At 59.1% G+C, this 57,091-nt stretch carries 52 protein-coding genes (1 of these 52 running past the window's edge); 16 read left to right on the forward strand and 36 right to left on the reverse strand.

The window, feature by feature from the left end; translation table 11 throughout:
* Positions 1–67: 67 nt before the first annotated feature.
* Positions 68–814: an NRDE family protein gene (locus tag AC3IUA_RS29130; RefSeq protein WP_489358226.1), complete on the forward strand. Its 747-nt coding sequence runs from the start codon at positions 68–70 to the stop codon at positions 812–814.
* 54 nt (positions 815–868) lie between these two features.
* Here AC3IUA_RS29130 and ptsP read toward each other — a convergent pair whose 3' ends face one another.
* Together ptsP and AC3IUA_RS29140 are read right to left on the reverse strand one after the other, a co-directional pair.
* Entirely contained in the window at positions 869–3,148 is a 2,280-nt protein-coding gene (ptsP, locus tag AC3IUA_RS29135) for a phosphoenolpyruvate--protein phosphotransferase (protein ID WP_489358227.1), read from the reverse strand.
* Between the two features lie 22 nt (positions 3,149–3,170).
* Positions 3,171–3,650, reverse strand: coding sequence for an RNA pyrophosphohydrolase (locus tag AC3IUA_RS29140; RefSeq protein WP_150806187.1), 480 nt, complete (start codon positions 3,648–3,650; stop codon positions 3,171–3,173).
* 143 nt (positions 3,651–3,793) lie between these two features.
* On the opposite strand from AC3IUA_RS29140, the gene AC3IUA_RS29145 reads away from it, so the two are divergent.
* Positions 3,794–4,450, forward strand: coding sequence for a histidinol-phosphatase (locus tag AC3IUA_RS29145; protein WP_489358228.1), 657 nt, complete (start codon positions 3,794–3,796; stop codon positions 4,448–4,450).
* Positions 4,451–4,579: 129 nt separating this feature from the next.
* Here AC3IUA_RS29145 and AC3IUA_RS29150 read toward each other — a convergent pair whose 3' ends face one another.
* On the reverse strand, positions 4,580–5,008 hold the full coding sequence (locus AC3IUA_RS29150; RefSeq protein WP_489358229.1) for a DUF2269 domain-containing protein: 429 nt from the start codon (positions 5,006–5,008) through the stop codon (positions 4,580–4,582).
* A gap of 39 nt (positions 5,009–5,047) precedes the next feature.
* On the reverse strand, positions 5,048–6,562 hold the full coding sequence (gene ilvA / locus AC3IUA_RS29155; RefSeq protein ID WP_489358230.1) for a threonine ammonia-lyase, biosynthetic: 1,515 nt from the start codon (positions 6,560–6,562) through the stop codon (positions 5,048–5,050).
* A 145-nt stretch (positions 6,563–6,707) separates the two neighbouring features.
* On the opposite strand from ilvA, the gene rpiA reads away from it, so the two are divergent.
* Positions 6,708–7,382 carry a ribose-5-phosphate isomerase RpiA gene (gene rpiA / locus AC3IUA_RS29160; RefSeq protein WP_489358232.1) on the forward strand — a complete coding sequence of 225 codons (675 nt, stop codon included), beginning with the start codon at positions 6,708–6,710 and terminating at the stop codon, positions 7,380–7,382.
* 55 nt (positions 7,383–7,437) lie between these two features.
* On the opposite strand, the gene AC3IUA_RS29165 is transcribed toward rpiA, so the two are convergent.
* The 4 genes from AC3IUA_RS29165 to AC3IUA_RS29180 form a co-directional block, all read right to left on the reverse strand.
* Positions 7,438–8,355, reverse strand: a complete 918-nt coding sequence (locus AC3IUA_RS29165) for an SdiA-regulated domain-containing protein (protein ID WP_489358233.1) — start codon at positions 8,353–8,355, stop codon at positions 7,438–7,440.
* A gap of 162 nt (positions 8,356–8,517) precedes the next feature.
* Complete coding sequence (locus AC3IUA_RS29170; RefSeq protein ID WP_489358234.1) at positions 8,518–9,444, reverse strand: SdiA-regulated domain-containing protein; 927 nt, start codon at positions 9,442–9,444, stop codon at positions 8,518–8,520.
* Between the two features lie 251 nt (positions 9,445–9,695).
* Positions 9,696–10,361 carry a fumarylacetoacetate hydrolase family protein gene (locus tag AC3IUA_RS29175; protein WP_489358235.1) on the reverse strand — a complete coding sequence of 222 codons (666 nt, stop codon included), beginning with the start codon at positions 10,359–10,361 and terminating at the stop codon, positions 9,696–9,698.
* Positions 10,362–10,405: 44 nt separating this feature from the next.
* Positions 10,406–11,800 (reverse strand): FAD-binding oxidoreductase, encoded by a 1,395-nt coding sequence (locus tag AC3IUA_RS29180; protein WP_489358236.1) that lies wholly within the window; start codon positions 11,798–11,800, stop codon positions 10,406–10,408.
* A gap of 203 nt (positions 11,801–12,003) precedes the next feature.
* Here AC3IUA_RS29180 and serA point away from each other — a divergent pair, with 203 nt between their 5' ends.
* On the forward strand, positions 12,004–13,233 hold the full coding sequence (gene serA, locus AC3IUA_RS29185; RefSeq protein WP_489358237.1) for a phosphoglycerate dehydrogenase: 1,230 nt from the start codon (positions 12,004–12,006) through the stop codon (positions 13,231–13,233).
* Positions 13,234–13,295: 62 nt separating this feature from the next.
* On the opposite strand, the gene AC3IUA_RS29190 is transcribed toward serA, so the two are convergent.
* Positions 13,296–13,736 carry a DUF4399 domain-containing protein gene (locus tag AC3IUA_RS29190; protein ID WP_489358239.1) on the reverse strand — a complete coding sequence of 147 codons (441 nt, stop codon included), beginning with the start codon at positions 13,734–13,736 and terminating at the stop codon, positions 13,296–13,298.
* Between the two features lie 134 nt (positions 13,737–13,870).
* Between AC3IUA_RS29190 and AC3IUA_RS29195 the strand changes: the two genes are divergently transcribed.
* Entirely contained in the window at positions 13,871–14,644 is a 774-nt protein-coding gene (locus AC3IUA_RS29195; protein WP_489358240.1) for a transporter substrate-binding domain-containing protein, read from the forward strand.
* A gap of 182 nt (positions 14,645–14,826) precedes the next feature.
* Here AC3IUA_RS29195 and AC3IUA_RS29200 read toward each other — a convergent pair whose 3' ends face one another.
* Positions 14,827–15,312, reverse strand: coding sequence for a 2-thiouracil desulfurase family protein (locus tag AC3IUA_RS29200; RefSeq protein WP_489358241.1), 486 nt, complete (start codon positions 15,310–15,312; stop codon positions 14,827–14,829).
* A 1-nt stretch (position 15,313) separates the two neighbouring features.
* Positions 15,314–15,946: a 2OG-Fe(II) oxygenase gene (locus tag AC3IUA_RS29205; protein WP_489362517.1), complete on the reverse strand. Its 633-nt coding sequence runs from the start codon at positions 15,944–15,946 to the stop codon at positions 15,314–15,316.
* A 109-nt stretch (positions 15,947–16,055) separates the two neighbouring features.
* Here AC3IUA_RS29205 and AC3IUA_RS29210 point away from each other — a divergent pair, with 109 nt between their 5' ends.
* Positions 16,056–16,808: a DUF2059 domain-containing protein gene (locus tag AC3IUA_RS29210; RefSeq protein WP_489358243.1), complete on the forward strand. Its 753-nt coding sequence runs from the start codon at positions 16,056–16,058 to the stop codon at positions 16,806–16,808.
* A 49-nt stretch (positions 16,809–16,857) separates the two neighbouring features.
* On the opposite strand, the gene bipL is transcribed toward AC3IUA_RS29210, so the two are convergent.
* Positions 16,858–17,796: a phospholipase BipL gene (bipL, locus tag AC3IUA_RS29215; RefSeq protein ID WP_489358244.1), complete on the reverse strand. Its 939-nt coding sequence runs from the start codon at positions 17,794–17,796 to the stop codon at positions 16,858–16,860.
* Positions 17,797–17,906: 110 nt separating this feature from the next.
* Between bipL and AC3IUA_RS29220 the strand changes: the two genes are divergently transcribed.
* Together AC3IUA_RS29220 and AC3IUA_RS29225 are read left to right on the forward strand one after the other, a co-directional pair.
* Positions 17,907–18,488 (forward strand): DUF6436 domain-containing protein, encoded by a 582-nt coding sequence (locus AC3IUA_RS29220; protein ID WP_489358245.1) that lies wholly within the window; start codon positions 17,907–17,909, stop codon positions 18,486–18,488.
* A gap of 105 nt (positions 18,489–18,593) precedes the next feature.
* Positions 18,594–20,987 (forward strand): penicillin acylase family protein, encoded by a 2,394-nt coding sequence (locus AC3IUA_RS29225; RefSeq protein ID WP_489358246.1) that lies wholly within the window; start codon positions 18,594–18,596, stop codon positions 20,985–20,987.
* 123 nt (positions 20,988–21,110) lie between these two features.
* Here AC3IUA_RS29225 and AC3IUA_RS29230 read toward each other — a convergent pair whose 3' ends face one another.
* The 9 genes from AC3IUA_RS29230 to AC3IUA_RS29270 form a co-directional block, all read right to left on the reverse strand.
* Positions 21,111–22,076, reverse strand: a complete 966-nt coding sequence (locus AC3IUA_RS29230) for a GlxA family transcriptional regulator (protein WP_489358247.1) — start codon at positions 22,074–22,076, stop codon at positions 21,111–21,113.
* Between the two features lie 280 nt (positions 22,077–22,356).
* A complete protein-coding gene (locus AC3IUA_RS29235; RefSeq protein WP_489358248.1) occupies positions 22,357–23,247 on the reverse strand; it encodes an ABC transporter permease subunit in 891 nt (296 codons plus the stop codon).
* On the reverse strand, positions 23,244–24,164 hold the full coding sequence (locus AC3IUA_RS29240) for an ABC transporter permease subunit (RefSeq protein ID WP_489358249.1): 921 nt from the start codon (positions 24,162–24,164) through the stop codon (positions 23,244–23,246). The genes AC3IUA_RS29235 and AC3IUA_RS29240 overlap by 4 nt, the downstream gene beginning before the upstream one ends.
* Positions 24,161–25,303, reverse strand: coding sequence for an ABC transporter ATP-binding protein (locus AC3IUA_RS29245; protein WP_489358250.1), 1,143 nt, complete (start codon positions 25,301–25,303; stop codon positions 24,161–24,163). The genes AC3IUA_RS29240 and AC3IUA_RS29245 overlap by 4 nt, the downstream gene beginning before the upstream one ends.
* Before the next feature lie 71 nt (positions 25,304–25,374).
* Complete coding sequence (locus tag AC3IUA_RS29250; RefSeq protein ID WP_489358251.1) at positions 25,375–26,469, reverse strand: polyamine ABC transporter substrate-binding protein; 1,095 nt, start codon at positions 26,467–26,469, stop codon at positions 25,375–25,377.
* A 186-nt stretch (positions 26,470–26,655) separates the two neighbouring features.
* Positions 26,656–27,768: a polyamine ABC transporter substrate-binding protein gene (locus AC3IUA_RS29255; RefSeq protein ID WP_489358252.1), complete on the reverse strand. Its 1,113-nt coding sequence runs from the start codon at positions 27,766–27,768 to the stop codon at positions 26,656–26,658.
* Positions 27,769–27,938: 170 nt separating this feature from the next.
* Positions 27,939–29,303: an aspartate aminotransferase family protein gene (locus tag AC3IUA_RS29260; protein ID WP_489358253.1), complete on the reverse strand. Its 1,365-nt coding sequence runs from the start codon at positions 29,301–29,303 to the stop codon at positions 27,939–27,941.
* A 58-nt stretch (positions 29,304–29,361) separates the two neighbouring features.
* Positions 29,362–30,720 carry a glutamine synthetase family protein gene (locus AC3IUA_RS29265; protein WP_489358254.1) on the reverse strand — a complete coding sequence of 453 codons (1,359 nt, stop codon included), beginning with the start codon at positions 30,718–30,720 and terminating at the stop codon, positions 29,362–29,364.
* A 36-nt stretch (positions 30,721–30,756) separates the two neighbouring features.
* The gene (locus AC3IUA_RS29270) at positions 30,757–31,548 is read right to left on the reverse strand and encodes a gamma-glutamyl-gamma-aminobutyrate hydrolase family protein (protein WP_489358255.1); all 792 of its coding nucleotides are present in this window, start codon (positions 31,546–31,548) and stop codon (positions 30,757–30,759) included.
* A gap of 278 nt (positions 31,549–31,826) precedes the next feature.
* Here AC3IUA_RS29270 and AC3IUA_RS29275 point away from each other — a divergent pair, with 278 nt between their 5' ends.
* From AC3IUA_RS29275 to AC3IUA_RS29290, 4 genes are all read left to right on the forward strand, one after another.
* A complete protein-coding gene (locus AC3IUA_RS29275) occupies positions 31,827–33,203 on the forward strand; it encodes a glutamine synthetase family protein (protein WP_489358256.1) in 1,377 nt (458 codons plus the stop codon).
* A 213-nt stretch (positions 33,204–33,416) separates the two neighbouring features.
* Entirely contained in the window at positions 33,417–34,160 is a 744-nt protein-coding gene (locus AC3IUA_RS29280) for a carbonic anhydrase (protein ID WP_489358257.1), read from the forward strand.
* Positions 34,161–34,253: 93 nt separating this feature from the next.
* Positions 34,254–34,886, forward strand: a complete 633-nt coding sequence (locus AC3IUA_RS29285; RefSeq protein ID WP_489358258.1) for a TetR/AcrR family transcriptional regulator — start codon at positions 34,254–34,256, stop codon at positions 34,884–34,886.
* An 8-nt stretch (positions 34,887–34,894) separates the two neighbouring features.
* The gene (locus AC3IUA_RS29290; protein ID WP_489358259.1) at positions 34,895–35,665 is read left to right on the forward strand and encodes a hypothetical protein; all 771 of its coding nucleotides are present in this window, start codon (positions 34,895–34,897) and stop codon (positions 35,663–35,665) included.
* A gap of 63 nt (positions 35,666–35,728) precedes the next feature.
* Here the strand turns inward: AC3IUA_RS29290 and AC3IUA_RS29295 are convergent, their stop codons facing one another.
* From AC3IUA_RS29295 to argE, 9 genes are all read right to left on the reverse strand, one after another.
* Positions 35,729–35,944: a TOBE domain-containing protein gene (locus AC3IUA_RS29295; protein ID WP_489358260.1), complete on the reverse strand. Its 216-nt coding sequence runs from the start codon at positions 35,942–35,944 to the stop codon at positions 35,729–35,731.
* Positions 35,945–35,986: 42 nt separating this feature from the next.
* Entirely contained in the window at positions 35,987–36,796 is an 810-nt protein-coding gene (gene ssuB / locus AC3IUA_RS29300; protein ID WP_489358261.1) for an aliphatic sulfonates ABC transporter ATP-binding protein, read from the reverse strand.
* Entirely contained in the window at positions 36,793–37,581 is a 789-nt protein-coding gene (gene ssuC, locus AC3IUA_RS29305; RefSeq protein ID WP_489358262.1) for an aliphatic sulfonate ABC transporter permease SsuC, read from the reverse strand. The genes ssuB and ssuC overlap by 4 nt, the downstream gene beginning before the upstream one ends.
* 88 nt (positions 37,582–37,669) lie before the next feature.
* Positions 37,670–38,635 carry a sulfonate ABC transporter substrate-binding protein gene (locus AC3IUA_RS29310; RefSeq protein ID WP_489358263.1) on the reverse strand — a complete coding sequence of 322 codons (966 nt, stop codon included), beginning with the start codon at positions 38,633–38,635 and terminating at the stop codon, positions 37,670–37,672.
* A gap of 89 nt (positions 38,636–38,724) precedes the next feature.
* Complete coding sequence (ssuE, locus tag AC3IUA_RS29315; protein WP_489358264.1) at positions 38,725–39,318, reverse strand: NADPH-dependent FMN reductase; 594 nt, start codon at positions 39,316–39,318, stop codon at positions 38,725–38,727.
* A gap of 285 nt (positions 39,319–39,603) precedes the next feature.
* Positions 39,604–40,242 (reverse strand): peroxiredoxin, encoded by a 639-nt coding sequence (locus AC3IUA_RS29320; protein ID WP_489358266.1) that lies wholly within the window; start codon positions 40,240–40,242, stop codon positions 39,604–39,606.
* Between the two features lie 240 nt (positions 40,243–40,482).
* On the reverse strand, positions 40,483–41,832 hold the full coding sequence (locus AC3IUA_RS29325) for an OprD family porin (RefSeq protein ID WP_489358267.1): 1,350 nt from the start codon (positions 41,830–41,832) through the stop codon (positions 40,483–40,485).
* Between the two features lie 489 nt (positions 41,833–42,321).
* The gene (gene argA, locus AC3IUA_RS29330) at positions 42,322–43,620 is read right to left on the reverse strand and encodes an amino-acid N-acetyltransferase (protein ID WP_489358268.1); all 1,299 of its coding nucleotides are present in this window, start codon (positions 43,618–43,620) and stop codon (positions 42,322–42,324) included.
* 146 nt (positions 43,621–43,766) lie between these two features.
* Positions 43,767–44,915: an acetylornithine deacetylase gene (gene argE / locus AC3IUA_RS29335; RefSeq protein ID WP_489358269.1), complete on the reverse strand. Its 1,149-nt coding sequence runs from the start codon at positions 44,913–44,915 to the stop codon at positions 43,767–43,769.
* Between the two features lie 159 nt (positions 44,916–45,074).
* Between argE and AC3IUA_RS29340 the strand changes: the two genes are divergently transcribed.
* Complete coding sequence (locus AC3IUA_RS29340; RefSeq protein ID WP_489358270.1) at positions 45,075–46,442, forward strand: CYTH domain-containing protein; 1,368 nt, start codon at positions 45,075–45,077, stop codon at positions 46,440–46,442.
* Positions 46,443–46,513: 71 nt separating this feature from the next.
* Here AC3IUA_RS29340 and AC3IUA_RS29345 read toward each other — a convergent pair whose 3' ends face one another.
* Positions 46,514–46,978 carry an Lrp/AsnC family transcriptional regulator gene (locus tag AC3IUA_RS29345; protein ID WP_489358271.1) on the reverse strand — a complete coding sequence of 155 codons (465 nt, stop codon included), beginning with the start codon at positions 46,976–46,978 and terminating at the stop codon, positions 46,514–46,516.
* A gap of 127 nt (positions 46,979–47,105) precedes the next feature.
* On the opposite strand from AC3IUA_RS29345, the gene AC3IUA_RS29350 reads away from it, so the two are divergent.
* The 3 genes from AC3IUA_RS29350 to AC3IUA_RS29360 all read left to right on the forward strand — a co-directional run bounded on the left by AC3IUA_RS29350 (position 47,106) and on the right by AC3IUA_RS29360 (position 49,774).
* The gene (locus AC3IUA_RS29350; protein WP_489358272.1) at positions 47,106–47,444 is read left to right on the forward strand and encodes a hypothetical protein; all 339 of its coding nucleotides are present in this window, start codon (positions 47,106–47,108) and stop codon (positions 47,442–47,444) included.
* Positions 47,445–47,584: 140 nt separating this feature from the next.
* Positions 47,585–49,366, forward strand: a complete 1,782-nt coding sequence (gene tfpB, locus AC3IUA_RS29355) for a type IV pilus assembly ATPase TfpB (protein ID WP_489358273.1) — start codon at positions 47,585–47,587, stop codon at positions 49,364–49,366.
* Positions 49,367–49,453: 87 nt separating this feature from the next.
* Entirely contained in the window at positions 49,454–49,774 is a 321-nt protein-coding gene (locus AC3IUA_RS29360) for a DUF2388 domain-containing protein (protein ID WP_489358274.1), read from the forward strand.
* Between the two features lie 278 nt (positions 49,775–50,052).
* Here AC3IUA_RS29360 and gcvP read toward each other — a convergent pair whose 3' ends face one another.
* The 5 genes from gcvP to AC3IUA_RS29385 form a co-directional block, all read right to left on the reverse strand.
* The gene (gene gcvP, locus AC3IUA_RS29365; protein ID WP_489358275.1) at positions 50,053–52,926 is read right to left on the reverse strand and encodes an aminomethyl-transferring glycine dehydrogenase; all 2,874 of its coding nucleotides are present in this window, start codon (positions 52,924–52,926) and stop codon (positions 50,053–50,055) included.
* Between the two features lie 478 nt (positions 52,927–53,404).
* Complete coding sequence (gcvH, locus tag AC3IUA_RS29370) at positions 53,405–53,788, reverse strand: glycine cleavage system protein GcvH (protein ID WP_489358276.1); 384 nt, start codon at positions 53,786–53,788, stop codon at positions 53,405–53,407.
* A 52-nt stretch (positions 53,789–53,840) separates the two neighbouring features.
* Positions 53,841–54,923, reverse strand: coding sequence for a glycine cleavage system aminomethyltransferase GcvT (gene gcvT / locus AC3IUA_RS29375; protein WP_489358277.1), 1,083 nt, complete (start codon positions 54,921–54,923; stop codon positions 53,841–53,843).
* Positions 54,924–55,079: 156 nt separating this feature from the next.
* A complete protein-coding gene (locus AC3IUA_RS29380; RefSeq protein WP_489358278.1) occupies positions 55,080–56,696 on the reverse strand; it encodes an ABC transporter permease in 1,617 nt (538 codons plus the stop codon).
* A 216-nt stretch (positions 56,697–56,912) separates the two neighbouring features.
* On the reverse strand, positions 56,913–57,091 hold the final stretch of the coding sequence (locus AC3IUA_RS29385) for an extracellular solute-binding protein (RefSeq protein WP_489358279.1). It continues 823 nt past the right edge of the window; 179 of the gene's 1,002 nt are visible here — the last part of the coding sequence; its start codon lies off the right edge, out of view — the gene reads right to left on this strand; the stop codon is at positions 56,913–56,915.

Raw genomic sequence — 57,091 nt, forward strand, 5'->3', positions numbered from 1 at the left:
GTGGATGGCGATGGATCGACAGGCGATGACTGCGTAGAGTGAGCAAAAAACACACAAGGATCACCTTATGTGCCTGATTGTTTTCGCCTGGCGGCCTGGCCATGCCCAACCGCTGATTGTCGCCGCCAACCGCGACGAGTTCTATGCCCGCCCGACTTTGCCGTTGGCGCAATGGCCTGAGGCGCCGCAGGTTTATGCCGGTCGTGATCTGGAAGCCGGCGGCACCTGGCTGGGAGTCGGTGCCGCTGGACGCTTTGCGGCGTTGACCAACATCCGCAATCCCCATCAGCCTCCGGCCCGGCGCTCACGGGGCGAACTGGTGGCGCGTTTTCTCAGCGGGGAAATGCCTGTTGCCGACTATTTAGCCGACGTTGTCGGTAGATCGGTCGAATATGCCGGGTTCAACCTGCTGCTTGGCACCTCAAACGAGCTATGGCACTACAACGCGCTGGAGCCTGAGCCCACCTTGTTGGCGGAAGGTGTCTACGGACTGTCCAATGCAGGTCTCAATAGCCCATGGCCGAAAGTGCTCAAGGCCAAGGCGGCATTGAGTGAAGTCCTCGACGATCCGCAACCGCAAGCGCTGCTCGCACTGCTGAACGATCCACAGACCGCGCCCTTCGCCGAGCTTCCGGATACCGGGGTGGGCCTGGCGACCGAGAGTCTGCTGTCGAGTGTGTTTATCGCCAGCCCCAGCTATGGCACCCGCGCCAGTACCGCGCTGATCGTCCATGCCGATGGTTCACGGCAGATGGTCGAGCGCAGCTTCGGGCCGTATGGGGGGCATTTGGGGGAGGTTGAGGTCAGGGTTTAGGCGTTGTCGGCACTGACCCTGTGGCGAGGGGGCAAGCCCCCTCGCCACAGAGGTTTAGAGGGTTTTCGCAGAAGCCGGATTGATCATCCGCGCCAACCCGAGGTTCTTCAGCGCCAGTTGCAGCGAGCTGTGGATAACATGCGGGTTGTCGATGGTCATCAGCTCGGCCAGCAGTTCCTTGGCCTTTTTCAGGTTGATCTGGCGCAGCATCCACTTCACTTTCGGCAGGTTGGTGGCGTTCATCGACAAGCTATCGAAACCCATCGCCATCAACAGTACCGCCGCCGCCGGATCACCGGCCATCTCACCGCAGATGCTCACCGGCTTGCCTTCGGCATGGGCGTCACGCACTACGTTCTGCAGGGCTTGCAGCACCGCCGGATGCAGGTAGTCGTAAAGATCGGCCACCCGTGGGTTGTTGCGGTCCACGGCCAGCAGGTATTGGGTCAGGTCATTGGAGCCGACCGAGAGGAAGTCCACCTGCCGCGCCAGTTCCTTGGTCTGATACACCGCGGCGGGGATTTCGATCATCACCCCGATCGGCGGCATCGGTACGTCGGTGCCTTCATCGCGCACTTCACCCCAGGCGCGGTGGATCAGGTGCAGGGCTTCTTCAAGCTCGTGAGTGCCAGAGATCATCGGCAGCAGAATGCGCAGGTTGTTCAGGCCTTCGCTGGCCTTGAGCATGGCCCGAGTCTGCACCAGGAAGATTTCCGGGTGGTCGAGGGTGACGCGGATTCCGCGCCAGCCGAGGAACGGGTTGTCTTCCTTGATCGGGAAATACGACAGTGACTTGTCGCCGCCGATGTCCAGGCTGCGCATGGTCACCGGTTGCGGATGGAAGGCGGCGAGTTGCTCGCGATAAATCGCCAGCTGCTCCTTTTCGCTCGGGAAGCGCTGATTGATCATGAACGGCACTTCGGTGCGGTACAGACCCACGCCTTCGGCTCCGCGCTTTTGCGCCCGCGCCACGTCCGCCAGCAGGCCGGTGTTGACCCACAAGGGCATGCGGTGACCATCGAGGGTCACGCACGGCAAATCGCGCAGCGCATCCAGCCCCAGGGCCAGCTGCCGCTCTTCTTCGACGACTTCGGCGAACTGCTTGCGCAGCACTTCGCTGGGGTTGGTGTAGACCTCGCCGTGGTAGCCGTCGACGATCATCTGGATGCCGTCGACCTTGGAATACGGCAGGTCTACCAGGCCCATCACCGTCGGGATACCCATGGCCCGGGCCAGGATCGCGACGTGGGAGTTGCCCGAGCCCAATACCGAGACCAGACCCACCAGCTTGCCTTCCGGCACCTCGCCGAGCATGGCCGGCGTCAGTTCTTCGCTGATCAGAATGGAGTTGTCGGGGTACACCAGGGTCTGCTGACGCTCTTCCTGCAGGTAGGCCAGGAGACGGCGGCCGAGGTCCTTGACGTCCGATGCCCGCTCACGCAAGTAGGCGTCGTCCATCAATTCGAAACGGTTGACGTGATCGGTGACCACCTGGCGCAAGGCCCCCTGGGCCCACTGACCGGTCTTGATCACGGTGGTCACTTCGCTGCCCAGCGAAGCGTCATCGAGCATCATCAGGTAGACGTCGAACAGCGCCCGTTCTTCTGGACGCAGCTGAGTCGCCAGCTTGGCGGACAGCGTGCGCATGTCCGCGCGCACGCCTTCGATCGCGGTCTTGAACAGCCCCAGCTCGGCCTCGATGTCGGTGATGGTCTTGTCCGGCACCACGTCCAGATCCGCCGGCGGCAGCATGACCACCGCGGTACCGATCGCCGCACCGGGCGAACCGGGTACGCCGACGAACTTGGCTTCCTGGATGCCTTTGCCCTGACGACCCAGACCGCGGATCGAGCCCGTGGCCTCGGCGTGAGCGATAACCCCGGCAAGCTGGGCGCTCATGGTTACCAGGAAGGCTTCTTCGCCTTCGTCGAACTGACGCCGCTCCTTTTGCTGGATGACCAATACGCCGACGACGCGGCGGTGGTGAATGATCGGCGCGCCAAGGAAGGAGGCAAAGCGCTCTTCACCGGTTTCGGCGAAGTAGCGATAACGCGGGTGATCGGCGGCGTTTTCGAGGTTCAGGGGTTCTTCGCGCGTACCGACCAGACCGACCAGACCTTCGTTGGGCGCCATGCTGACCTTGCCGATCGAGCGCTTGTTCAAGCCCTCGGTGGCCATCAGCACGAAACGGTTGGTCTCGGGGTCCAGCAGGTAGACCGAGCAAACCTGGCTGCCCATGGCCTCTTTGACGCGCAACACAATAATCCCCAACGCCGCCTTGAGATCCTTGGCGGAGTTAACTTCCTGGACGATCTTGCGCAGCGTATTGAGCATGGCTCGGGGTCGAACTCCGTCGTCAGTCGCGCGCTAAAAGGCGCGGGGCAAGCTCTTTGAGAGCGCGTCGATACACTTCGCGCTTGAATGTCACCACCTGACCCAACGGATACCAATAGCTGACCCAGCGCCAGCCATCGAATTCCGGTTTGCCGGTCAAATCCATCCGCACCCGCTGCTCGTTGGAGACCAGGCGCAGGAGAAACCATTTCTGTTTCTGGCCGATGCACAGCGGTTGACTGTGCGTCCTCACCAGACGTTGCGGCAAACGATAGCGCAACCAGCCCCGGGTGCAGGCGAGAATTTGCACATCTTCGCGCTCCAGGCCCACTTCTTCGTTCAACTCGCGGTACAAGGCGTCTTCCGGCGTCTCCTGGGGATTGATACCTCCCTGAGGAAACTGCCAGGCATCTTGATTGATACGGCGAGCCCATAGCACCTGGCCGGCATCATTCGTCAGAATGATCCCGACATTGGGGCGGAAACCATCGGGGTCGATCACGGCAACAACCTCGCAAACGCATGTCGCCGCATTGTTCCACAAAGGTTGTTAAAGCAGCAACGAGACGACCTACCTTATGTGCACTCTTGTGAAAAGACCGTATTCTGGACGCCTTTTTACAGACTTTTCAGCGAGTAACCGCAATGCGCCTGGCTTTATTCGACTTGGACAACACGCTTTTAGGCGGTGACAGTGACCACGCCTGGGGCGACTACCTGTGCGAACGCGGCTTCCTCGACGCCGTCGCCTACAAGGCACGCAACGACGAGTTCTATCAGGATTACCTGGCCGGCAAACTGGATAACGATGCGTACCTGAACTTCTGCCTGGAAGTCCTCGGGCGCACCGAGATGGCCGTGCTGGACGAATGGCACCGCGACTACATGCGCGACTGCATCGAACCGATCGTGCTGCCCAAGGGCATCGAATTGCTGGCCAGGCACCAGGCTGACGGCGACAAGCTGGTGATCATCACTGCCACCAACCGCTTCGTCACCGGGCCGATTGCCCAGCGCCTGGGCGTTGAAACCCTGATAGCCACTGAATGCGAAATGATCGACGGCCGCTACAGCGGGCGCAGCACCGACGTCCCCTGCTTTCGCGAAGGCAAGGTGACGCGACTGCAACGTTGGCTGGAAGAGACTGGGTTCAACCTGGAAGACAGCTACTTCTACAGCGATTCGATGAATGACTTTGCATTGCTGGAGTTGGTGAGCCATCCAGTAGCGGTCGATCCTGACCCGAATTTGCGGGCCGAGGCTGAGAAGCGCGGTTGGCCGGTGATTACTTTGCGCGACTGAAAAGCAAAAGATCGCAGCCTGCGGCAGCTCCTACACGGACCGAATCACCCGCGATAATCGGTTGAAACGCGATCCGCGTAGGAGCTGCCGCAGGCTGCGATCTTTTTGGGCCCAACCCGGTCCCAAGCCTTAAACCGGCTTGGCGCCCATCAACCCGGCAATGGCGACAAAACACACAAAGCTGAACAACGCCAAAGCGAACGTGAACTTCCCGTTGCTTCCCGCTGGCGCCTTGCGCAACCGGTTAAGCCGTACCAGTAACCAGAACCAGCCCAACGCCGCCACGGTGTAAAGCACGCTGGATGCCAGCAACCAGGTTTGCCCCAACGGCCAGCCCACCAGATGCACCATCCACCATCCCGTGAACGGCATGCTCAGCAGCGCCAGCCCCATCACCAGCCAGATAAACACCCGTGGCCGCTGCAAGGTCCGCGCATGAGACGTCGCATCGCCATTACGTCGTGTACGCCAAACCCAGATCGCCAGCCCCAGTGCGCTGATCAACAGCAGCACCGTCGCCACGATATGCGCCACTTTGAGGGCGGTTAACGTTTCCATTGTTCGATTTCCTTAAGGCCTGCCCATCAGCGTAGCCGCTCAGCCGAGAAACAGCTGATAGGCCGGGTTGTCACTTTCGTCCCAGTACGGGTAGCCGATTTCTTCCAGCGCTGCAGGCACCAGATGACGTTCCCCGTGAGGCACTTGCAGCCCGGCGACCACACGGCCGTCCGCAGCGCCGTGGTTGCGGTAGTGGAACATTGAGATGTTCCAGCGCCCGCCGAGCTTGTTGAGGAAGTTGAACAGCGCGCCCGGACGCTCCGGGAATTCAAAGCGCAGCACCACCTCATCGACCACATGGACGGCACGCCCACCGACCATATGGCGGATGTGCAGCTTGGCCAGTTCATTGTCGGTCAGGTCGACTACCGGGAAACCTTGCTCGGTGAGGCTGCTGATCAACGCGCGGCGCGGGTCATTTTCCGGATGGGTCTGCACGCCGACGAAAATATGCGCCTCGCTGCCGGTGTTGTAGCGATAGTTGAATTCAGTGATCTGGCGCTTGCCGATGGCTTCGCAGAACGCCTTGAAGCTGCCAGGCTGTTCCGGGATGGTCACGGCGATGATGGCTTCCCGGCCTTCGCCCAACTCGGCGCGCTCAGCGACGTGGCGCAGGCGGTCGAAGTTGACGTTGGCCCCGGAGTCGATGGCCACCAGCGTCTCGCCGGTGGCACCACGCAGTTCGACATACTTCTTGATCCCGGCCACGCCCAAGGCGCCGGCAGGCTCGGTTATCGAGCGGGTATCGTCGTAGATATCCTTGATTGCCGCGCAAATCTCATCAGTGCTGACGGTGATCACTTCATCGACGTAGTCTTTGCAGATATCGAAGGTGTGCTGGCCGATCTGCGCCACGGCCACGCCATCGGCGAACAGCCCTACGGTCGGCAATACCACACGCTCGCCGGCCGCCATCGCGGCTTGCAGGCAATTGGAATCATCCGGCTCGACACCGATGATTTTGATCTCAGGCCGCAGGTACTTCACATAAGCGGCGATCCCGGCGATCAGGCCACCGCCGCCCACCGGAACGAAAATCGCGTCCAGGCGCCCTGGATGTTGACGCAGAATCTCCATCGCCACGGTGCCCTGCCCGGCAATGGTGTGCGGATCATCGTAGGGGTGGATGTACACGTAGCCTTTTTCGTCGACCAGTTTCAGCGAATACGCCAATGCTTCCGGGAAGCTATCACCGTGCAGCACTACTTTGCCGCCACGGGAACGCACGCCTTCGACCTTGATCTCCGGGGTAGTCTTGGGCATCACAATGATCGCTTTGACCCCCAGCACCTTGGCCGCCAGGGCCAGGCCCTGCGCATGGTTGCCGGCCGAAGCAGTGACCACGCCACGTGCGCGTTCTTCATCGGTCAACTGCGTGAGCTTGTTGTAAGCGCCGCGAATCTTGAACGAAAACACCGGCTGCAAGTCTTCACGCTTGAGCAGGATCTGATTGCCCAGCCGCTCGGAGAGCTGGCGGGCAGTCTGCAATGGGGTTTCTACGGCAACGTCATAAACGCGCGAGGTGAGGATCTTCTTGACGTACTGTTCGAGCATCGGAAAGCATCACTGAGCGAGTTGGGCAGGGCCAAGGAGTCTAACTCAGCGTTTGGCCGTGCGACCATACGAATCAAGAGGTTTTAACCGGGCATAGGGCTATAATGCCGGCCTTTCGTTCCCCTTCGGCACCCTCGGAGCCCGCATGACCCAGGATCAACTCAAACAGGCAGTGGCTCAGGCCGCCGTCGACTTCATCCTTCCAAAACTCGACGACAAAAGCATCGTCGGGGTCGGCACCGGCTCCACCGCCAACTGCTTCATCGACGCCCTGGCCTTGCACAAGGGCGCATTCGACGGCGCGGTCGCCAGCTCCGAAGCCACCGCCGCGCGCCTCAAGGGCCACGGTATTCCGGTGTATGAACTCAATACCGTCGCCGACCTGGAGTTCTACGTCGACGGCGCCGATGAAAGCGACGAACACCTGAACCTGATCAAGGGCGGCGGTGCAGCCCTGACCCGCGAGAAGATCGTCGCGGCCGTGGCCAAGACCTTCATCTGTATCGCCGACGCCAGCAAACTGGTGCCAGTGCTGGGCGCCTTCCCACTGCCGGTCGAAGTGATTCCGATGGCCCGCAGCCATGTGGCCCGCCAGTTGGTGAAACTGGGCGGCGACCCGGTCTACCGTGAAGGCGTGCTGACCGACAACGGCAACATCATCCTCGACGTGTTTAACCTGCAGATCACCAACCCGGTCGAGCTGGAAAGCCAAATCAACGCCATCGTCGGCGTGGTCACCAACGGCCTGTTCGCCGCACGCCCGGCCGATGTGCTGCTACTGGGCACTAGCGAAGGCGTGAAAACCCTGCGCGCCAAATAATCCCGAATACGGATTTGTGATTGAAACTGATCCCCCGTTGGTCTTGCAGTGTTTATCAGGGCTGCGGTGGTTTCTTGAAAACGTAAAAAAGGTTGGGTTCGCTGACGAGGTACAGAGTGCCATCATCGTCCATGGCGATCCCTTCCGCTTGCGGCACGGTCTTTTTCAGCCCCTGACGCCCTTTGCGCAGTGACAGGGTGCTCAGTGGGCGACCGTCGATATCCAGCTCTATCACCAATCGCGACTCATCGGACAGCGCCAGTAAATGCCCGCTGCGCTCGTCGTATTGCAGGCTCGACAGGTCCCGCACAAACAGACCGGCGTCACGCTTGGGGTTGTTGACCACGTGAACCGCGTAGGATTTCTCCGGATTGTAATGCGGGAACCCCTGCACTTCGTAGATCAACATCGGGTCGCGCTCCTTGGCGACGAACAGCCGCTTGCCCACCGAATCGTACGCCAGCCCCTCGAAGCCCTTGTTACTGCTCATGTGCACACCGAGCGAAATCTGCTCGGCATCCGCCGCATCAAGAAATTGCGTGTGATCTTCCAGGTGAACCTTGATCAGGCGCTGCTGGCGCTCATCGGTAACCACATAGGTGTTGGTGCTGATGAACTCGACGGCCTCTGCATCACCGAATCCGATCAATGCCACGCGCCGAAGGATCCGGCCATCGAGGGACAGCTCAACCAGCTCGGCATTCTTGTTGGTCACCGTAAACAGGCTTTTGCGCACCGGGTCATACGTCAGGGCTGATACGTCATCGTCCAGCCCTTCGATGACCCTGGCCTCGAGGGTCACCTGATAATCCGCCAGGCCAATGGAACGCGCGTCCGCCGGTTGCCACCAGGTCTGCAGGTTGAACCAGGTACGCTCGAACAATCGATAGTGCTGCCCGGCCAGCGCCAGCAGTACCAAAGCGACAACACTGACAAGCAGCAAGAAAGGCAGGGGACGGGCAAGTCGGCGCATTGGGCAGGCTCGAAAACGAAACAGGCGGATGAAATAACACGACTTGATGAATTCAAGCTTAATCGCCACTGGCGCTTGCGCCGGCTGCGATATCTTGGCGCACCTGCGCAATCGATAGGATGTCGAAAAGCAAGATCAAAAGATCGCAGGCTGCGCCAGCTCCTACAGCTTCTCGAAACGATAGAACAGGTTCGGCTCGCTAACGATATACAGCGTGCCCGCCTCGTCGATCGTCACCCCTTCGGCACGTGGAATGGTCTTCTTCAGGCCATTGAAACTACCGAGCAAGGTCATGAAACTGACCTGTTCGCCCTTTTCATCCAGCTCGAGCAACAGGTGCGAATCGGCGGACAACACCAGGGTATGACCGGTGCGCGAATCGACGGCCAGGGCCGAGAGGTTACGCAGGTCCAGCTTATCGCTCGCGAGTTTGTACTTGTCGCCCTTGAGGATCTGACTGCCGTCGCCTTTCCAGGTAAACATCGCTGGCGGGCGCTCCTCTCCCAGCAACAACTGCTGGTTGCGAGGGTCCCAGGCAATTGCTTCGAAGGCCTTGTTCTGGTCTTTCGAAGGCCCGAGGTCATATTTCGGGAAGCTGTCGACATTCAGTTCACGGGTCTGCTCGTCGACCTTGACGATGCTCAAGCTGTGCTCGCGTTCATCGACGATGGCGATCAAGCCGTCTTCCATCACCGTTACCCCTTCTGGATTGCTCCAGCCCAGCAACGGAATCTTGCGCAAGACGTCGCCTTGCAGGGTCAATTCGGCGAGGAAAGGTTTTTTCCCCATCACCGCGAACAAGGTTTTGCTGAGCGGGTTGTAAGCAATATCCGAGGCTTCGTCCTTTTCCATGCCCGGCAGCGGCTTGGCATCGATCACCGCGTGATAGTCCGGCAGCCAGACACTTTCCTGGCGCTCGGCCGGGCTTTCAAAATACTCGCTCACCCAAAGCACCGCCCGATCATCCCAATGCATCGCGAACGCAAGGCCATACCCAATCGCCACGACCAGCAAGAGCCAGGAATACCAGCGCAGGGCGAAGCGTGAGCGACGAACAGCGTTCAAGTTGGAAACGGGTTGCGTGGGCATTGAGGGAGCTTTCCAGAAAAATCAGCTGTGGGTAATAGCACAAGCGGACAGGCCCGCGTGCCCAGGACCGAAAAATTATCCAGACAAAATGTGAAAAAAACGGGGAAAAACTGGAATAGGTGGCGCCCCAAAAAGATCGCAGCCTATCGGCAGCTCCTACAGGCTTTGCATGCACCCGTTAACATCGCGGGTGTATGAGGCCATGTAGGAGCTGCCGCAGGCTGCGATCTTTTAGCGGCCGAATTCAGAACTCAGCGAACGCTGCTGGTGAAGCTGCTCACGCCCGGCAACTCCAGAACCAACTCGTCACCGACATTCAGCGGGCCGACGCCTACCGGAGTACCGGTGAGGATCACGTCTCCGGCCTGCAGCGAGAAGCAGCCAGCCATGTGCTGAATCATCGGCACGATCGGGTTGAGCATGGCGCTGCTGTTGCCATCCTGGCGGACTTCGCCGTTGATGGTCAGGCGGATGCCGATGTTGGTCAGGTCATCAAAGCTGCTGCTGACCACGAACGGCGCAATCACCGCCGCACCGTCGAAGGATTTGGCAATTTCCCACGGCAAACCCTTGGCTTTCAGCTCTGCCTGTTTGTCGCGCAAGGTCAGGTCCAGTGCCGGAGCGAAACCGGAAATCGCGTCGAGCACCTCTTCGCGACTCGGCTTGGTCGACAGTGGTTTGCCGATCAATACGGCAATTTCCGCCTCGTAGTGCACCGAGCCACGCTCGGTCGGAATCGTGAAGCTATCTTCCAGCGGTACCACACAACTGCCCGGCTTGATGAACAGCAGCGGTTCGGTCGGTACCGGGTTGTCCAGTTCCTTGGCGTGTTCGGCGTAGTTACGCCCGATGCACACCACTTTCCCCAGCGGGAAGTGAATACGAGTACCGTCGACATACTGGTGCTGATAGCTCATTTACCACTCCTGCTTCAAAGATAGAAAGTCTAGGCGTTAGAAAGTCACAGGGCGAAAATCTTGCCCGGGTTCATGATGCCGTTCGGGTCGAACACCGCCTTGACTGCCTTCATGTACTCAATTTCAACCGGCGAGCGGCTGTAGGTGAGGTAATCGCGCTTGGTCATGCCCACGCCATGTTCGGCGGAAATCGAGCCGTTGTACTTCTCGACGGTTTCGAACACCCACTTGTTCACCGTTGCGCACTTGGCAAAAAACTCGTCCTTGCTCAGGTTGTCCGGCTTGAGGATGTTCAAGTGCAGGTTGCCGTCGCCGATGTGGCCGAACCAGACGATTTCGAAGTCTGGGTAGTGTTCGCCGACGATCGTATCGATTTCCTTGAGGAATGCCGGCACTTTCGACACAGTGACCGAAATGTCGTTCTTGTACGGCGTCCAGTGGGAAATGGTTTCGGAGATGTATTCACGCAACTTCCAGAGATTCTGCAGTTGCTGCTCGCTCTGGCTCATCACGCCATCGACCACCCAACCTTGCTCGACGCAATGCTCGAAGGTCTCCAGCGCATCGTTGGCCACTTCTTCGGTGGTCGCTTCGAATTCCAGCAGCGCATAGAACGGGCAATCGGACTCGAATGGCGCCGGCACATCACCACGCCCCAGAACCTTGGCCAGTGCCTTGTCGGAGAAAAACTCGAAGGCGGTCAGGTCCAGTTTGCTCTGGAATGCATGCAGCACCGGCATGATCGAGTCGAAATCGGCGGTGCCGAGGACCATCGCCGTGAGGTTTTTCGGAGCCCGGTCGAGGCGCATGGTGGCTTCGACGACAAACCCCAGGGTGCCTTCGGCGCCGATGAACAGCTGACGCAGGTCGTAGCCGGTGGCATTCTTGATCAGGTCCTTATTCAGTTCCAGCAGGTCGCCCTTGCCAGTCACGACTTTCATGCCAGCGACCCAATTACGGGTCATGCCGTAGCGAATGACCTTGATCCCGCCGGCATTGGTGCCGATATTGCCGCCAATCTGACTGGAGCCGGCCGAAGCGAAGTCCACCGGGTAGTACAGACCTTTTTCTTCAGCCACGTTCTGCAAGTGCTCGGTGACCACGCCCGGCTGGCAGACCGCGGTGCGGTCGGTCAGGTTCACGTCGAGGATCTGGTTCATATAGTCGAAGGAAACGACCACTTCACCATTGGCCGCCACCGCAGCGGCGGAAAGCCCGGTACGACCGCCGGACGGCACCAGCGCGACCTTGTGCTCATTGGCCCAGCGCACGATGGCCTGGACCTGCTCGGTGGTCTTGGGGAACACGATGGCGGTCGGGGCCGGGGCGAAGTGCTTGGTCCAATCCTTGCCGTAAGCATTCAGGGAGTCGGCATCGGTCAGCACCTTGCCAGGCTCAACCAGGGTCTTCAGCTCATCAATCAGGGCAGGGTTGGTCATCGACAGAACTCTCGAACAATTCATGGTCATCCTGAGAACGCTTCACGTCGCAGGAATGAGTGTTTAGCGGGGTGCATATGCTAGCATACCGCCCCCGCAGGATAGTGCCCAAAGGCGTTCTGCGGTGACGGCTAACATGCCGCGCAGGTCAGCTCAGGCTGTCCTTCCCTGCCATTTTTTTTCCGGGACACAGGTTTACGCAGATGAACAAGACTTCCCTCGACAAGAGCAAGATCAAGTTCCTTCTTCTCGAAGGCGTCCACCAATCCGCTGTCGACGTCCTCAAGGCCGCCGGTTACACCAGCATCGAGTACCTGACAGGTTCTCTGCCGGAAGCCCAGCTGAAGGAAAAGATCGCTGATGCTCACTTCATCGGCATTCGTTCCCGTACGCAACTGACCGAAGAGATCTTCGATCACGCGAAGAAGCTTGTTGCTGTTGGCTGTTTCTGCATCGGCACCAACCAGGTCGACCTCAACGCTGCTCGCGAACGCGGCATCGCAGTCTTCAACGCGCCTTACTCCAACACCCGTTCGGTGGCCGAGCTGGTGCTGGCTGAAGCGATCCTGCTGCTACGTGGCATTCCCGAGAAAAACGCTTCCTGCCACCGTGGCGGCTGGATCAAAAGCGCGGCCAACTCCTTCGAAATCCGCGGCAAGAAGCTGGGCATCGTTGGTTACGGCTCGATCGGTACTCAGTTGTCGGTCCTGGCTGAAGGCCTGGGCATGCAGGTGTATTTCTACGACACCATCACCAAGCTGCCATTGGGCAACGCGACGCAGGTTGCCAGCCTGACCGAGCTGCTGGGCATGTCCGACATCGTCACCCTGCACGTTCCGGAAACCGCTGCGACCCAGTGGATGATCGGCGAGAAGGAAATCCGCGCGATCAAGAAGGGCGGCATTCTGATCAACGCTGCTCGCGGCACGGTGGTTGAGTTGCAAGCCCTGGCGGACGCGATCAAGGACAAGCACCTGATCGGTGCGGCTATCGACGTATTCCCGGTGGAGCCGCGCTCCAACGACGAAGAGTTCGAAAGCCCGCTACGCGGCCTGGACAACGTGATCCTGACGCCGCACATCGGCGGCTCTACTGCCGAAGCCCAAGCCAACATCGGTCTGGAAGTGGCGGAGAAGCTGGTCAAGTACAGCGACAACGGTACGTCGGTGTCCTCGGTCAACTTCCCGGAAGTGGCCCTGCCGGCTCACCCTGGCAAGCACCGTTTGCTGCACATCCACGAGAACATTCCGGGTGTGATGAGCGAGATCAACAAGGTCTTCGCCGAAAACGGTATCAACATCTCCGGTCAGTTCCTGCAGACCAACGAGAAAGTCGGCTACGTCGTGATCGATGTCGACGCCGAATACTCGGACCTGGCGCAAGAGAAGCTGCAGCACATCAAAGGCACCATCCGTTGCCGCGTGTTGTTCTAAGCTTCAAGTACCAATGAAAAAGGGAGACCCTCGGGTCTCCCTTTTTTATCCCCGCGAAAAGGTTATTCCACGGTCACGGTGATTTTTTTCGAGACAATCGGCGGGTCGAACGGTACATGGTTCTTGTCGCCCAGTTCCAGCTGCAGGGTATGCTTGCCTGGGGCCAGCTTGACCTCGGCTTCGGTCTGCGCCTTGCCGAAGTGCATGTGGTTGGCGTCCATAGGGATCGGCGCAGTCTCGGCCGGCAGCTTGTCGACGTCGATCAGCAGGTGATGGTGGCCGGTGTTTTTGGTCTGGTCGCCGGCCGGAGCCAGGGCGATATCCTTGACGCCGAATTTGACCTTGAAGGTTTGACCTACCGTGGCACCATCTTCGGGAGAGACGATGAACACTTCCGCGCCTTTTGGAGTCGGGGAGCGCGGGATGCCATCCGCGGCGTTCGCCAGCATCGAAGCTCCCAGCAACAGGCTGGCAAAAGCAGCACGAGACATTAAGGTTTTCATTCTCTTCTCCAGTTTTTCAGCAAAATCTGTACGGTTGCGACAACTTAGTGACAAATAGTTGTCGAAGCCAATCAACACCATAGCAAAGCGCACCAGATACCGCGCACAGCACATTTGAATTCAAAGGAGTGACCATGCGGTTTTTGCCTGGCCTGTTACTTTTGCTACCCTTGGTGAGCACTTGCGCTCAAGCCGAACTGATTGATGATGTGAATGACCGTGGCGAGTTGCGCATCGCTCTGGAAGCCAATACGCCGCCATTCAACTTCAAGGATGACGGCAAGCTCAGTGGGTTCGAGGTCGAACTGGGCCAAATGCTCGCCAGCGAGCTGGACGTGCGTGCGGATTTCGTCGTCACCGACTCGGGCGATCTGCTGCAAGGCGTCGAAAGCGGCAGGTACGATGTCGCCATCAACCACATAGCAATGACCCCTGAACTCAAGGAACGTTTCGACTTCAGCGAACCTTATAGCTATTCCAATGCGCAGTTGATCGTGCGCCAGGAAGAGCAACGCTCGCTGAGTTCGCTGCAAGCGCTCGAGGGCCAGACACTGGGAGTGGCGCAAGGCAGCCAGTTCGTCGAGCAGGCTCGCACGGTCGAAGGCATTGACCTGCGCAGCTACCCCGACGCGCAACAGCCGCTCAAGGATGTGGCGAAAAAGCAGATCGATGCGGCCATCAGCGACCGTTTGCTGGTGCCTTACGCCATTCGTGACAGCCACTTGCCCGTCAAGGAAGGTGCCAAAGTCGGCCCGACGCTGAGCCTGGCAATTCCGTTCCAAAAGGGCAACCCGGCGTTCCAGGCCAGCATCGACAAGGCCCTGCAACGCATGAAGGCCGATGGTCGGTTGATGGCGCTCTCGGAAAAATGGTTCGGAATGGATGCGAGCAAACCGCCCAAGCCTTGAGGCAGATCATAAATCGAGAGTCTTGCGCTCAACTTGTGGCGAGGGGGCTTGCCCCCGCTCGGGTGCGCAGCAGCCGCAAAACCTGTGAATGCGGTGTGCCTGACGAAATGTGATTGCGGGTTTTAGGGCCGCTGCGCGCCCCAACGGGGGCAAGCCCCCTCGCCACAGGGATTGTGTTCGCCTCAGTCCAGTGCCGCCAACGCGGCCGCCGCCTCAGCCAACTCCAGCTCACTGAACACCTGCACCCCGTTACGCTTCAACAACGCCGCGGTAACGCCTTCCCCGCTGACTTTGACCCCGTTGAAGCTGCCGTCATACGTCAGCAGATTGCCGCAGGACGGGCTGTTGGCCTTGAGCACGGCAATCCGGATGCCGTGCTGTTCGACCAGCGCCAGAGCCTGTCGCGCGCCACTGAGGAACCCGGCACTGACATCCTCACCCTCGGTGGTCAGCACCCGAGCGTTGCCATCCAGCACCGCAGCGCCCTGCCCGCCGGGAATTTCGGCCGCAGCTCGTGGCGTCGGCAATCCGCCGGCCACTTCCGGGCACAGCGCCACCACCCGACCCTCGATGGTCCACTGTTCAAGCTGATCAAAGGGCCCGCTGGCACCGCCGTCGTAACGCACGCGGTGCCCGAGCAAGCAGCGACTCACCAGAATCTTTTGCATCTCAGAATGGCTCGTTACCGCGACGACGAAACCACCCCGTCAGCGACAGGCGATCCCGGGTAGCGGGCAGGACTTCATGGGGCACTGCGCCGGAAAGGAACACCACCAGGCAACCGCCGGTGGGCACCACCTCATATTCACCGCCTTCATCCAGATACATCCGCAGCTGGCCACCGTGCTCAGGCAGCCAGCCTTGATTGAGATAAAGTACGGCGGAGACCATGCGCCGGTCATCATCGCGAAAACGATCGACATGCTTGAGATAAAACGCACCCGGCGGGTACAGCGCGAAATGGCTTTCGAAATCTTCCAGCCCCAGGAACAACCCGCGATTCATGGCGAGCCGCAGGCTGTCCATCAACCCCAGGTAGCTATCGCACGACTCGACCTGACCGGGTTCAAGCCACTGGATATGGTCCCCCCGAATCCCCTCGCGAACTTCCTGGGAAGCCCCTCGGCCGACCGAGGCCGGAGCCAGTTCACCCTCGGCCGCACGTTTACGGCACTCAGCCGCCAATTCCAGGGTCAGAGCCTCTGGCAGGAAAATAGTCTGTTGCGACCAGCCGCGCTCAGCCAGATCGTCGACGATACGTAACAGCAGCGGGTGATCTGAGGGTATTTGCATGACGCGCATAGTATCCATACGCCTGAAAATCCGACAGAGCCACAGAGCGGACTGATACGAATTCTCGACAAACCACGGCCAAGCCCCGGACAATAGTGGGCTGCTGACAGGAGTCCTTATGCGCCGTTTGCTTTTTTCACTGCTGATGCTCTGCACTTTGCCCGCTTGGGCAGACGGCCTCGACCAATTATACAAGGTCGCCGGCTGGCCAGAACAACGCGCGCATTTTAATGATGCCCTCACCGCTGCCCAGCAACGCTACAAAAACAGCCTGCCACCTGCGGTGTTCCAGGCGTTGGTTAACAACAGCAATCAGCGCTTTGCACCCCAGGCAATGGATCAGCGAGCCCAGGCGCAGTTACGCCAGAAACTCGCCGATCCAAAACCTGCGCTGGCGTTTTTTCAGTCCCCCCTGGGCCGCAAGATCGTCGCCGCTGAACTGCTGGCGACCCGCCGCGACCAATTGGCGAAAAACGCCCAGGGTTTGCCGAAAATCCAGGCCAGCGATACCCGCCTGCTGATCATTGGCCATTTGGCTCAGGCGCTGCCTGCCCGCGAAGCGGGTGCCGAAGTCAGCCTGGCCATTGCCGGGGTTGCCGCCGACAGCCTGAGCCAGATGATCCCCGGCCTGCTGGGCAACGGTCAGGCCCAAGGAATGCTGAACGGTCAGCGTCAGCGGCTGATGGATCAGATCGGCACCGACCTGAACAACACGCTGCTCTACGTTTACCGCGACCTGTCTGATACGGAACTGGAAGAATTTGCCACCTTCGCCGAGTCAGACGAAGGCAAGGCTTACTACCAGGCCGCCCTGGCAGCGATCCGCGCAGGATTGGCGGTGGGGCAAAGCACCTCGAGCCTGACCCAGTAGCTTGAGGCGCCTGTAGAATCCAATCGCGAGCACAGTCACTACACATCTTTCAGAAATTTTTGGTCAAAAACCCGAAATACCGCTCGCGCAACGCTGGAATTTCATTCGCCAGATGATGCCGCGCCTCAGGCAGCATCAACACCTGTGGCTGATCGAACTTGCTGCGCAACACCTCCAGGTTATGCACCCAATCCACCGTCGTGTCCGCTTGCCCCTGGACGATCAGTGGCCGCCGGCCGCTACGCGGCGCCGCTTCGATGCGTTTGATCCAGCGCGCCAGCGCGCCGACCCAGGCAGTCGGCAACCGTAACGGCTGCAACGGATCAGCCTGCAGGAAGGGTAAAAACGCCGGGTCGCTGGAGTTCTCACTGAAACGCCGGGCGATGCCTTTGACGAAGGGTTTGACCAGGTAGTAGCTCAACTGCGACCAACCCCAGGACCGTGGCCGCACCAGCGGCGAAAGCAGAATGGCCTGGCCCTGCGCCGGGCTGCTGGTGCCGTGATTGAGCAGATGATCAAGCACTATCGCCCCGCCGGTACTTTGTCCGCACAGGTGCCACGGCTGCGGCAGATCGAGGGATTGCGCCTCGGCGAACAACCCTTGCAGCACGGCCTGGTACTCAGCGAAATCCTCGATGCTGGCACGCTCGCCGCTGGACAAGCCATGCCCCGGAAGGTCGCAGGAAATCACCACGAAACCCTGCTCCAGGGCCCACTCGATAATATGCCGGTAGAGCCCCATGTGATCGTAGAAGCCGTGCAACAAAAACAGAGTGGCCACGGCCTGCGGTGGCCACCAGACCTGGCTGACCAACTCATAATCACCGACCTCGAAGCGTCCCAGAGCACGCTTGACCGGGACACGGTGCCGGGCAAAATCCAGCCCATAGAAACGCTGATAGGCCAGTGCTTCCACCGACAGCGGCTGCGCGGCGGCCAAAGGTCGCAGGCTGGCACGCAGATGATCGGGCTCGAAGGTCGCAGGCATAAGGGTTTCCAGACAAAAAGCGCGGAGCGCGTAACAGACTTGATAGGTCTGCGATATTCATCTGTCGCGGCAAGCATGGCAAGCTACCCGACCTTCGAGGATTGATCCCTATGCGTCTGCCCTACCGCAAAACACTGCTTGCCAGCCTGCTCGCCCTTATATGCGCCGGTGCGCTGTGGGCAGCTTACGACTGGTTTCAGGGGCGCTACCTGCGCGCCTTCAGCGACCAGACCGCAGTGTTTTCCGGAGATCCCCTGAGCCTGCCCAGCGAACTGGCCGGCCCCGGGGCAATACGGCTGGTGCACTTCTGGGATCCCGCCTGCCCGTGCAATGTCGGCAACCAGCAGCACCTGAGCGAACTGATCGAACATTACGCGCCGCAAGGCGTGGAGTTCTATTCGGTGCAAAAGCCCGGCAGCCACGGGCAGCTGCCCAGCACCCTGAGCAGCCTGAAAACCCTGTCGGCCCTGCCCGGCGCCGAACACATCCCCGCCAGCCCGGCCGTGGCGATCTGGGATCGCAACGGCAAACTCGCGTATTTCGGGCCTTACAGCGAAGGGCTGACCTGCAACTCCAGCAATAGCTTTATTGAACCGATTCTCCAGGCGCTGAGTGAAGGACGAGCGGTCAACGCCACTCACACCCTGGCGGTGGGCTGTTATTGTCCGTGGCCCGATAGCCAGACGAACTAAGGCATTCCTGACTTTTCAAGGACAACGCTGCATAGCACATAGGGCCTGTGCTAAATGTTCGCGGTCCCGAGTGGCGGCAACCAAGAATAAGAACAAGGAGTTTCAATGAAACGCAGCCTGACCGTACTGGCCACCCTGGTCGTCGCACTCGCCATCGGTGGGGGCTGGTACGTGTACAGCAAGCAGCCAACTCGCCAGGGGCAGGTGGAGCTGCAAGGCCTGCAGGGTCCGGTCACAGTGCGTTATGACGAACGCGGCGTGCCGCATATCCGCGCCGGCAACGAAATCGATATGTACCGCGCCCTCGGTTACGTACAGGCTCAAGACCGGCTGTTCCAGATGGAAGTCATGCGTCGGCTGGCCCGAGGCGAACTGGCCGAAGTGCTCGGGCCGAAATTGCTCGACACCGATAAGCTGATGCGCACCTTGCGCATCCGCGAGCGCTCCGAGACTTACCTGGCCGGGCTGGACCGGCAATCTGCCACCTGGAAGGCACTGCAAGCCTACCTGGAGGGTATCAACCAGTTTCAGGCGACTCACGCCAGGCCCATGGAGTTCGAGGTGCTGGGAATCCCCAAGCGCGCTTTCACCGCCCAGGACACCATCAGCATTGCCGGTTACATGGCCTACAGCTTTGCCGCAGCGTTTCGCACCGAGCCCTTGCTGACCTATGTGCGCGACCAACTGGGCAACGGCTACCTCGGCGTCTTTGACCTCGACTGGCAGCCCAAAGGCGTGCTGGTTTCGACACCTGCCCTGACCGCCAGCGACTGGAAAGACCTGAACGCCATTGCCCGGCTGAGCGAACAGGCGCTGGCCGACAACGGCTTGCCGCAGTTCGAAGGCAGCAATGCCTGGGTGATTTCCGGTGACCGGACCAAAAGTGGCAAACCGTTGCTGGCCGGCGATCCGCACATCCGCTTCGCCGTGCCCTCGGTGTGGTACGAAGCTCATCTGTCGGCGCCCGACTTCGAGCTGTATGGTTACTACCAGGCGCTGATGCCTTTCGCCTCCCTGGGTCACAACCGTGACTTCGGCTGGAGCATGACCATGTTCCAGAACGATGACCTCGATCTGATCGCCGAAAAGGTCAACCCGGATAACCCTGATCAGGTCTGGTATCGCGACAAGTGGGTCGATCTGACCAGCAGCGAACAGCAGATCGCCGTGAAAGGCCAGGCACCGGTCAAGCTGCTCCTGCGCCAGTCGCCCCATGGCCCGATCATCAATGACCTGCTCGGTACCAGCGCCGGCAAGACGCCGATTGCCATGTGGTGGGGTTTCCTCGAAACCCGGAACCCGATTCTCGAAGGCTTCTACCAGCTCAACCGCGCTGACACCCTGGCCAAGGCCCGCGGCGCCGCAGCCAAGGTGCAGGCGCCAGGCTTGAATCTGCTGTGGGCCAACGCCAAGGGTGACATCGGCTGGTGGGCGGCGGCGCAACTGCCCAAGCGGCCGGCCGGGGTCAAGCCGGGCTTTATCCTCGACGGCAGTACCAGCCAGGCGGACAAGGACGGCTTTTACCCCTTCAGCGCCAACCCCCAGGAAGAGAACCCGGCGCGCGGCTACATCGTCTCGGCCAACTTCCAGCCGCTGTCGCCGACCCTGGAAATCCCCGGCTATTACAACCTGGCGGATCGCGGCCAGCAGTTGAACAAACAGCTGAGCGAGGCGAACGTCAAATGGGACCTGGAGAGCAGCCAGAAACTGCAACTGGGTACCACCACCGCCTACGGCCCACGACTGCTGGCGCCGCTATTGCCGGTGCTGCGAGAGGTAGTGAAGGATCCTGCGGAACTCAAACTGGTGGCGCAATTGGCACAGTGGAAAGGCGATTATCCACTGGATTCCACCAGTGCCACGCTGTTCAACCAATTGCTGTTCAACCTGACCGATGCCGCGTTCCACGACGAATTGGGCGACGGTTTCTTCCAGACCCTGCTCTCTACTCGGGTGATCGATGCCGCCTTGCCGCGCCTGGCTGCTTCGGTCGATTCGCCGTGGTGGGACAACCGCAACACCCTCAGCAAGGAAAACCGCGCCGACACCGTCACCCTCGCATGGCAGGCCAGCATTGCCCACCTCAAGGCCACCTTCGGCGATAACCCGAGTCAATGGTTGTGGGGCAAGGCGCATACCCTGACCCAAGTCCATCCATTGGGGCTGCAAAAACCACTGGACCGACTCTTCAACGTCGGCCCGTTCGAAGCCCCGGGCAGCCACGAAGTGCCGAACAACCTCTCGGCCAGGATCGGTCCGGCGCCGTGGCCGGTGACCTACGGCCCTTCGACCCGACGCATCATCGACTTCGCCGACCCCGCCCACAGCCTGACCATCAACCCGGTTGGGCAAAGCGGCGTGTTGTTCGACAAGCATTATGACGATCAGGCCGAGGCGTACATCGAGGGGATTTACCTGCAGGCGCATTTCAGTGACGAGGAAGTGGCGGCCAATACCCGCAGCACCTTGAAATTGTTGCCGGCCAAGGTGGATCAATAAGCAAACATCAAAAGATCGTCCGAACGCGGCCCGAGCCAGCACCTACGCCGCTGTGGAGCTGCCGTAGGCTGCGATCTTTGGCGGTCTGTCAGGCATCAAACCTCTAAATCCTCCCACCGCCACTCAAACCATCGCCGAAAAATTCATCCGGAACTGCTGCGGCGTTACGCCCAGCCTGCGATTGAACACGCTGCGCATGTGCTGGGCATCGCGGAACCCGCACTGATAGGCCACGGTCTTGAGCGGGGCACTGCCGCTTTCCAGCATGACCCTGGCAGCGTCCACCCTCGCCTGCTCGACGAATTCGGCCGGGGTGATTTTGGCTTCCCGGGCAAACACCCGGGAGAAATTGCGCGCGCTCATGTTGGCGGCCTGGGCCAGGTCAGCAATGGTCAGGTCGCCCGTCAGATTGGCCAACACGTAGTGCTGGACCATCGCCACCGGTGAGGTCGCTTCGGCATAGGGCGTGAGGAATGGACTGAACTGCGATTGCCCGCCCGAGCGCTGAGTGAACACCACCAGTCGTTTGGCCACGCTCAGCGCGACCTCCGGCCCGTGATCCCTGGCCAGCAGGTACAACGACAAGTCGATCCCCGCTGTCACCCCCGCCGAGGTGTAGAGCTTGCCATCCTGCACATAGAGCCGATCGGCCTCGACCTGAGTCGATGGGCAGAGCGCTGCCAGCGCAACCGCATCATTCCAATGGGTGGTAACGGTTCGCCCTTCGAGCAGTCCTGCACGGGCCAGCATGAATGCACCGTTGCAGATCGAACCAAAACGCTTCGAACGAGCACTGGCTTCGCGCAACCAGGTATCAAAGCCGGCACCGAAATCCAGATACGGCAGCTGCGGCCCACCGGCGACCAACAACAAGTCATAGGCCTCCTGTGCTTCGCTGAAATGCCGGTGAGCCTGCAGAGTCAACCCGTTCGAGCAGGGCATCACGCCGCGCTCCACGCCGATCACCTCCAGCCGGTAGTGGTCATCCACCGCGAGAAAGCGATTGGCTTCGGAAAACACATCCATGGGCCCCGTGACATCCAAAGACTGAACCCCGGAAAAAACCACGATGGCAACGGTTTTACTCATGGGACGGATCGCCTTCTATGGCTCAAGAACAAACGTAAATCAAGCGCGAACACAGTCCCCTGTGGCGAGGGAGCTTGCTCCCGTTCGGCCGCGCAGCGGTCGTAAAACGGGCGATGGAGTTCTATCTGGACAAGCGCGGTAGCCGATTTTGGGACCGCTCCGCGCTCCAGCGGGGGCAAGCCCCCTCGCCACACAAAGTCCTCTCGCCACAAAGGTTCGCGAACACATAAAAAAACCTCGCTCTTCGTCCAGGGAGCGAGGTTTTTTGGTACCGCGGTCGTTAAACCGGAGCCGACGCCGGGGCGCGGCGTATGTCCGGTTGTTTCCAGGAGTCGGCAGCACTTTCGTCGATGGCCAGCTGGATCGCGCGTTTGCGATGTTCTTCGGCACGACGGCTGAAGTACCAGACCAGGAAGGTCATCAGCGATACCGCCAGCAGAATCAGGCTGGCCACGGCGTTGATCTCCGGTTTCACCCCCAGACGCACGGCGGAGAATACTTCCATCGGCAAGGTCGTCGAACCCGGCCCCGAGACGAAGCTCGCCAGCACCAGGTCATCCAGCGACAGGGCGAAGGACATCATGCCACCCGCCCCCAGCGATGGTGCGATCATCGGAATGGTGATCAGGAAGAACACCTTCCACGGCCGCGCACCGAGGTCCATGGCCGCCTCTTCGATGGACAGGTCCAGTTCACGCAAGCGCGCCGAGACCACCACCGCCACATAGGCCGCACAGAAGGTGGTGTGGGCGATCCAGATGGTGATGAGGCCGCGTTCCTGCGGCCAGCCGATCATCTGCGCCATGGCCACGAACAGCAGCAACAGCGACAGACCGGTGATCACTTCAGGCATCACCAGCGGCGCGGTGACCAGGCCACCGAACAGCGTGCGGCCCTTGAAGTGGGTGATGCGGGTCAGCACGAATGCCGCCAGCGTACCCAGTATCACCGCGGCAACCGCCGTGTAGCAGGCGATCTCCAGCGAGCGCACCACCGAGCCCATCAGTTGCGTATTGTCCAGCAGACCGACATACCACTTCACCGACCAGCCGCCCCAGACCGTCACCAGTTTCGAGGCGTTGAACGAGTAGATCACCAGGATCAGCATCGGCAGGTAGATGAACAACAGGCCGAGTACCAGCATCAGGCTTGAAAAACTGAAGCGCTTCATTCTTTGCCCTCCATTTCTTTGGCCTGACTGCGGTTGAACAAGATGATCGGCACAATCAGGATCGCCAGCATCACCACGGCCAAGGCGGACGCCACCGGCCAGTCACGGTTGTTGAAGAACTCTTGCCAGAGCACTTTACCGATCATCAGGGTTTCCGGACCGCCGAGCAGTTCCGGGATCACGAACTCACCCACTACCGGAATGAACACCAGCATGCAGCCGGCGATGATGCCGTTCTTGGACAGCGGAACGGTGATTTTCCAGAAGCTGTTGAAGGTGCTCGAACCCAGGTCCGAGGCGGCTTCCAGCAAACTGTTGTCGTGCTTCACCAGGTTGGCGTAGAGCGGCAGGATCATGAACGGCAGGTAGGAATAAACCACGCCAATATAAACCGCCAGGTTGGTGTTGAGGATCTGCAGCGGCTCGTCGATCCAGCCCATCGTCATCAGGAATCCGTTGAGCAAGCCGTTGTTGCTGAGGATGCCCATCCACGCATACACGCGAATCAGGATCGCGGTCCAGGTCGGCATCATGATCAGCAGTATCAGTACGGTCTGCATTTCCTTGCGCGCGGTGGCAATGGCATAGGCCATTGGATAACCGATCAGCAGGCAAAGGACAGTGCTGACCAACGCCATCTTCAGCGAGCCGAGGTAAGCGGCGATGTACAACTCGTCCTCGCTCAACATCACGTAGTTGCTGAGGTTGAGCAGCAGCTGCACCTTCTGCTCGACGTAGCTGTAGATCTCGGTGTACGGCGGAATGGCCACGTCGGCTTCAGCGAAGCTGATCTTCAACACGATGAAGAACGGCAGCATGAAGAACAGGAACAGCCAGAGGAACGGCACCCCGATGACCAATTGACGGCCACCGGGTGTTATTCGTTGCAATGCACGTTTGAGTTTTCGGATTTTCATGAGCGTAATACCACGCCGCTGTCATCTTCCCACCAGACGTAGACCTGGTCGCCCCAGGTCGGCCGTGTGCCGCGGCGTTCGGCGTTCGCCACGAAGGACTGAACCAGTTTGCCGCTCGGCAATTCGACGTAGAACACCGAGTGCCCGCCCAGGTAGGCGATGTCATGCACCTTGCCGCTCGACCAGTTGTTTTCGCAGGTCGGCATTTCGGAGGTGACCAGCAGTTTTTCCGGACGAATCGCGTAGGTGATGGACTTGTCCTGCACCGAGGTGCTGACGCCGTGGCCCACGTAAATGTTGCGATCCAGGTCCTTGCAGGTAATGACCGCATGCCCCTCGGCGTCGTCCACCACTTCACCTTCGAAGATGTTGACGTTACCGATGAATTCGCAGACCAGACGGCTGGTCGGGGTTTCGTAGATGTCGATCGGACTGCCGATCTGGGCGATCCAGCCCAGGTGCATGATCGCGATGCGCTCGGCCATGGTCATGGCCTCTTCCTGATCGTGGGTCACCATCACGCAGGTCACGCCGACCCTCTCGATGATCTCCACCAGCTCCAGTTGCATCTGCGAACGAAGTTTTTTATCCAGCGCACCCATCGGCTCATCGAGCAGCAACAGCTTCGGCCGCTTGGCCAGGGAGCGTGCCAGCGCCACCCGCTGACGCTGACCACCGGACAACTGATGCGGCTTGCGTTTGGCGTACTGGCTCATCTGTACCAGCTTGAGCATCTCGGCTACGCGAGCATCGACTTCAGACGACGGAATCTTGTCCTGCTTGAGGCCGAAGGCGATGTTCTGCGCCACGGTCATGTGCGGGAACAAAGCGTAGGACTGGAACATCATGTTGATCGGCCGCTCGTAGGGCGGCATGTCCGTGATGTCTACGCCATCGAGAAAAATGCGTCCTTCCGTGGGCCGTTCGAAACCTGCGAGCATCCGCAGCAAGGTGGATTTGCCCGATCCCGAGCCGCCGAGCAAAGCGAAAATCTCGCCTTTCTTGATTTCCAGGGACACATCGTCCACGGCAATCGTCTCGTCGAACTTCTTCGTGACCCGGTCGATTTTGACCAGCACCTGTTTAGGTGTCTGGTCGCCCTCGAGGGCTTTCTTATAGGCGCCGGAGGCAACTGCCATTTACGAAACTCCCAACAAAATTTGCAGTTCGCCCAATGCAAGCGAACCTTGGATAGTTTGAGCCTTTGAAGCTACTTGCCCGACTTGACCTTGGTCCAGCTGCGGGTCATCAAACGCATCACCTTCGGCGGTAACTCGGTAGACACGTAGGTCTTGTCGAGGACAGATTGCGGTGGATAAACCGCTTCGTCATTGCGTATCGACTGTTCCATCAGCTTGTCCGACCCGAGGTTGGGATTGGCGTAGCCGACATAATCACTGACCTGAGCAATCACTTCAGGTTTCAGCAAATAGTTGATGAATGCATGGGCCTCCTTGACGTTGGTGGCGTCCTTGGGAATCGCCAGCATGTCGAACCAGAGGTTGCCGCCTTCTTTGGGAATCACATAGGCAATGTCTACGCCCTTGCCAGCCTCGACCGCACGCGCCTTGGCCTGGAAGATATCGCCGGAGAAACCGGCGGCGACGCAGATATCACCATTGGCCAGGTCCGAGATATATTTGGATGAGTGGAAGTAGGTCACGTAAGGCCGCACCGCCATCAGCTTGGCTTCGGCCTTTTTGTAGTCGTCCTGATTCTCGCTGTTAGGGTTCAGCCCCATGTAGTTCAGCACCGCCGGCAGCATTTCATCGGCGGAGTCGAGGAACGAGACGCCGCAGCTGGAAAGCTTCTTGATGTTCTCGGGCTCGAAGAGCATGGCCCAGGAATCGATCTTGTCGACACCCAGTACCGCCTTGACCTTCTCGACGTTGTAGCCGATGCCGTTGGTGCCCCACAGATAAGGCACCGCGTACTGGTTGCCCGGATCGTTCTTCTCCAGGCGCTTGAGCAACGCCGGGTCGAGGTTCGAATAGTTCGGCAACTTCGACTTGTCGAGCTTCTGGAACGCCCCGGCCTTGATCTGTTTACCCAGAAAGTGGTTGGACGGCACGACCACGTCATAACCGGTACGCCCGGCCAGCAACTTGCCTTCCAGGGTTTCGTTGGAATCGAACACGTCATACACCGGTTTGATGCCAGTGGCTTTTTCGAAATCGGCCAGGGTGCTCTCACCGATGTAATCCGACCAATTATAAATATGCACGGTGGGTGCCGCGTGGACACCGACTGCCAAAGTCAGGCCAGCACCGATCAGCATAGCGTTGCGAAACAAAGAAATAGGCAAGTGGAGGTCCTCTAAATAGTTGGGCCGCAGTTGTGCCCGCGTTACTTGACAGCCATGGCTGCCTGGCAACAAAACCGGCGCGCAACTTACCCTCGATAAACCGTTCCAGCAAAACTTTCTGTCATTTAATTGTTTCTGCAGCCGCCGCGCGCGAGGCGGCGGCTACAGGTATTACTTCAAACCGGCTTATTTGCCCGATTTGATCTTGGTCCAGCTGCGGGTCAGGATCCGCTGGGTAGCGGCCGGCAAATCGGCGATGGCATACAGATTGGCCATGACTTCTGCTGGTGGATAGATGCCCGGATCGCTGGTGATTTCTTTATCGACCAATGCGGTGGCAGCCGCGTTACCGTTCGGGAAACGCACGGCGTTGGTGATCTCAGCCATGATTTCCGGCTTCATCAGGAAGGTCATGAACTTGTAGGCGCCCTCGACGTTTTCCGCATCCTTGGGGATAGCGACCATGTCGAAGAAGCTGCCGGCACCTTCTTTCGGAATGTTGTAGCTGACCTTGATTTTGCCACCGGCTTCTTCTGCACGAGCCTTGGCCTGGTAGATGTCGCCCGAGTAACCCACGGCTACGCAGATGTTGCCGTTTGCCAGGTCGGAGATGTACTTGGACGAGTGGAAGTAGCCCACCGAAGGACGGATTTTCAGGAACAGTGCTTCGGCTTCAGCCAGTTGTTTCTTGTCCTGACTGTCGGTTGGATAGCCCAGGTAGTGCAACGCCACCGGAATCATCTCGGTTGGCGAATCAAGGAAACTGATACCGCACGACTTCAACTTGGCGGCGTTTTCAGGTTTGAACAGCAGATCCCAGGAGTTGGTTGGTGCATCGGCGCCCAGTGCAGCCTTGACCTTGTCGGCGTTAAAGCCGATACCGATCGAGCCCCACATGTAAGGGAAAGCGTGTTCGTTGCCCGGATCGCTCACCGATACCGCTTTGAGCAAGTCCTGGTTGAGGTTTTTCCAGTTAGGCAGCTTGGACTTGTCCAGCTTCTGGTAAACCCCGGCTTTAATCTGTTTGGCCAGGAAGTTGTTCGACGGTACGACGATGTCGTAACCGGACTTGCCGGCCAGCAACTTGGCTTCAAGGGTCTCGTTACTGTCGAAAACGTCGTAGACGACCTTGATCCCCGACTCGGTTTCGAACTTCTTGACGGTGTCCGGCGCGATGTAATCGGACCAGTTGTATACGCGCAGTACTTTGTCATCCGCCTGGGCGGTCCCGGCCATCACCCCCATCAGCGACAAGGCGAGGAGGGTCTTACCGGCGATCTTTAAACCTAATGCCTTCATGCGTCATGCTCCAATTATTCTTTTTTAACCACTTGCTCAGCGGCCGATTCCCGGGCAACTAGAACAATGGGTAGTCTGGCAAGATCCAAGGCAGGCTTTCAAGGAAAGACCCATCCTTTGTTTGCTCTGAGCGAAAGTGCAATCTCACACCCTCGCTCAGAGCCTAGCACTTAGCCTTGCAATGCACTCAAGGTCAGGTCCAGACACTTGCGGGCCTTGGTCACCAGCTCGTCGATCTCGGCATGACTGATCACCAGTGGCGGAGCAATGATCATGGTGTCGCCCACGGCGCGCATGATCAGGCCGTTGTCGAAGCAGAATTGTCGGCAGATCATGCCGACGCCCTTCCCGACATACCGCGCACGGGTGGCCTTGTCCTGAACCAACTCGATGGCACCCAACAGACCGACTCCACGCACTTCACCCACCAACGGGTGATCGTTCAGTTCCCGTAGACGCTTTTGCAAATAGGGTGCCGTTTCTGCACGAACGCGCTCGACAATTTTCTCTTCGCGCAGGATGCGGATGTTTTCCAGTGCGACCGCAGCCGCTACCGGGTGCCCGGAGTAAGTGAAACCGTGGTTGAAATCGCCCCCCTCATTGAGCACCTCGACCACTTCGTCGCGCACAATCAGGCCACCCATAGGGATGTAACCGGAGGTCAGGCCCTTGGCAATGGTCATCATGTCCGGCTTGAGGTCGTAGAAATCGGTACCGAACCACTCACCGGTACGGCCGAAACCACAAATCACCTCATCGGCGACAAATAGAATGTCGTACTTGGCGAGGATTTCCTTGATGCGCGGCCAGTAGCTTTCTGGCGGCACGATCACCCCACCCGCACCCTGGATCGGCTCGGCAATAAAGGCACCGACATGGTCGACGCCGATTTCGAGAATCTTTTTCTCCAGCTGGTCGGCCGCCCAGATACCGAATTCTTCCGGACTCATGTCGCCGCCTTCACCGAACCAGTACGGCTGCGGGATGTGCACGATGCCCGGGATCGGCAAGTCGCCCTGTTCGTGCATGTAGGTCATGCCGCCCAGGCTCGCACCGGCCACGGTCGAGCCGTGGTAGCCGTTGATGCGGCTGATGATGACTTTCTTGTTCGGCTGGCCCTTGATCGCCCAATAGTGACGAACCATACGCAGCATGGTGTCGTTGCCTTCGGAGCCCGACCCGGTAAAGAACACGTGGTTCATGCCTTGCGGTGCGATGTCGGCAATGGCCTTGGCCAGTTCCAGCACCGGCGGGTGAGCGGTCTGGAAGAACAGGTTGTAATAAGGCAGTTCACGCATCTGTTTACTGGCGGCATCGGCCAGCTCATCACGACCGTAACCGATGGCCACGCACCAGAGGCCGGCCATGCCGTCGAGGATCTTGTTACCTTCACTGTCCCAGAGGTACACGCCTTTGGCGTTGGTGATGATCCGCGGACCTTTCTCTTTCAGCTGCTTGAAGTCGCTGAAAGGGGCCAGGTGGTGATCATTGCTCAGGATTTGCCATTCACGGGTTTGCGGGTTGTTGCTGGTCATACGAATTCTCCTAAGATTCCAGTAGAGGGCGCCGCCAGGAACGGCGGCACCCGGCGCATCAGACGGCGAATAGCAGGAATTCCCGCTCCCACGAACTGATCACGCGCTTGAAGTTTTCATGCTCGGCCCGCTTGACCGCGACGTAGCCAGTAATGAATTTCTTGCCCAGGTACTTCTCGATGGTGGCGCTGTGCTCCATGCGTTCCAGTGCATCTTCGATGGTCAATGGCAGACGCAGATTGCGTCGTTCGTAACCACGCCCGACCACCGGTGCGCTCGGATCGATCGCCTCGACCATGCCGATGTAACCGCAGAGCAGGCTCGCGGCGATGGCCAGGTAAGGGTTGGCATCGGCACCCGGCAGGCGGTTTTCCACCCGGCGGTTTTGCGGACCGGCATCCGGCACGCGCAGGCCGACGGTACGGTTCTCTTCGCCCCACTCCACGTTCACCGGTGCCGAGGTGTCCGGCAGGAAGCGGCGGAACGAGTTGACGTTCGGGGCAAACAGCGGCAACAACTCGGGAATGAATTTCTGCAAGCCGCCGATGTGGTGCAGGAACAGTTGGCTCATGGTCCCGTCTTCATTGGAGAAGACGTTCTTGCCGGTCTCGATGTCGATGATGCTCTGATGCAAGTGCATGGCACTGCCCGGCTCACCGGTCATCGGCTTGGCCATGAACGTCGCGGCAACGTTGTGCTTGAGCGCCGCTTCGCGCATGGTCCGTTTGAACACCAGAATCTGATCGGCCAGCGACAGGGCATCACCGTGACGGAAGTTGATTTCCATCTGCGCGGTGCCGTCTTCGTGGATCAGCGTGTCGAGATCCAGTTCCTGCAGTTCGCACCAGTCGTAGACATCTTCGAACAACGGGTCGAATTCGTTGGCCGCTTCTATAGAGAAGGACTGCCGACCGGTTTCCGGGCGACCGGAACGGCCGATCGGCGGCTGCAACGGGAAGTCCGGGTCTTCGCAACGCTTGGTCAGGTAGAACTCCATTTCTGGCGCCACGATCGGCTGCCAGCCTCTATCGGCATAGAGTTTCAGAACCTTCTTGAGCACGTTGCGCGGCGACAGCTCGATCGGGTTGCCCTGCTTGTCGTAGGTGTCGTGAATCACCTGGGCCGTAGGCTCGATGGCCCAGGGCACAAGAAATACCGCGTTCTGATCGGGACGGCAGATCATGTCGATGTCTGCCGGATCGAGGAGCTCGTAATAGATGTCGTCTTCGACATAGTCGCCCGTCACTGTTTGCAACAGCACACTCTCGGGCAGGCGCATGCCTTTCTCGGCGATGAACTTGTTGGTCGGCGAGATCTTGCCGCGAGTAATCCCGGTAAGGTCGCCAATCATGCATTCGACTTCTGTGATCTTATGGTCTTTCAACCAATCGGTGAGCTGGTCGAGGTTGTTACTCATAAATGCCTCTGGACTGAGTTTCCTGACTCTTATAAGTCAGGCGTTGTTTGACGCATCGGCGTCGCGTTGTAATGCGCGCTCGCGGCAGGCATCGCCAAATGCCTGGAAGATCGCAAGGTAGTCGGGGTTTGAGCTTACCTGCCATTCGGGATGCCATTGAACCCCCAGGGCAAAACCCCTGCCTCCGTTGACTGGCTCTCCACCTACAGAGATGGCCTCGATCAACCCGTCAGGAGCCAGAGCCTCGACACGAAGGCCCGGCGCCAGACGTTCAACACCCTGGCCATGAATCGAATTGACTTGAATCTCACTCGCCAGGCCCAGACCTGCGAGCACACCACCCGGTTGAATATGCACCGGGTGACTTGGCGCATACTGCCCTTCCAGCGGTAGGCTATCGTCTTCACGGTGATCCATGAATGGACCGGCCTCGTGAACTTTTTGATGCAGGCTGCCGCCGAACGCCACATTCATTTCCTGGAAGCCGCGGCAAATACCGAGCACGGGAATACCGGCCTCGACAGCGGCGCGGATCAACGGGAGAGTGGTGGCATCGCGTGCAGAATCATGAGCAGTGCCCGGCGCGCTGGCTGGGCCGCTATAGTGAAACGGTTCTATATTGGAAGGAGAGCCGGTAAAGAGAATGCCATCCAGACCGTCCAGAATATCGGACGGGTCCAGCAGATCAGCCAGGGATGGGAGAATCACCGGCAGGCCCTTGGCAGCTGAGGCCACGGCGCGGACATACTTATCACCACTGATGTGATAAGCATGCAAACCGATCTGCCTGGAGCAGGCGGTGACGCCGATTAACGGCAGGCGAGACATGAAGCACCCCGGTATTATTGCTGTTATGGGTTTGAATCGAGCTTAGCCTTGTTCATTTTTTTACACAACACCCCCGTAAAAAATACAACACGGCCTGCTCAAACCTGCGGACACTAAAGACCCGGAATGTATAAAACCGCCTTAAATTGCCCCAAAAATGCCCTCGCGGCGCTTTTTCAGGGCAAAAAAGGCCTCGCTTGACTTCGGCATGCCGTTCGGGTTGACTGGAATCTCAAGAGCTCAATGATTGATATTTTTAACAACAAAGGTGTTGCATCATGTCGGTACCCCCGCGTGCCGTTCAGCTTAACGAAGCGAACGCGTTCCTTAAGGAACATCCTGAGGTTCTGTACGTTGACCTTCTGATTGCGGATATGAATGGTGTGGTGCGCGGCAAGCGCATCGAGCGCACCAGTCTCCACAAGGTTTACGAGAAAGGCATCAACCTGCCGGCCTCTCTATTTGCTCTGGATATCAACGGTTCGACGGTGGAAAGCACCGGGCTGGGCCTGGACATCGGTGATGCTGACCGAATCTGCTATCCAATCCCTGACACCCTGTGCAATGAACCCTGGCAGAAGCGCCCGACCGCGCAACTGTTAATGACCATGCACGAAATCGAAGGTGAACCTTTCTTCGCCGATCCGCGCGAAGTCCTGCGTCAAGTTGTTACCAAATTTGACGACATGGGTCTGACCATCTGCGCCGCATTCGAACTGGAGTTCTACCTGATCGACCAGGAGAACGTGAATGGCCGGCCACAACCTCCACGCTCGCCGATCTCTGGCAAACGTCCGCATTCGACCCAGGTCTACCTGATCGACGACCTCGACGAATACGTCGACTGCCTCCAGGACATTCTGGAAGGCGCGAAAGAGCAAGGCATCCCGGCCGACGCCATCGTCAAGGAAAGTGCTCCGGCGCAGTTCGAAGTCAACCTGCACCACGTTGCCGACGCGATCAAAGCCTGCGATTACGCGGTACTGCTCAAGCGTCTGATCAAAAACATCGCCTACGACCATGAGATGGACACCACCTTCATGGCCAAGCCTTACCCGGGCCAGGCAGGTAATGGTCTGCACGTACACATCTCGATCCTTGATAAAGAAGGCAAGAACATCTTTGCCAGTGAGGATCCCGAGCAGAACGCCGCACTGCGTCACGCGATCGGCGGTGTGCTCGAGACCCTACCGGCGCAGATGGCCTTCCTCTGCCCGAACGTCAACTCCTACCGTCGTTTCGGCGCACAGTTCTACGTGCCGAATTCGCCGTGCTGGGGCCTGGATAACCGTACGGTTGCCCTGCGCGTACCAACCGGCTCGGCCGATGCGGTCCGCCTGGAGCACCGCGTTGCCGGCGCCGACGCCAACCCGTACCTGCTGATGGCTTCGGTCCTGGCAGGTGTGCACCACGGTCTGGTCAACAAGATCGAGCCGGGCGCACCGGTGGAAGGCAACAGCTACGAGCAAAACGAGCAGAGCCTGCCGAACAACCTGCGTGATGCCCTGCGCGAGCTGGACGACAGCGAAGTCATGGCCAAGTATATCGACCCGAAATACATCGATATCTTCGTCGCCTGCAAGGAAAGCGAGCTGGAGGAGTTCGAACACTCCATCTCCGACCTCGAGTACAACTGGTACCTGCATACCGTGTAAGCGGTTGCAGTAAAAACAACGCCGCCGGCCAAAGCCTGCGGCGTTTTTTTGCGGCTGAATCGTAGGGTTATTTCTTCAAGACATCAGGATTAACCCTACATAAAAAACAATTGATTCAAACTCAATATGCAGGCCACCGGACTTGCCGACTGGATGATGCCCGGAAGTAATCATCCGGCAGCCTGCCATTACGTCACTTTGAGAATATCAGTCATGAAAACACACATCCTTGGCGCTGCCTTTTCTCTTATCGGGGTCAGTTTATGCTCTGCCGCGTGGGCTCAGACCCAACAGCATCCCCATTGGAGCTACACCAACCCGGATAGTTGGGGCGAGTTAAAGCCCGATTACAAACTCTGCACGCTCGGAAAAGTGCAATCGCCCATTGATATTCGCGATGCTGCCAAAGCAGATCTGGCCCCGCTGGCTTTTGATTATCGGTCCAGTCCGATAGAGGTCTTGAACAATGGACACACCGTTCAGGTCACGCCCTCGAACGCGGGCGGGATCACACTGGCCTCCGGAAACTACTCATTAATACAGTTCCACTTCCACAGCCCCAGTGAAGAAAAAATACAAGGTCGTGCCTACCCTATGGTCGCGCACCTGGTTCACCGTAATCATTCAGGCGATCTAGCCGTCGTTGCCATCCTTTTCGAGGAAGGAGCCCATAACCCGGCTTTGGCGCCCATCCTTGCAGCAATGCCTGACGTAGTGGGCGCAACAAAAGCCTTGGACAATCAGAGCATCGCAGACTTACTACCCACAAAACGTGATTACTATGCCTACATGGGCTCCTTGACGACTCCGCCTTGCAGCGAAAATGTGCGCTGGCATGTCCTGACGACTCCGGTTGCCTTGTCCCGAAATCAGTTGAATGCGTTCCAGGCGCTGTACCCAATGAATGCGCGCCCCGTTCAACCCTTGAACGGTCGGACCATACAAGTGGGCGGCTAACCCATCGCGGGTATGCTCCAGGGGGGCAGCGGCGCTATACAGACAACATCGAGCCCGACTCGTACAATGCCCGCTGCCCTGCAGGAGACTTCAATGACGCGCCCCGCCACCATCCGCAAACCCCGCGCACGCAGCCAGGCCAGGATCGATTCGATACTCGATGCCGCGCGCACGCTGCTGGCTGCCGAGGGCGTGGCCAGCCTGTCGATCTACAGCGTCGCGGAACGCGCGGAGATCCCGCCCTCCTCCGTCTACCACTTCTTTGCCAGCGTCCCGGCCCTGCTCGAAGCCCTGACCGCCGATGTCCACGCGGCCTTTCGCGCCTGCCTGCAAGCACCTATCGAGCCCGCCTCGCTCAGCGGCTGGCGCGACCTGTCACGACTGGTGGAGCAGCGCATGCTGAGCATCTACAGCGAAGACGCCGCCGCCCGCCAATTGATCCTGGCGCAGCACGGCCTGACCGAAGTCACCCAGGCTGACCGCCAGCACGACATCGAATTGGGCGACTTGATGCACAAACTGTTCGATCAACATTTCCAGCTGCCGGTGCTGCCCGATGATGTCGATGTCTTCGCCCTGGCCATGGAACTGGGCGATCGCGTTTACGCCCGTTCGGTGCAACAGCACGGGCAAATCACCCCGCGCATGGCCGAGGAAGGTATGCGGGTATTCGATGCCTATCTGGGGCTGTATCTGCCGCCTTATCTGCCCAAACGCGGCGCATGACACAGGGCATGACCATGCATCAGGTTGCGCAGAGTTATCTTGGCGTCTGGAAGCGGCGCCTGATCCAGCACCGCTCGGGACATTCGGACAGCGAAACCGCGGTGTATTGGCTGCAGACCCCACGACTGTTCGCCGATCTGCGCATCCCGCCCAACCCGCTGCCCGGCCTGCCACTCGAAGCACTCAGCCACGTTCAACATCAGGCACTGTGCGAACAGAAAGGCTTCGCCGGGGTGACCCGGGTCGAGGCCGACATTTGCCAGTGGCATCGCAAAATGGACTATCAACCGGTCAGTGGCGAAGAAGATATCGGTCGCATGCAATTTGAAACCAGCGAACGCCTGGTCGAAACTGCGCTGGACAATAGCTATTACGAAATCTGGGAGCGCTTGCCGGATTCACTAGGGGTGTGTCGAGGCCAATGGCTGCAAGCACCAGATGATCCATCACGCCAAGGCTGCCTGCTATTGGCCGGGGATTATTTCCTGTTCGCCGCCAGCCGCCCCATAGCGCTGACACCCGGCGGTCATCTGCGCGAAAAGATCGGCCAACAACCTCCCATCACCCTCCTCGCCTGCGAGCTGTCTTTTGGTCGGCATCACGGCGGAAAATCCCCGTGGCAAATCGAGCGCTCAACGCTGCCTGCCAGAATGGGTCAATACCTGCTGCCCTCGGTAATAGACCCGTTTGCTGCAGACCTGTTCGCCGATGAAGCGCTCATGTCTTCACTCGGGACCTTTACCCCGGCCGGCGGCTGGCGTTGCGCGCCTGATCCCTAACACACCAGGACATAAAAAACCCCGAGGGGCTCAAGCCGTTCGGGGTCGTCTGTAGCGCACGGCTTACAGCTTGGCGATCGATACCTCGGTGGATTTCACGAAGGCAATCACCTCGCTGCCAACCACCAATTCCAACTCCTTCACCGAGCGCGTGGTAATCACCGAAGTGACGACGCCGGAAGCCGTCTGCACGTCGATTTCCGACAGAACATCACCGACTACGATTTCCTTGATAATGCCTTTGAACTGGTTGCGAACGTTGATGGCTTTAATAGTCATGAGCGGTATTCCTGATTGGCTAAGAGATTTTCTGCAGCGCAGTTATTGGGCCCAACGCAATTGCGTGGGCAAGGGTGAAACGGGTTCCGGCTCGGGTGGCGAACCGGGCAGCGACAACACACGGTTAAGGACTTCGGTTTCCAGCGCCGCCAGCCGATGGGAGCCGCGAACCCGAGGGCGCGGCAGTTCCACCTGCAGGTCGAGGCCGACTTCACCCTCCTCGATCAGAATCACCCGATCGGCAATCGCCACGGCTTCACTAACGTCGTGGGTCACCAGCAGCACGGTGAATCCGTGCTTCTGCCAAAGGCGTTCAATCAGTTGCTGCATCTCGATTCGGGTCAGGGCATCCAGGGCGCCCAGCGGCTCATCGAGCAACAGCAACCGAGGTTGATGAATCAACGCACGGGCCAGCGCAACACGTTGCTTCTGCCCGCCGGACAGGGCTGCCGGCCATTCATTGGCGCGATCCGCCAGGCCGACCGCTTCCAGTGCCTCCAGGGCTTTTGCCCGCCAGTTGCCCTTGAGTCCGAGACCCACGTTGTCGATGACTTTTTTCCAAGGCAGCAACCGCGCCTCCTGGAACATCAGGCGGGTGTCTTCGATCGCCTCACTCAGCGCTGCCGAACCTGCAAGCAGCTCACCGCCGGTAGGCTCGTCGAGACCGGCGAGCAAGCGCAGCAGAGTGCTTTTGCCGCAGCCACTGCGACCGACCACGGCGACGAACTGACCGGCTGGAATATGCAGATCGATCTCGCGCAGCACCTGCCGCGAGCCGAAGGTCTTTTGCAGCTTGCGCACCGCCAGCGGAATCCCGTGCAACAGACGAGGCGGTTGTTGTTGAGCCGTCATGCAACACCTCCCTTGGCAACCTGATAAGCCGGATGCCAGCGCAACCAGACTCGCTCCAGGCCGCGAGCTGCGAGGTCGGCCAATTTGCCGAGCACCGCGTACAACAGGATCGCCAGCACCACCACGTCAGTCTGCAAGAACTCCCGGGCATTCATCGCCAGGTAGCCAATACCGGAGCTGGCGGAAATGGTTTCGGCGACGATCAAGGTCAGCCACATAAAGCCCAGCGCGAAACGCACACCCACCAGAATCGAAGGCAACGCTCCCGGCAAAATTACCTGACGAAACAGGCCAAAACCGGACAAACCATAACTGCGGGCCATTTCCACCAGCGCCGGGTCGACGTTGCGGATGCCGTGATAGGTGTTGAGGTAGATCGGGAACAAGGTGCCCAGGGCCACCAGGAAAATCTTCGCTGACTCATCGATGCCAAACCAAAGAATCACCAGCGGAATCAGCGCCAGATGCGGCACGTTGCGGATCATCTGCACCGAACTGTCGAGCAGGCGTTCGCCCCATTTCGACAGACCGGTGATAAAGCCCAGGATCAGACCGATACTGCCGCCGATCAAGAAACCGGTTGCCGCGCGCCAACCGCTGATTGCCAGGTGGGTCCAGATTTCACCGCTGCGAACCAGGCTGATACCGGCTTCGATTACCGCGCTCGGCGCCGGCAGAATCCGCGTCGACAACCAGCCCGCGGACACCGACAACTGCCACACTGCCAGCAAAAACACCGGCAAAGCCCAAGGCGCGAGGCTTTGGATAACTGCTTTGTTCTTCATGGCCGTGCCTCAGTTCCAGGACGCAGTGTCGGGGAGGATGGCCAGGGGCCAGAAAATACTCATGGCGTTGTTTCCTTGGGAGTTCGAATTACGGCGCTTTGGCAACGGTCGCAGGCGGCGTCCAGATCACATCTTTGATGCTCAGCGGTTTCGGGATCAGCTTGAGTTGGTAAAAGCTGTCGGCGATTTTCTGCTGAGCGGCGACCACTTCTGGAGTGAGGAACAGCGCGCCATAGCCCTGGCGTTTCACCGCAGTCAGGGTGATATCCGCAGGCAGGCCGAGCAGTGGCGAAACCAGTCCGGTCACGTCTTCAGGATTGGCCTTGGACCATTCGCCGACAGCACGCACTTCTTCCACCAGTGTCTTGATCACTTGCGGATGTTTTTCGGCGTAAGGCCTGGTTGCCAGGTAGAACTGATGGTTGTCGACGATGCCGCTGCCGTCACGCAGGGTGCGTGCTTGCAATTGCTGTTCGGCCGCCGCCTGGTACGGGTCCCAGATCACCCAGGCATCAACACTGCCGCGTTCGAATGCGGCGCGGGCATCGGCCGGTGGCAGGAATACCGTCTGGATATCGGTGTATTTGAGGCCAGCGTCTTCCAGGGCGCGAACCAACAGGTAGTGAACGTTGGAACCTTTGTTGAGGACGACCTTCTTGCCCTTGAGGTCCTGCACCGATTTGATTGGCGAGTCTTTCGGCACAAGGATCGCTTCGCTGGTCGGTGCTGGCGGCTCATAAGCCACATAGAGCAGATCGGCGCCGGCCGCCTGAGCAAACACTGGCGGCGTTTCACCGGTCACGCCGAAGTCGATGGAACCGACGTTCAGCCCTTCGAGCAGCTGTGGGCCGCCCGGGAATTCAGTCCATTGCACTTGAATGCCCTGCTCTGCCAGGCGTTTTTCCAGCGAGCCCTTGGCCTTGAGCAGCACCAGGGTGCCGTATTTCTGATAACCGATGCGCAAGCTTTCGGCTTGGGCTTGAGTAACAACGCCGAGGGACACAGCCGCAGCAAACAGAGCGACCAGACCACGACGCAAAATGACAGTGCGCATAGCGCTCTCCTTTTGCTGTTGGGTTTTTGGCTGCACCTGCTTGGCCGTTAGCGGCTGAGTAAGGTGAGTACTTCCAGATTCGGTAAGGCTTAAATGCTCCAGCGAGCACTCAACAAACGTTCGTTCAACAGGTTCGGATCAATCGGTCCTGGCCGCCGCGCCATGGCGCTGTAAAACTGCTCCAGCGCCTCATTCAAGCGTCGTTCGAGGATCGGCACCAGCTGTGCCTGGGCACTGCCTTCGCCGTAGGCGATCTGACTGTCTTCGGCAAAAATCCCATGGAGCATTTCCTGAGCCTTGAGCGCCGAAAGCACCGGTTTGAGCGCGTAATCCACCGCCAACATGTGAGCGATGCTGCCGCCAGTGGCCATGGGCAGCACCACCTTGTGGCTCAGCGCGCGTTCCGGCAACAGGTCGAGCACGGTCTTCAGTGCGCCGGAGAACGACGCTTTGTAGACTGGAGTGGCGATCAACAGACCATCGGCATTTTCAATCTGTTGCAGCAGATCGATCACCTTCGGGCTGTCGAAGCGAGCATGGAGCAAATCCTCGGCCGGGAAGTCCCGTACCTGATAACTCACCACCTCCACGCCCTGCTGCTGCAACCAATGCCTGGAGTACTCGAGCAGCACCCCGGAACGGGAGCGCTGACTGGGACTTCCACCAAGTGAGACGACCAGCATGCAGATAATTCCTTGGGTTGTTGGCGATTCGCTGTCTGCGATCTCGCTGGGATGAACAGACCATACCAGTTGATTTATATATCCATAAATCTTATTTATTCATTTGTTTATTCTTTAAATGAATAAGCGGAAATTATTTCTCCGGCCATAAAAAAAGGCCGTCGAAACGGCCTGAAACCCTTGCATTGGGGATACCTTGAAAAGATCGCAGCCTGCGGCAGCTCCTACGGGATTTGCACACGGCGCGATACTGTAGGAGCTGCCGCAGGCTGCGATCTTTTGACTTTAACGATTGGGCTGCGGCGTCAACCGCAGATACGGCCTCACTGCCCGATAGCCTTGGGGGAAGCGCTGCTTGAGCTCTTCCTGATCCTGGAGCGACGGCACGATCACCACCTCATCACCGTCCTGCCAGTTGGCCGGCGTGGCCACTTTGTAGTTGTCGGTGAGTTGCAGCGAATCGATCACCCGCAGGATTTCCTGGAAGTTGCGCCCGGTGCTGGCTGGATAGGTGATCGTCAGGCGCACCTTCTTGTTCGGGTCGATGACGAACAGTGAACGTACGGTCAGGGTGTCGCTGGCATTCGGGTGGATCAGGTCGTAGAGGTCGGAAACCTTGCGATCCGCGTCGGCGAGGATCGGGAAGTTGACGATAGTGTTCTGGGTTTCGTTGATGTCTTCGATCCACTTGTGGTGCGAGTCCACCGAATCGACTGACAGGGCAATAGCCTTGACCCCACGCGTGGTGAACTCATCCTTGAGCCTGGCGGTGAAACCGAGTTCCGTGGTGCACACCGGGGTGAAGTCCGCCGGATGGGAAAACAGCACGCCCCAACTATCGCCGAGCCACTCATGAAAGCGAATCTTGCCGGCGCTGGAGTCCTGTTCAAAATCGGGTGCGATGTCGCCAAGTCTGAGGCTCATGGTATTGCTCCTGGTATGTGCTTGTGCAGCCCACTCTGCCTACACCGAGGAATATTTAAAAAGAATAAATATCGATTTATCTATACCTAAATAGAATAACAAAAACGCACGAAGCCCATCTTTCTCACAGGAGTCGATAAAGTAATGCGAAGAGGGGAGCTGGAAAGAGCTGCGGGTAGGAGCCTGACTTGAAAGACAACCCCTGCCCGGCATTGCGCCAGGCAAGAGCTTACGCAGGTATTACAACAACGGGATCGAGTAGCTGACGATCAGACGGTTTTCGTCCTGGTCGCGCTGGCCCGGAACGTCATTGCGCCACATGGCGTTTTTCCACATGACGCCGAGGTTCTTCAGCGGACCTTCTGGCACTACGTAGGCCAGGGTAATGTCGCGCTCCCACTCACTGTTGCCATTTCCTACAACGGTCGTGCCATTCACTCTCGCCGCGTTGTCGATATTGTCGCCACGCAGGTAAACCACACCGGCGGTCAAGCCCGGTGCTCCAATCTTGGCGAAATCATAGGTGTAGCGAGCTTGCCAGGTACGTTCGCCAGCGCGAGCAAACTTGGAAATCTGCATGTCGGTGGTCAGGTACGCCGATGCACCGTCCCCCTGGTTCAGGAAAGGAAAATCGCTGTCGCCGTTGCTGACCTGGTAGCCGCCGCCAAAGGTGTGGCCGGCAACGCTATACAGGAACAAGCCACTATACAGGTCGTTGTCGACCTTGCCCTTGGTGACGGTGCCACCGTAGTAACCGGTAGTGAAGTAGTTCGAGTCGTGCCCGTTGGCACCATCATCGGTGCTGTGGAAGTAGCGCAAGTCGGACTTCAACACACCTGGGCCGATAGCCCAGTTGTGTACCAGGCCGAGGAAGTGTTGCTTGTAGAAGTCTTCCAGGTTGCCGTAGTAATACTGAGCGGTCAGGTCCTTGGTGATCTTGTAGTCACCACCGCCATAGATAAATTTGTTGCTGTCACGGCCAGCCGCTGTGCGACTGTTGGCGCCAGCAATCGACAACTCTTCGTTGCTGCTGGAGTTACGACCTTTGGCGTGCTCGATCTGACCGCCGACCAGGGTCAGGTCCTTGATCTCGTTGGAGGTGAGTTGGCCACCCTGGAAGGTTTGCGGCAGCAGACGACCATCGTTGCTCACGATAACCGGCAGCTTCGGTTGCAGGGTGCCGAGTTTCAATTCAGTCTGGGAAACCTTGGCTTTGGCCGTGAGGCCCAGGCTGGAGAAGTTATCGACTGCTTCACCGTTGGACTTGCTTGGAAAAACAGTGCCGCCGTAAGAATTGTTCGAAGCGCCGTTGGTACCGCCGCCGGAATCCAGCTTGATACCCAACAGGCCGATGGCATCAACGCCGAAACCGACGGTACCTTGGGTGTAACCCGAAGTGAAGTTGAGCTGGAAGCCTTGACCCCACTCTTCTGCCTTGTTTTGAGTAGCGCCAGAATCACGGTTGTCGTTATTGATGTAAAAGTTGCGCAACCCCAAAGTGGCCTTGCTGTCTTCAACAAAACCGGCGGCACCTGCTTGCTGTGCCAAAACCCCCACGGCCACAGCCAGGGCCAACGTGGACTTGTTCATTGTTTCGCTCCTCTCGTTTTCTAATTCTTCTGTACTTAGGTCCTGAGTCGAACGCCCGGGATCCGTAGGTGCGCGATTAGCGCCAGACGGTGGCTGCGAAGTCAATCGTAACCAAGTGTGTCTACGACCATGGTCTAACCGCGTTATGCATTCGTGCAGGGTAATGAGTTTTTCATAAATCCAAAAAGAATTGTTTCGTAGTTTTTCATTCTTTTTAGGAATAAGACATGACTCGCTCAAACCAACCGGACACAAGGTGTCGGCAGACTCGCTAATTTCTAAATGGTATTTACGAGATTATTTTTAGATCATTTAGCTTTTATGTATTGCTGATTCGCGGGCAAGAAAAGATCAACCGACCAAACGTAAACGGCGAAAACCCTCGGTAAACCGCCAGATTCCTCAAGCAATCGAGGAAAATCGCGGGCCGTGCTTTCAGGTTATCGCCGTATGTGAATGAGCAATTTGTCGTTAATCAATAATCAGCGGTCAAAGCGTCTTTTCGAAGATTTTCGAATTACGCTGGTAGTTGTACAGCGACGCCCGGGCCGATGGCAGGCGGTCAACGCTGCTCGGCACGAAGCCGCGCTCGCGGAACCAGTGCGCGGTTCGCGTGGTGAGTACGAACAAGGTTTTCAAGCCCTGCGCCCGGGCGCGGGTTTCGATCCGTTCCAGTAATTCATCACCACGACCGCCATGCCGGTATTCCGGGTTGACCGCCAGGCAAGCCAGCTCTCCGGCATCCGAATCGGCAATCTGATACAGCGCCGCGCAGGCAATGATCATCCCTTCGCGCTCGACCACGCTGAACTGCTCGATCTCACGCTCCAGCACTTCGCGGGAACGGCGAACCAAAATGCCCTGTTCTTCCAGCGGGCTGATCAAATCCAGCAATCCGCCGACGTCTTCAATGGCCGCTTCACGCACCAGTTCGAATTGCTCCTGTGCGACCAGGGTACCGCCACCGTCGCGAGTGAAGAGTTCGGTGAGCAATGCACCATCTTCCACATAGCTGACAATATGACTGCGGCCTACACCACCTCGACAGGCCTCGGCAGCGGCATCAAGCAATTCCGCCTGATAGTTGCTACCCAGGCGCTGCAAATGCGCGGGAACCTGTTGCGGGCGCAGTTCGCGCACCAGTTTGCCGTTTTCGTCGATCAGGCCCAGATCGGCGCCGAACAGCAGCAGCTTGTCCGCCTCCAGGTCGATGGCGGCGCGGGTCGCGACGTCTTCGCAGGCCAGGTTGAAGATTTCCCCGGTCGGCGAGTAACCCAACGGCGACAGCAGCACGATCGAACGCTCGTCCAACAGACGGTTGATGCCCTTGCGGTCGACTCGACGGACCTCGCCGGTGTGGTGATAGTCGACGCCTTCCAGCACGCCGATCGGCCGTGCAGTCACCAGATTGCCGCCGGCCACCCGCAGGCGCGAGCCTTGCATTGGCGATGAGGCCATATCCATCGACAGGCGCGCTTCAATAGCAATCCGCAGCTGGCCGACCGCGTCGATGACGCATTCCAGGGTCGCCGCATCGGTGATGCGCAGGCCATGATGGTAATGCGGGGTCAGGCCACGGGCCGCGAGGCGGGTTTCAATTTGCGGGCGCGAACCATGCACCAGTACCAGCCGCACACCCAGGCTGTGCAACAGCACCAGGTCGTGGACGATATTGCCGAAGTTCGGATGCTCGACCCCGTCGCCGGGAAGCATCACGACAAAGGTGCAATCGCGGTGGGCATTGATGTACGGAGAAGCGTGACGAAGCCAATTGACGTAATCGGGCATAAAACCAGCGCCTGTAATAAAAAGCAGCCAAAAAAAGGACGAAACAGAAAACGCACAGCGGGCTGTTGGTTATCGTCGGAACAGGCTTGGCGACACGCGAGCTCTCCTTGTAGATACGGGCTTGATCATCGGCGATTTAACGGAGGTCAGGCCGGTGTCAGGCAATAATGTTCAATCAGTTGACGTAATAGATGCACGGTAGGCTGCAAGCGTGACATTTCGAGGTATTCCCCCGGCTGATGCGCACAGGCAATGTCACCCGGGCCAAGCACCAGTGTCTCGCAGCCAAGGCGCTGAAGATAAGGCGCTTCGGTGCCAAACGCTACTGCTTCGGCCAGGTGACCGGTGAGTCTTTCGGCGACACGGACCAATTCGCAGTCCTCGGCTTGCTCGAAGGGCGGCACTTCGGGGAACAATGGCGCGTAATCAATCTTCACCTTATGCCACTCGGCAATCGGCTCGAGCTTCTGCCGGATCGCGGCGCGCAAGACGTTCGGGTCCATGCCCGGCAGGGGTCGCAGGTCGAACTCCAGCGAGCACTGGCCGCAAATCCGGTTGGGGTTGTCGCCACCGTGGATGCAGCCAAAATTCAGGGTCGGCTGCGGCACGCTGAACTGCGGATTGCGATACTCGCGCTGCCACGCCAGACGCAAGCCGCGCAATTCACCCATGGCGTCGTGCATGGCCTCCAGCGCGCTATGGCCCAGGCGCGGGTCCGATGAGTGGCCGCTTTGCCCGAGAATATCGATGCGCTCCATCATTATCCCTTTGTGCATCCGAATCGGCTTGAGCCCGGTCGGCTCGCCAATCACCGCGGCACGTCCCAATGGCCGGCCGGCGGCGGCCAGTGCCCGGGCGCCGGCCATGGAGCTTTCTTCATCGCAGGTGGCAAGAATCATCAAAGGCTGCTTGAACGGTTTGTCCAGCAACGGCAGCACGGCTTCGATGGCCAGCGCAAAAAAGCCTTTCATGTCGCAACTGCCCAGACCCACCCAGCGACCGTCGACTTCGGTCAGTTTCAGCGGATCGGTCTGCCACAGCGCACCGTCGAACGGCACCGTGTCACTGTGTCCGGCCAACACCAGGCCGCCAGGGCCCGTGCCGAAACTGGCGAGCAGATTGAACTTGCCAGGGTTAACCTGCTGGATCTCGCAGGCAAATCCCAGATCGCCGAGCCAGGTCGCCAACAGGTCGATCACTGCACGATTGGATTGATCCAGATTCGGCTGGGTACAGCTGACCGACGGCGCAGCGATCAGCGCAGCGAACTGATCTTTCATGGATGGCAAAGGCATGCGCGGTCTCCGGGCTCGCTGGTGTGAACTCCATCATAGAGCCATCCGGCGCTCGGAATAAACCGTCGCGGCACGTCGAGCCGGCTTGTCCTGTACACTGCACGGCCTTGGCAGCCACACATTCCCCCGGCTGCGCTCCCGATCCTGGATTTTCCGGCCATGCAGAAAGAAACCGAAATCAAACTCCGCGTCAGCCGCGAAACCCTCGCCGCGTTGCGCGAGCATCCGCTACTGAAAAAACGCAACAAAAGTGGCTGGGAACGCCGTGAACTGATGAACCAGTACTTCGACACGCCAGAGCGCGATCTGGCTCAGGCCAAGGTTGCCCTGCGCCTGCGCCGCGATGGCGAAGAAGTGATCCAGACCCTCAAGACCCGTGGTCAAAGCATCGCCGGTCTGTCCGAGCGTAACGAGTACGACTGGAAACTGCCCAAAGCCAAGCTCGACGTGAAAAAACTCGACGGAGAATGCTGGCCGGAGCAACTGGCCGAACTGGACAAAAAGACCCTCAAGCCAATCTTCACCACCGATTTCGTCCGCGAACGCGCGGAAATCGCCTGGGGCCGTGGCAAGGCCAAAGTGGTCATCGAGGCCGCGCTGGACCTGGGCCACGTGATCGCCGGCAAGCAGAAAGAAGAAATCTGCGAACTGGAGCTGGAACTGCGTGAAGGCGAACCGGCCGCACTGCTGGAACTCGCCGCCGAACTGGCCGCCACCCTGGCGCTGATGCCGTGCGATATCAGCAAGGCCGAGCGTGGCTATCGCCTGTTCGATGCCAACAGCTATTCGTTGAGCCTGCCCGCGCCAAAGCTGACTGCTGAACTGCCGCTGGACGAAGCCTTCGCCGCGTTGAGCTGGCATTTGCTGAGCAGCAGCCAGCGCCTGGCCGAGCAATACCGTTTCAATGGCCACTGGCGCCTGCTGCAGGAATGGGTCGAAAACCTCGCTGAGTTGCGCGCGTTGCTGGGCAGCCTGGGCCAGGCCGCGCCACGTCAATCGACCCACGACCTGCGAGTATCGCTGGATGCCTTGCTGGAAGACTGGCGCCCACTGGTGCAAGCCGGCCAGGACGACGAAGACGTGCGTAAAGCCGCACCGGAACAGTTCGCCGAAGAACTTGAAGACGTGCGCTGGGGCCTGTTCTCGCTGAACACTTCGCGCTGGTTGCTGGCCCGCACCTGGGCAGCCGACCGCAACACCCGCGGCAATCGCCAGGGTGCAGCGCAATTGGCCAACTGGTTGCCGCGCCTGCTGGCCGACGAAGCCGTCGCCCTGCAACTGTCGCGCTACCAGCAACAGCCGGAAGACCTGGCCGAACAACTGCCGCGCATCGAGCGCATCCAGGCCTGGCTACACCATGCGCGTAACGTGCTGGAGATCCCGGAACTCGATCGCTTGTACGGCGAGTTGAAACAGCTGCAGCAACTGGCCAACGAGCCGATCACCGATGAAGCGCTCGATGCCCGCAAGCAGCAGGCGATTGTGGTGTTCCAGAATCGTGCCTGGAAGAATTTGTTGCGTATGTAACATCGCAAAAAAGATCGCAGCCTGCGGCAGCTCCTACGGAGCTGCGGCAGGTTGCGATCTTTGTTTCAGCGCTACACTGGCAAACTCGTCGTGGATTTGATTTCGGACAAAGCCACGATCGAGTTGACCTCCTGAATCCCCGGTACCATCGACAGCTTCTCGAAGAAAAACCGCTCATACGCCTCGATATCCGCAGTGACAATGCGCAGCAAAAAGTCCACCGACCCCATCAGCACATAACACTCTAGAACCTCCGCAAAGCCGCGAATCGCCTCGGTGAATTCAGTGAAGTTGGAGCGGCCGTGGGCGTTGAGTTTGATCTCGGCGAAGATCTGCGTGTTGAGACCGATTTTCTTGCGATCCAGCAGGGTCACTTGCCCGCGAATGACGCCCTCCTCCTTGAGCCGTTGAATTCGTCGCCAGCACGGTGACTGCGACAGCCCGACCTGTTCGGCGATCTGCGCACTGGAGAGCGAGGCGTCCTCCTGGAGCAGCGCCAGAATCCGTCGGTCATAAGCATCAAGCTCGCTGCGCATAAAAAACCTCTGAATAACTTAACAATTGAATTATTCAATTCAATTTATCTGCAATAAACCCAATCATAGATAAGAAATACCGCCAACGGCATGTAAAAATTTCTCCAGTGTTTTTTGGAGATCCAGCATGCCCCCTCTCGAAGCTGTCAGCACCGCCCCGACCCGCGCCGATGTCTGGAACGTCAGCAACGCCCATTGCCGCGTGCGCTATCAGCTCCTGGCGGAAGCCGAGCCGGATCTGCCGTGCCGGGTGCTCAACCATTTCGCCCTGCAGTTTCTGGTTCCGCAGCAGGTCAACATGCTGCGCCAGGGCGACTTACTGTCCATCGATGTGCAGCTCGACGGACTGAGCTGGCACCGCGCTCAGGTGATCGCTGAGAAGCTCCGTAACTTGATCAGCGTCTGCTCGGTGGATTTGCAACCTGCTGAATCCGCATGGGCTCAGCCTGCACAGGCGACCGGCTGACGCCTGTCGGTAAAAACTCGCAACGCTTGGTTCGGTAACGGCCGAACGGTCGGCTCATCCGGGGACTATTCTTGGCAATCGGTGGTCAGAGACGCACGTGTCTTAACCGCTAGTTGCAGGATTGTTCATAAGGAACCCGCATGTCCGTCCCCCTCCTCACTCAGGATCGCTGGCTCGATCTCAATGATCTGCTGTGTGAACTGGTCGCCCAAGGCTTTATCAGCCAGGATTGTGCCGAACACGCATTGACTACCCGACGCAACGCCGTCAACAGCCAGCTCCACCCGCTGGAATTTCTCGCCAGCCAGCAGTTCGACGACCTCAGTCGACCCGGTAAGCAGCTTGACCTGGAAAGCCTGACCCTGTGGCTCGCGCAGCAGGCCGGTCAGCCTTATTTGCGCATCGACCCGCTGAAGATCAATGTCGCGGGCATTACCCCGCTGATGTCCTATGCCTTTGCCCAGCGTCACAAGATCCTTGCGGTGTCGATCGACCGCGATGCGGTGACAGTGGCCAGCGCGCAGCCCTACGTCACCGCCTGGGAAGCCGATCTGACCCACGTCCTGAAGCTGCCGATCAAACGCGTGGTGGCCAACCCGGCGGACATCCAACGCTTTACCGTGGAATTTTTCCGCCTGGCCAAATCGGTCAGTGGCGCCAACAACTCTGATCAGAAAATGAGCACCCTGGGCAACTTCGAACAGTTGCTCAACCTCGGCGCCAGTGACCAGGAGCCGGACGCCAACGACGCGCACATCGTCAATATCGTCGACTGGCTGTTCCAGTACGCCTTCCAGCAGCGCGCCAGCGATATTCATATCGAGCCCCGCCGAGAGCAAGGCACCGTGCGCTTTCGTATCGACGGCGTGCTGCACAACGTTTATCAATTTCCGCCACAAGTGACCATGGCCATCGTCAGCCGCCTGAAAAGCCTGGGGCGGATGAATGTCGCGGAAAAGCGCAAACCCCAGGACGGCCGGGTCAAGACCAAAACCCCGGACGGTGGAGAAGTCGAGCTGCGCCTGTCGACGCTACCAACGGCCTTTGGCGAAAAAATGGTCATGCGAATTTTCGACCCGGAAGTGCTGCTCAAGAACTTCGACCAGCTGGGCTTCTCCGCAGAAGACCTGCGCCGCTGGCAAGACATGACCCGCCAGCCCAACGGCATCATTCTGGTCACCGGCCCGACCGGCTCCGGTAAAACCACCACGCTCTACACCACCCTGAAGAAACTGGCGACCCCCGAAGTCAATCTCTGCACCATCGAAGACCCGATCGAAATGGTCGAGCCAGCGTTCAACCAGATGCAGGTCCAGCACAACATCGACCTGACCTTTGCCAGCGGTATACGGGCACTGATGCGCCAGGACCCGGACATCATCATGATCGGTGAGATCCGCGACCTGGAAACCGCCGAAATGGCGATCCAGGCCGCGCTCACCGGCCACCTGGTGCTTTCCACCCTGCACACCAATGATGCGCCGAGCGCCATCAGCCGCCTGTTGGAACTCGGCGTGCCGCATTACCTGATCAAGGCCACCCTGCTCGGGGTCATGGCCCAACGGCTGGTGCGTACCCTTTGCCCACACTGCAAGGCACACGTGAGCTTGGGCGACGAGGACTGGCAGACCCTGACCCGGCCCTGGCAAGCACCGTTGCCGACCAATGCCCAGCGGGCAATCGGTTGTCTGGAGTGCCGCGACACCGGCTATCGTGGGCGCGCCGGGGTGTACGAAATCATGCTGATGAGCGACAGCGTCAAAGCGTTGATCCACCGGGACACCGACCTGCTGGCGGTGCGTCACCAGGCATTCAAGGAAGGCATGCGCAGCCTGCGGTTATCCGGCGCACAGAAAGTCGCGGCTGGCTTGACGACCATCGAGGAGGTGCTGCGCGTGACACCCCAGAGTGAGCAGAAATAATGACGTAACCCATTGATTCAGTACAACGGAACTCAACCGGGCTATCGAGTATCCAAGGCTCCAGATAACCCATCGGAGTCACCCATAATGCGTTTTAAACTTGCTGTCGCCACCTTGGCCTTGCTGTCGCTTCCTGTCGGCTCGGCAATGGCGGAGGATACCTTCTGGCGTAACGTCATTACCTCAGGAGCGACCACTGGTTCCAGCTACCTGACCTCCAAGGATCACAAGCTGGTTGTCGCAGCCCAGGATGACGCCAGCAGCTTCGTCGCCAGCGATGGTGGTATTCGTGGCCCGTATCTGGAGGCCGCAATGCAGAAAGTCCGCGCCGATAACCCAGGCTTGCAGGCTACCGACATGGAGTTGGCCAACGCGATTCTGGCGAAGAATGCCGTTGCCCAGCAGTGACCTGTTGATCTGCTGAATAAAAAAATGCCGCTCTTGGGAGCGGTATTTTTTTTTTGGCCTTGATGCCCGTCAGTTAACAAAAATCTACAGTCTGGTGATCAATTGTGGCGAGGGAGCTTGCTCCCGCTGGGGCGCGAAGCGGTCCTAAAATCTGTAACTGCGGTTTTTCAGGTATAACGCATCTGTAGGCTTTTACGACTGCTTCGCAGCCGAGCGGGAGCAAGCTCCCTCGCCACACGTCCTGCATTCGGCGTATCTACCCTTAATTCGCCCTCGCTTCAACGATACGCATCCACCGGCACACAGGCGCAAAACAGATTGCGGTCGCCATACACATTGTCGACGCGATTCACCGTCGGCCAGTATTTATGGGTCTTGGTGTGAGCGCTGGGGGTGACTGCCTGTTCGATGCTGTAGGGGCGCTCCCAGACGCCGGTGATATCCGCCAGGGTGTGCGGTGAACGTTTCAACGGGTTGTCTTCGCCGGGCCAGGTACCGTTTTGCACCAGGGCTATTTCCGCGCGAATACTCAGCATGGCTTCAATGAAGCGGTCCAGTTCAGCCTTTGACTCGCTCTCGGTCGGCTCGACCATCAGTGTGCCCGGTACCGGGAACGACATGGTCGGCGCGTGAAATCCGTAGTCCATCAAACGCTTGGCAACATCCTCTTCGCTGATCCCGGTTTGCGCCTTGAGCGGCCGCAGATCAAGAATGCATTCGTGGGCCACCCGACCATTACGCCCGGCATAGAGCACCGGGAAGGCTCCGCTCAAATGCTCGGCCAGGTAATTCGCGGCGAGAATCGCCACTTCACTGGTATCCGCCAATTGCGGCCCCATCATCGCGATGTACATCCAGCTGATCGGCAGAATGCTCGCGCTGCCCCAGGGCGCCGCGCTGACAGCGCCGTTCTGCGGCAACGGGCCTTCGATCGGCACCACCGGATGATTGGCGACGTAAGGCGCCAGATGCGCCCGCACGCCAATCGGCCCCATGCCGGGCCCACCACCACCATGGGGGATGCAGAAGGTCTTGTGCAAATTCATGTGGGATACGTCAGCGCCGATATCCGCCGGCCGGGCCAGCCCGACCTGGGCGTTGAGGTTGGCGCCGTCCATGTACACCTGGCCGCCATGGCTGTGGACAACTTCACAGATCTCGTTGATGCCTTCTTCATACACGCCATGGGTCGAGGGGTAGGTCACCATCAGGCAGGACAGCTTGTCATTGGCGGCCAGGGCCTTGGCTTTCAGGTCGTCCAGATCGACGTTGCCGGCATCGTCGCACTCGACGATCACCACCTGCATGCCCGCCATCTGCGCCGAGGCCGGGTTGGTACCGTGGGCAGACGCCGGGATCAGGCAAACGTTGCGCGCGCCTTGCTGGCGGCTCTCGTGGTATTTGCGGATTGCCAGCAACCCGGCGTACTCGCCCTGAGCGCCGGAGTTGGGCTGCATGCAGATGGCATCGAAGCCGGTGATCGCGCACAGCCAGCGCTCCAGCTCGCTGATCATCCGTGAATAGCCCAACGCCTGCTCGGTCGGCGCAAACGGGTGCAGATTGGCAAAGCCCGGCCAGGTGATCGGAATCATCTCGCTGGTGGCATTGAGCTTCATGGTGCAGGAGCCCAGCGGGATCATCGACTGGTTGAGCGCCAGGTCCTTGTTCTCGAGCTGTTTGAGGTAACGCAGCATCTCGGTTTCGCTGTGATGGGCACTGAATACCGGATGGCTCAGATAAGGCGAGCTGCGCAGCAGTTCGGCCGGGATGCCCGAGGCCAATGGCTCGGCATCCAGCTCGGCGACATCCAGCCTGTGGTCGGCACCAAGGAAGATATCGAACAACCGCGCCACCGTGTTTTCATTACAGGTTTCATCGAGGCTCAGGCCTAACTGACCACGGCCGAGAATCCGCAGATTGATCTGCGCAGCCTTGGCGCTTTCGATAATCGCCGTCTGGCTGCCGCCGACTTCCAGAGTCAGGGTGTCGAAGAACTGCTTGTTAAGCCGGGTAATGCCGTTGCGCTCAAGACCGGCGGCCAGTATGCAGGTCAACCGGTGAACCCGCTGGGCAATGCGCTTGAGCCCCGCCGGGCCGTGATAGACCGCATAGAAGCTGGCGATGTTGGCCAGCAGCACCTGCGCAGTACAGATGTTCGAGTTGGCCTTCTCCCGGCGGATATGCTGCTCGCGGGTCTGCAACGCCATACGCAGTGCGACATTGCCGCGTGCATCCTTCGAAACGCCGATGATCCGCCCTGGAATTGCCCGTTTGAACTCATCACGACTGGCAAAATAGGCCGCATGAGGACCACCATACCCCATTGGCACACCAAATCGCTGAGACGAACCGAACACCACATCGGCCCCCAACTCCCCTGGCGGGGTCAACAGCAATAGACTGAGCAGATCGGCCGAGACACAGGCCAGTGCCTGCTGCGCATGCAACTGATCGATCAGCGGCCGCAAGTTGCGGATTTCACCGTGGGTGTTCGGGTACTGCAGCAGTGCGCCGAACACCTGGTGGTTGGCAAGGTTATCCACAGTATCGATCACCAGTTCGAAGCCAAACCCTTCGGCTCGGGTCTGGACCACGGAAATGGTCTGTGGATGACAGCTTTCGTCGACAAAAAACAGATTGCTTCTGGACTTGGCTACGCGCTTGGCCAGCGCCATGGCCTCCGCTGCCGCCGTGGCCTCATCCAGCAGCGATGCGTTGGCCAGCTCCAGACCGGTGAGGTCGATGGTCAATTGCTGGAAGTTCAGTAACGCTTCGAGCCGACCCTGGGCAATCTCCGGCTGATAGGGGGTGTAGGCGGTGTACCAGCCGGGATTTTCCAGCACGTTACGCAGGATCACCGCCGGCGTCAGGGTGCCGTGATAGCCCATGCCGATCAGACTGGTCCAGACCTCGTTCTGTTCGGCATAGCCCTTGAGCCTGGCCAGTGCGGCCTCCTCATCAAGTGCTGGTGGCAGGTCCAGCACGCGGTTGAATCGAATGCCCGGCGGCACCGTCTGCTCGATCAACTCGACCCGGCTGGCGAGCCCGAGGCTGTCGAGCATGGCCTGTTGCTCGGCGGAATCGGGTCCCAAATGGCGCCGCAGGAAGGCATTGGGGTCGCGTAACTGGCTCAAGGACGGCAGCTGGGACATGACGGGCTCTCTCTTGAATGGCGCTCGGCGTCGATGCAACACGGTCAAAGCAGCATAGCAGTCGATCCCGAGGGTCGACGGCATGGGGTATTTGGCCAATTGGTATGCTCAGCGTCTGAGAGAGCCCTGCGGGTGCTGGAAGACGCCGCACAAGCCTTGGGCTCGAGCTGAAACGGTCGTGCGCACGGTTTCACGGACGGCATGTTTCCGGTCGTGGAACGTGTGGGTCGTTTGATCGTCTCGCTGCCGATGTTCTCGGCCATGAGCAAGAGTGATGTCGAGCGTTCGGTGGTGGCGGTCAAGGCTGGTAGGAGCTGCCGCAGGCTGCGATCTTTTGATCTTTTGATCTTTTGATCTTTTGATCTTTTGATCTTTTGATCTTTTGATCTTTTGATCTTTTGATCTTTGTTCGGGAAGGGCGTGGTCCGTTAGAAAGATCAAAAGATCGCAGCCTGCGGCAGCTCCTACGGGGCGAGCATTACTCGCCGATAGCACTCTTGTAGCTGGCAGCGTCGAGCAAATTGTCCAGTTCGCTGGTATCGCTTGGCTTGAGTTTGAAGATCCACGCACCGTATGGATCGCTGTTAAGCAGCTCCGGACTGGCGCCCAGTTCTTCGTTGATGGCAATCACTTCGCCCGACACTGGCGAGTAGATATCGGACGCGGCCTTGACCGACTCGACCACGCCCGCGGCCTCACCGGCGGCAAACACTTTGCCGATTTCCGGCAGCTCGACGAACACTACATCACCCAAGGCTTCCTGAGCATGGTCGGAAATACCCACTTTCACGCCGCCATCCTCGTCCAGACGGGCCCATTCGTGACTTTCGGCAAAACGCAGATCGACAGGGATTTCGCTCATATTCTGTGTCCTCAAGAAGAAACGTCAGCGGTTGTTTACCCGCCAGAAAAAGTTAGATCAAGGCTTTGCCATGACGCACAAAGGTCGGTTTTACCACCCGAACCGGGTACCACTTGCCACGGATTTCCACTTCTGCACGGTCGGCGGTTGCCATCGGCACCCGCGCCAGTGCAATCGACTTGCTAAGCGTAGGAGAGAAACTACCACTGGTGATCTCCCCTTCGCCAACATCGGCGATGCGAACTACCTGGTGAGCGCGCAATACTCCACGCTCTTCCAGCACCAGCCCCACCAGTTTTTGCTGCACTCCGCCTGCCCGTTCGGCTTCCAGCGCGGTGCGGCCAATAAACTGACGAGCGGCAGGTTCCCAGGCAATGCTCCAGGCCATATTGGCCGCCAACGGTGAGACGTCTTGATGAATGTCCTGGCCGTAAAGGTTCATGCCGGCTTCAAGTCGTAGCGTATCGCGGGCGCCGAGGCCGATCGGGGAAATACCGGCACCGACCAGATCGTTGAAGAACGCCGGTGCCTGATCGGCCGGCAGGACAATTTCCAGACCATCTTCACCGGTGTAACCGGTACGCGCGATGAACCAGTCGCCGTCGGCTTGCCCCTCAAAAGGTTTCAGCTGATGGATCAGCGCGCCACGAGCCTGGGAAACCAGCTCGGCAATCTTGCTCCGGGCCTGCGGGCCTTGAATCGCCAGCATCGCCAACTCGGGGCGCTCGTGCAACTGTACCTGGTAATCGCCGAGCTGAGCCTGCATCCAGGCCATGTCCTGATCACGGGTGGCGGCATTCACCACCAGACGGTAACCGGCTTCGGTGCGATAGACGATCATGTCATCGACCACCCCGCCGCGCTCATTGAGCATGGCGCTGTACAGAGCACGGCCAATGCTGTGCAGATGTTCGACATCATTGGCCAGCAAATGCTGGAGCCAGGCCTTGGCCTGGGGGCCGCTGACGTCAATCACGGTCATGTGGGATACATCGAAAACCCCGCAGTCGCGGCGCACTTGATGGTGCTCTTCAACTTGCGAGCCATAATGCAAAGGCATATCCCAACCGCCAAAATCGACCATCTTCGCGCCGAGGGCGAGATGAAGGTCATACAGAGGCGTACGCTGTCCCATGGGTTTCTCCTTCCGGGCGTGGCGAGGGTGCGGGCGAGTGCTGTACGGAGTGAAAGCCTTGAAATATATGGCTTTCAGCCGATTCCAGTCACCCTGTCTGAAAGACGGACCGCACCGAATGCCGCGCATTGTAGCCGCAAGGTGTAGGACTGGCACCTAGGCTGTTCGATGCGCGGACCGTCGGATTAATCCGATGACCGGTAACAGTCCGACCAAAACCAGCGTCAAGGCCGGCAACGACGCCCGTGACCACTCGCCTTCACTGGTCATTTCGAAGATCCGCACGGCCAGCGTGTCCCAGCCGAACGGGCGCATCAGCAGGGTGGCGGGCATTTCCTTGAGCACATCGACAAACACCAGCAACGCGGCGCTCAAGGTGCCTGGCAGCAGCAATGGCAGATACACTTTGCAAAACAGTCGTGGCCCACTGACCCCCAAACTGCGGGCTGCTTCGGGCAATGAAGGCCGGATCCGTCCCAGGCTATTTTCCAGCGGTCCGTAGGCCACCGCAATGAATCGCACCAGATAGGCCAGCAGCAATGCCGACAGGCTGCCCAGCAGCAAGGGTTTACCCGCACCGCCCAACCAGGACGACAACGGGATGACCATCTCGCGGTCCAGATAGCTGAAGGCGAGCATGATCGACACGGCGAGTACCGAGCCCGGCAAGGCGTAACCTATATTGGCCACACTGATACCGGAGCGGATGGCCCGGGTCGGCGCCAGTCGTCGGGCAAATGCCAGCAACAAGGCCACGCTTACCGTGATCAAGGCCGCCATACCGCCCAGGTACAGCGTGTGCACGATCAGCCCGGTATACCGTTCATCGAGGTCGAAACGTCCGCGCTGCCAGAACCAGACCACCAGCTGCAGCATCGGAATGACAAAGGCACAGGCAAACACCAGACCGCACCAACTACTGGCGGCCAACGCCTTGAAGCCGTGCAGGTGATACAACGCCTTGCCGCGGGGCCGCTCATTACCCGCCCGGCTGGCGCCGCGAGCCCGGCGTTCGCCGTACAACACCAGCATGACCGCCAGCAGCAACAGACTGGCCAGTTGCGCTGCGCTGGAGAGGCTGAAGAAGCCGTACCAGGTCTTGTAGATGGCCGTGGTGAAGGTATCGAAGTTGAACACCGCCACCGCGCCGAAATCCGCCAGGGTCTCCATCAGCGCCAGGGCTACGCCCGCACCGATGGCTGGCCGCGCCATGGGCAGCGCCACGCGCCAGAACGCCTGCCAGGGCGATTGACCGAGAACCCGCGCTGCCTCCATCAGACCCTTGCCCTGGGCGATAAAGGCGGTGCGTGCGAGTAAATAGACATAGGGGTAGAACACCAGCACCAGCACCAGGATCACCCCGCCGGTGGAGCGCACCCGCGGCAGGCGCAGGTCCATGCCGAACCATTCGCGCAACAGGGTTTGCAGCGGACCGGAAAAATCCAGCAAACCGACGAAGACAAACGCCAGCACGTAGGCCGGAATTGCAAACGGCAGCATCAGCGCCCAATCCAGCCAGCGCCGCCCAGGGAAGTCACAGAGGCTGGTCAACCAGGCCAGGCTGACACCCAGCAGTGTCACGCCGACCCCGACACCCAGCACCAGCGTCAGCGTATTGCCGAGCAAGCGCGGCATCTGGGTTTGCCACAGGTGCGACCAGATCTGCTGGTCGATCGACTGCCACGACAACAGCAGCACGCTCAGCGGCAGCAGAACCAGTGCGGCAACGGCAAAGACCAGTGGATACCAACGACGTTGGGCGGGATGGGCCACGAAAAGCTCTCTGGTGATGGGTTTGAATCAATAGCGGATGCGGGGTGTATCGGAAAAGATCGCAGCCTGCGGCAGCTCCTACGCCGACCGCCTGCAACCGCGATATCGGGGGGCGTTACAAATCCCGCGCTGCGATTTGTTGGCAATCACAATCGCGCCGACAATCTGCCGGAAACAAAACGCCCCGCAAATGCGGGGCGCAGTATAACCGGCGGCTCAGTTCCAGCCAGCACGGTCCATCAAACGAATGGCTTCGGCCTGACGCTTGCCAGCCACTTCCACCGGCAAGGTATCGGCAACGAACTTGCCCCAACCCGCCACTTCAGCAGACGGCTGCACATTCGGATTGGCCGGGAATTCCTGGTTGATATCGGCGAAGATTTTCTGGGCTTCCG

It is taken from the genome of Pseudomonas sp. KH_050, from assembly GCF_057838875.1.

Excerpts from the sequence above, each read along its gene's own strand:
- AC3IUA_RS29130 (WP_489358226.1), top strand. The coding sequence starts at position 68 with ATGTGCCTGATTGTTTTCGCCTGGCGGCCTGGCCATGCCCAACCGCTG.
- ptsP (WP_489358227.1), bottom strand. The coding sequence starts at position 3,148 with ATGCTCAATACGCTGCGCAAGATCGTCCAGGAAGTTAACTCCGCCAAG.
- AC3IUA_RS29145 (WP_489358228.1), top strand. The coding sequence starts at position 3,794 with ATGCGCCTGGCTTTATTCGACTTGGACAACACGCTTTTAGGCGGTGAC.
- AC3IUA_RS29150 (WP_489358229.1), bottom strand. The coding sequence starts at position 5,008 with ATGGAAACGTTAACCGCCCTCAAAGTGGCGCATATCGTGGCGACGGTG.
- ilvA (WP_489358230.1), bottom strand. The coding sequence starts at position 6,562 with ATGCTCGAACAGTACGTCAAGAAGATCCTCACCTCGCGCGTTTATGAC.
- rpiA (WP_489358232.1), top strand. The coding sequence starts at position 6,708 with ATGACCCAGGATCAACTCAAACAGGCAGTGGCTCAGGCCGCCGTCGAC.
- AC3IUA_RS29165 (WP_489358233.1), bottom strand. The coding sequence starts at position 8,355 with ATGCGCCGACTTGCCCGTCCCCTGCCTTTCTTGCTGCTTGTCAGTGTT.
- AC3IUA_RS29170 (WP_489358234.1), bottom strand. The coding sequence starts at position 9,444 with ATGCCCACGCAACCCGTTTCCAACTTGAACGCTGTTCGTCGCTCACGC.
- AC3IUA_RS29175 (WP_489358235.1), bottom strand. The coding sequence starts at position 10,361 with ATGAGCTATCAGCACCAGTATGTCGACGGTACTCGTATTCACTTCCCG.
- AC3IUA_RS29180 (WP_489358236.1), bottom strand. The coding sequence starts at position 11,800 with ATGACCAACCCTGCCCTGATTGATGAGCTGAAGACCCTGGTTGAGCCT.
- serA (WP_489358237.1), top strand. The coding sequence starts at position 12,004 with ATGAACAAGACTTCCCTCGACAAGAGCAAGATCAAGTTCCTTCTTCTC.
- AC3IUA_RS29190 (WP_489358239.1), bottom strand. The coding sequence starts at position 13,736 with ATGAAAACCTTAATGTCTCGTGCTGCTTTTGCCAGCCTGTTGCTGGGA.
- AC3IUA_RS29195 (WP_489358240.1), top strand. The coding sequence starts at position 13,871 with ATGCGGTTTTTGCCTGGCCTGTTACTTTTGCTACCCTTGGTGAGCACT.
- AC3IUA_RS29200 (WP_489358241.1), bottom strand. The coding sequence starts at position 15,312 with ATGCAAAAGATTCTGGTGAGTCGCTGCTTGCTCGGGCACCGCGTGCGT.
- AC3IUA_RS29205 (WP_489362517.1), bottom strand. The coding sequence starts at position 15,946 with ATGCGCGTCATGCAAATACCCTCAGATCACCCGCTGCTGTTACGTATC.
- AC3IUA_RS29210 (WP_489358243.1), top strand. The coding sequence starts at position 16,056 with ATGCGCCGTTTGCTTTTTTCACTGCTGATGCTCTGCACTTTGCCCGCT.
- bipL (WP_489358244.1), bottom strand. The coding sequence starts at position 17,796 with ATGCCTGCGACCTTCGAGCCCGATCATCTGCGTGCCAGCCTGCGACCT.
- AC3IUA_RS29220 (WP_489358245.1), top strand. The coding sequence starts at position 17,907 with ATGCGTCTGCCCTACCGCAAAACACTGCTTGCCAGCCTGCTCGCCCTT.
- AC3IUA_RS29225 (WP_489358246.1), top strand. The coding sequence starts at position 18,594 with ATGAAACGCAGCCTGACCGTACTGGCCACCCTGGTCGTCGCACTCGCC.
- AC3IUA_RS29230 (WP_489358247.1), bottom strand. The coding sequence starts at position 22,076 with ATGAGTAAAACCGTTGCCATCGTGGTTTTTTCCGGGGTTCAGTCTTTG.
- AC3IUA_RS29235 (WP_489358248.1), bottom strand. The coding sequence starts at position 23,247 with ATGAAGCGCTTCAGTTTTTCAAGCCTGATGCTGGTACTCGGCCTGTTG.
- AC3IUA_RS29240 (WP_489358249.1), bottom strand. The coding sequence starts at position 24,164 with ATGAAAATCCGAAAACTCAAACGTGCATTGCAACGAATAACACCCGGT.
- AC3IUA_RS29245 (WP_489358250.1), bottom strand. The coding sequence starts at position 25,303 with ATGGCAGTTGCCTCCGGCGCCTATAAGAAAGCCCTCGAGGGCGACCAG.
- AC3IUA_RS29255 (WP_489358252.1), bottom strand. The coding sequence starts at position 27,768 with ATGAAGGCATTAGGTTTAAAGATCGCCGGTAAGACCCTCCTCGCCTTG.
- AC3IUA_RS29260 (WP_489358253.1), bottom strand. The coding sequence starts at position 29,303 with ATGACCAGCAACAACCCGCAAACCCGTGAATGGCAAATCCTGAGCAAT.
- AC3IUA_RS29265 (WP_489358254.1), bottom strand. The coding sequence starts at position 30,720 with ATGAGTAACAACCTCGACCAGCTCACCGATTGGTTGAAAGACCATAAG.
- AC3IUA_RS29270 (WP_489358255.1), bottom strand. The coding sequence starts at position 31,548 with ATGTCTCGCCTGCCGTTAATCGGCGTCACCGCCTGCTCCAGGCAGATC.
- AC3IUA_RS29275 (WP_489358256.1), top strand. The coding sequence starts at position 31,827 with ATGTCGGTACCCCCGCGTGCCGTTCAGCTTAACGAAGCGAACGCGTTC.
- AC3IUA_RS29280 (WP_489358257.1), top strand. The coding sequence starts at position 33,417 with ATGAAAACACACATCCTTGGCGCTGCCTTTTCTCTTATCGGGGTCAGT.
- AC3IUA_RS29285 (WP_489358258.1), top strand. The coding sequence starts at position 34,254 with ATGACGCGCCCCGCCACCATCCGCAAACCCCGCGCACGCAGCCAGGCC.
- AC3IUA_RS29290 (WP_489358259.1), top strand. The coding sequence starts at position 34,895 with ATGACCATGCATCAGGTTGCGCAGAGTTATCTTGGCGTCTGGAAGCGG.
- AC3IUA_RS29295 (WP_489358260.1), bottom strand. The coding sequence starts at position 35,944 with ATGACTATTAAAGCCATCAACGTTCGCAACCAGTTCAAAGGCATTATC.
- ssuB (WP_489358261.1), bottom strand. The coding sequence starts at position 36,796 with ATGACGGCTCAACAACAACCGCCTCGTCTGTTGCACGGGATTCCGCTG.
- ssuC (WP_489358262.1), bottom strand. The coding sequence starts at position 37,581 with ATGAAGAACAAAGCAGTTATCCAAAGCCTCGCGCCTTGGGCTTTGCCG.
- AC3IUA_RS29310 (WP_489358263.1), bottom strand. The coding sequence starts at position 38,635 with ATGCGCACTGTCATTTTGCGTCGTGGTCTGGTCGCTCTGTTTGCTGCG.
- ssuE (WP_489358264.1), bottom strand. The coding sequence starts at position 39,318 with ATGCTGGTCGTCTCACTTGGTGGAAGTCCCAGTCAGCGCTCCCGTTCC.
- AC3IUA_RS29320 (WP_489358266.1), bottom strand. The coding sequence starts at position 40,242 with ATGAGCCTCAGACTTGGCGACATCGCACCCGATTTTGAACAGGACTCC.
- AC3IUA_RS29325 (WP_489358267.1), bottom strand. The coding sequence starts at position 41,832 with ATGAACAAGTCCACGTTGGCCCTGGCTGTGGCCGTGGGGGTTTTGGCA.
- argA (WP_489358268.1), bottom strand. The coding sequence starts at position 43,620 with ATGCCCGATTACGTCAATTGGCTTCGTCACGCTTCTCCGTACATCAAT.
- argE (WP_489358269.1), bottom strand. The coding sequence starts at position 44,915 with ATGCCTTTGCCATCCATGAAAGATCAGTTCGCTGCGCTGATCGCTGCG.
- AC3IUA_RS29340 (WP_489358270.1), top strand. The coding sequence starts at position 45,075 with ATGCAGAAAGAAACCGAAATCAAACTCCGCGTCAGCCGCGAAACCCTC.
- AC3IUA_RS29345 (WP_489358271.1), bottom strand. The coding sequence starts at position 46,978 with ATGCGCAGCGAGCTTGATGCTTATGACCGACGGATTCTGGCGCTGCTC.
- AC3IUA_RS29350 (WP_489358272.1), top strand. The coding sequence starts at position 47,106 with ATGCCCCCTCTCGAAGCTGTCAGCACCGCCCCGACCCGCGCCGATGTC.
- tfpB (WP_489358273.1), top strand. The coding sequence starts at position 47,585 with ATGTCCGTCCCCCTCCTCACTCAGGATCGCTGGCTCGATCTCAATGAT.
- AC3IUA_RS29360 (WP_489358274.1), top strand. The coding sequence starts at position 49,454 with ATGCGTTTTAAACTTGCTGTCGCCACCTTGGCCTTGCTGTCGCTTCCT.
- gcvP (WP_489358275.1), bottom strand. The coding sequence starts at position 52,926 with ATGTCCCAGCTGCCGTCCTTGAGCCAGTTACGCGACCCCAATGCCTTC.
- gcvH (WP_489358276.1), bottom strand. The coding sequence starts at position 53,788 with ATGAGCGAAATCCCTGTCGATCTGCGTTTTGCCGAAAGTCACGAATGG.
- gcvT (WP_489358277.1), bottom strand. The coding sequence starts at position 54,923 with ATGGGACAGCGTACGCCTCTGTATGACCTTCATCTCGCCCTCGGCGCG.